This window comes from Candidatus Nebulibacter yamunensis, assembly GCF_024208055.1.
Classification (GTDB): domain Bacteria; phylum Pseudomonadota; class Gammaproteobacteria; order Francisellales; family Francisellaceae; genus Caedibacter; species Caedibacter lacustris.
The window spans coordinates 1-53,110 of record NZ_JAMBMW010000015.1 but is presented as its reverse complement, the minus strand read 5'-3'; the positions used below and the strand labels follow the sequence as shown (position 1 = coordinate 53,110).

Annotated in this window: 51 protein-coding genes and 2 tRNA genes; 17 read left to right on the top strand and 36 right to left on the bottom strand. The window is 36.3% G+C overall.

Translation table 11 applies throughout. The features are described from left to right. Positions 1 to 450 precede the first annotated feature (450 nt). A complete protein-coding gene (gene ftsY / locus M1V25_RS07510) occupies positions 451 to 1,563 on the bottom strand; it encodes a signal recognition particle-docking protein FtsY (RefSeq protein WP_116964015.1) in 1,113 nt (370 codons plus the stop codon). Between the two features lie 128 nt (positions 1,564 to 1,691). Then, entirely contained in the window at positions 1,692 to 2,351 is a 660-nt protein-coding gene (locus tag M1V25_RS07505) for a DedA family protein (protein WP_116964016.1), read from the bottom strand. Positions 2,352 to 2,628: 277 nt separating this feature from the next. On the opposite strand from M1V25_RS07505, the gene M1V25_RS07500 reads away from it, so the two are divergent. The 4 genes from M1V25_RS07500 (at position 2,629) to M1V25_RS07485 (ending at position 6,642) form a co-directional block, all read left to right on the top strand. Next, the gene (locus M1V25_RS07500) at positions 2,629 to 3,861 is read left to right on the top strand and encodes an MFS transporter (RefSeq protein WP_498842883.1); all 1,233 of its coding nucleotides are present in this window, start codon (positions 2,629 to 2,631) and stop codon (positions 3,859 to 3,861) included. 98 nt (positions 3,862 to 3,959) lie between these two features. Then, entirely contained in the window at positions 3,960 to 5,471 is a 1,512-nt protein-coding gene (gene gshA / locus M1V25_RS07495; protein ID WP_239986756.1) for a glutamate--cysteine ligase, read from the top strand. A 185-nt stretch (positions 5,472 to 5,656) separates the two neighbouring features. Continuing rightward, positions 5,657 to 6,346, top strand: coding sequence for a tRNA (guanosine(46)-N7)-methyltransferase TrmB (trmB, locus tag M1V25_RS07490; protein WP_498842882.1), 690 nt, complete (start codon positions 5,657 to 5,659; stop codon positions 6,344 to 6,346). 83 nt (positions 6,347 to 6,429) lie between these two features. Next, entirely contained in the window at positions 6,430 to 6,642 is a 213-nt protein-coding gene (locus tag M1V25_RS07485) for a hypothetical protein (RefSeq protein WP_116964020.1), read from the top strand. Between the two features lies 1 nt (position 6,643). Here M1V25_RS07485 and M1V25_RS07480 read toward each other — a convergent pair whose 3' ends face one another. Continuing rightward, positions 6,644 to 6,955 carry a helix-turn-helix domain-containing protein gene (locus M1V25_RS07480; RefSeq protein WP_116964021.1) on the bottom strand — a complete coding sequence of 104 codons (312 nt, stop codon included), beginning with the start codon at positions 6,953 to 6,955 and terminating at the stop codon, positions 6,644 to 6,646. A gap of 289 nt (positions 6,956 to 7,244) precedes the next feature. Here M1V25_RS07480 and M1V25_RS07475 point away from each other — a divergent pair, with 289 nt between their 5' ends. Together M1V25_RS07475 and nagZ are read left to right on the top strand one after the other, a co-directional pair. Next, positions 7,245 to 7,778: a helix-turn-helix domain-containing protein gene (locus M1V25_RS07475; protein ID WP_116964022.1), complete on the top strand. Its 534-nt coding sequence runs from the start codon at positions 7,245 to 7,247 to the stop codon at positions 7,776 to 7,778. A 3-nt stretch (positions 7,779 to 7,781) separates the two neighbouring features. Next, a complete protein-coding gene (gene nagZ / locus M1V25_RS07470) occupies positions 7,782 to 8,729 on the top strand; it encodes a beta-N-acetylhexosaminidase (RefSeq protein WP_116964023.1) in 948 nt (315 codons plus the stop codon). Between the two features lie 138 nt (positions 8,730 to 8,867). Here the strand turns inward: nagZ and fba are convergent, their stop codons facing one another. The 7 genes from fba to M1V25_RS07435 form a co-directional block, all read right to left on the bottom strand. After that, positions 8,868 to 9,932, bottom strand: coding sequence for a class II fructose-bisphosphate aldolase (gene fba / locus M1V25_RS07465; RefSeq protein WP_498842881.1), 1,065 nt, complete (start codon positions 9,930 to 9,932; stop codon positions 8,868 to 8,870). Between the two features lie 9 nt (positions 9,933 to 9,941). Then, a complete protein-coding gene (gene pyk / locus M1V25_RS07460) occupies positions 9,942 to 11,375 on the bottom strand; it encodes a pyruvate kinase (protein WP_116964025.1) in 1,434 nt (477 codons plus the stop codon). After that, positions 11,372 to 12,559: a phosphoglycerate kinase gene (locus tag M1V25_RS07455; protein ID WP_116964026.1), complete on the bottom strand. Its 1,188-nt coding sequence runs from the start codon at positions 12,557 to 12,559 to the stop codon at positions 11,372 to 11,374. The genes pyk and M1V25_RS07455 overlap by 4 nt, the downstream gene beginning before the upstream one ends. A gap of 52 nt (positions 12,560 to 12,611) precedes the next feature. Beyond that, the gene (gene gap, locus M1V25_RS07450; RefSeq protein WP_498842880.1) at positions 12,612 to 13,622 is read right to left on the bottom strand and encodes a type I glyceraldehyde-3-phosphate dehydrogenase; all 1,011 of its coding nucleotides are present in this window, start codon (positions 13,620 to 13,622) and stop codon (positions 12,612 to 12,614) included. Between the two features lie 73 nt (positions 13,623 to 13,695). Continuing rightward, positions 13,696 to 15,720, bottom strand: coding sequence for a transketolase (gene tkt, locus M1V25_RS07445; RefSeq protein WP_498842884.1), 2,025 nt, complete (start codon positions 15,718 to 15,720; stop codon positions 13,696 to 13,698). 78 nt (positions 15,721 to 15,798) lie between these two features. Beyond that, positions 15,799 to 17,601 carry a single-stranded-DNA-specific exonuclease RecJ gene (locus M1V25_RS07440; RefSeq protein WP_498842879.1) on the bottom strand — a complete coding sequence of 601 codons (1,803 nt, stop codon included), beginning with the start codon at positions 17,599 to 17,601 and terminating at the stop codon, positions 15,799 to 15,801. Next, positions 17,602 to 18,693, bottom strand: a complete 1,092-nt coding sequence (locus tag M1V25_RS07435; protein WP_116964029.1) for an AI-2E family transporter — start codon at positions 18,691 to 18,693, stop codon at positions 17,602 to 17,604. Positions 18,694 to 18,858: 165 nt separating this feature from the next. On the opposite strand from M1V25_RS07435, the gene M1V25_RS07430 reads away from it, so the two are divergent. Then, a complete protein-coding gene (locus M1V25_RS07430; protein ID WP_116964030.1) occupies positions 18,859 to 19,347 on the top strand; it encodes a hypothetical protein in 489 nt (162 codons plus the stop codon). An 81-nt stretch (positions 19,348 to 19,428) separates the two neighbouring features. Here the strand turns inward: M1V25_RS07430 and M1V25_RS07425 are convergent, their stop codons facing one another. Genes M1V25_RS07425 through M1V25_RS07415 form a run of 3 tightly spaced genes read right to left on the bottom strand, consistent with a single transcriptional unit; the run spans position 19,429 to position 22,409 of the window. After that, the gene (locus tag M1V25_RS07425) at positions 19,429 to 19,587 is read right to left on the bottom strand and encodes a hypothetical protein (RefSeq protein ID WP_157966611.1); all 159 of its coding nucleotides are present in this window, start codon (positions 19,585 to 19,587) and stop codon (positions 19,429 to 19,431) included. A gap of 15 nt (positions 19,588 to 19,602) precedes the next feature. Next, the gene (gene cydB, locus M1V25_RS07420; protein ID WP_116964031.1) at positions 19,603 to 20,802 is read right to left on the bottom strand and encodes a cytochrome d ubiquinol oxidase subunit II; all 1,200 of its coding nucleotides are present in this window, start codon (positions 20,800 to 20,802) and stop codon (positions 19,603 to 19,605) included. A gap of 2 nt (positions 20,803 to 20,804) precedes the next feature. Continuing rightward, positions 20,805 to 22,409, bottom strand: coding sequence for a cytochrome ubiquinol oxidase subunit I (locus M1V25_RS07415; RefSeq protein ID WP_498842878.1), 1,605 nt, complete (start codon positions 22,407 to 22,409; stop codon positions 20,805 to 20,807). Positions 22,410 to 22,628: 219 nt separating this feature from the next. Between M1V25_RS07415 and M1V25_RS07410 the strand changes: the two genes are divergently transcribed. Beyond that, positions 22,629 to 23,345, top strand: a complete 717-nt coding sequence (locus M1V25_RS07410) for a Crp/Fnr family transcriptional regulator (RefSeq protein WP_116964033.1) — start codon at positions 22,629 to 22,631, stop codon at positions 23,343 to 23,345. Between the two features lie 13 nt (positions 23,346 to 23,358). On the opposite strand, the gene pgi is transcribed toward M1V25_RS07410, so the two are convergent. The 4 genes from pgi to trmL all read right to left on the bottom strand — a co-directional run bounded on the left by pgi (position 23,359) and on the right by trmL (position 28,248). Further along, complete coding sequence (gene pgi / locus M1V25_RS07405) at positions 23,359 to 24,984, bottom strand: glucose-6-phosphate isomerase (protein WP_498842877.1); 1,626 nt, start codon at positions 24,982 to 24,984, stop codon at positions 23,359 to 23,361. Positions 24,985 to 24,988: 4 nt separating this feature from the next. Further along, positions 24,989 to 25,705, bottom strand: coding sequence for a 6-phosphogluconolactonase (gene pgl / locus M1V25_RS07400; RefSeq protein ID WP_116964034.1), 717 nt, complete (start codon positions 25,703 to 25,705; stop codon positions 24,989 to 24,991). 22 nt (positions 25,706 to 25,727) lie between these two features. Next, positions 25,728 to 27,245, bottom strand: a complete 1,518-nt coding sequence (gene zwf / locus M1V25_RS07395; protein WP_116964035.1) for a glucose-6-phosphate dehydrogenase — start codon at positions 27,243 to 27,245, stop codon at positions 25,728 to 25,730. 532 nt (positions 27,246 to 27,777) lie between these two features. Beyond that, a complete protein-coding gene (trmL, locus tag M1V25_RS07390; protein WP_116964036.1) occupies positions 27,778 to 28,248 on the bottom strand; it encodes a tRNA (uridine(34)/cytosine(34)/5-carboxymethylaminomethyluridine(34)-2'-O)-methyltransferase TrmL in 471 nt (156 codons plus the stop codon). Between the two features lie 126 nt (positions 28,249 to 28,374). Between trmL and rbsK the strand changes: the two genes are divergently transcribed. The 3 genes from rbsK to M1V25_RS07375 all read left to right on the top strand — a co-directional run bounded on the left by rbsK (position 28,375) and on the right by M1V25_RS07375 (position 30,573). Continuing rightward, entirely contained in the window at positions 28,375 to 29,280 is a 906-nt protein-coding gene (gene rbsK / locus M1V25_RS07385; protein ID WP_116964037.1) for a ribokinase, read from the top strand. 5 nt (positions 29,281 to 29,285) lie between these two features. Next, positions 29,286 to 30,038, top strand: coding sequence for a Nif3-like dinuclear metal center hexameric protein (locus M1V25_RS07380; protein ID WP_116964038.1), 753 nt, complete (start codon positions 29,286 to 29,288; stop codon positions 30,036 to 30,038). Positions 30,039 to 30,111: 73 nt separating this feature from the next. Continuing rightward, on the top strand, positions 30,112 to 30,573 hold the full coding sequence (locus tag M1V25_RS07375) for a polyhydroxyalkanoate synthesis regulator DNA-binding domain-containing protein (RefSeq protein ID WP_116964039.1): 462 nt from the start codon (positions 30,112 to 30,114) through the stop codon (positions 30,571 to 30,573). A gap of 258 nt (positions 30,574 to 30,831) precedes the next feature. On the opposite strand, the gene M1V25_RS07370 is transcribed toward M1V25_RS07375, so the two are convergent. The 8 genes from M1V25_RS07370 to M1V25_RS07335 all read right to left on the bottom strand — a co-directional run bounded on the left by M1V25_RS07370 (position 30,832) and on the right by M1V25_RS07335 (position 34,611). Beyond that, positions 30,832 to 31,143: a hypothetical protein gene (locus M1V25_RS07370; RefSeq protein WP_498842876.1), complete on the bottom strand. Its 312-nt coding sequence runs from the start codon at positions 31,141 to 31,143 to the stop codon at positions 30,832 to 30,834. Between the two features lie 93 nt (positions 31,144 to 31,236). Further along, positions 31,237 to 31,512: an HPr family phosphocarrier protein gene (locus M1V25_RS07365; protein ID WP_116964041.1), complete on the bottom strand. Its 276-nt coding sequence runs from the start codon at positions 31,510 to 31,512 to the stop codon at positions 31,237 to 31,239. After that, a complete protein-coding gene (locus M1V25_RS07360; RefSeq protein ID WP_116964042.1) occupies positions 31,509 to 31,910 on the bottom strand; it encodes a PTS sugar transporter subunit IIA in 402 nt (133 codons plus the stop codon). The genes M1V25_RS07365 and M1V25_RS07360 overlap by 4 nt, the downstream gene beginning before the upstream one ends. Then, positions 31,907 to 32,773 (bottom strand): RNase adapter RapZ, encoded by an 867-nt coding sequence (gene rapZ / locus M1V25_RS07355; RefSeq protein ID WP_498842875.1) that lies wholly within the window; start codon positions 32,771 to 32,773, stop codon positions 31,907 to 31,909. Before rapZ ends, M1V25_RS07360 begins: the two co-directional genes overlap by 4 nt. Before the next feature lie 58 nt (positions 32,774 to 32,831). Then, complete coding sequence (locus M1V25_RS07350; RefSeq protein ID WP_157966613.1) at positions 32,832 to 33,257, bottom strand: phosphoenolpyruvate carboxykinase (ATP); 426 nt, start codon at positions 33,255 to 33,257, stop codon at positions 32,832 to 32,834. Then, positions 33,241 to 33,702, bottom strand: a complete 462-nt coding sequence (locus tag M1V25_RS07345; RefSeq protein WP_498842874.1) for a PTS sugar transporter subunit IIA — start codon at positions 33,700 to 33,702, stop codon at positions 33,241 to 33,243. The genes M1V25_RS07350 and M1V25_RS07345 overlap by 17 nt, the downstream gene beginning before the upstream one ends. Positions 33,703 to 33,741: 39 nt before the next feature. Continuing rightward, positions 33,742 to 34,098 (bottom strand): ribosome hibernation-promoting factor, HPF/YfiA family, encoded by a 357-nt coding sequence (hpf, locus tag M1V25_RS07340; RefSeq protein ID WP_498842873.1) that lies wholly within the window; start codon positions 34,096 to 34,098, stop codon positions 33,742 to 33,744. A gap of 165 nt (positions 34,099 to 34,263) precedes the next feature. Beyond that, entirely contained in the window at positions 34,264 to 34,611 is a 348-nt protein-coding gene (locus M1V25_RS07335) for a hypothetical protein (protein WP_498842872.1), read from the bottom strand. Positions 34,612 to 34,901: 290 nt separating this feature from the next. Here M1V25_RS07335 and M1V25_RS07330 point away from each other — a divergent pair. From M1V25_RS07330 to M1V25_RS07320, 3 genes are all read left to right on the top strand, one after another. Then, positions 34,902 to 34,978, top strand: a tRNA-Arg gene (locus M1V25_RS07330). A 7-nt stretch (positions 34,979 to 34,985) separates the two neighbouring features. Beyond that, positions 34,986 to 35,060 (top strand) — tRNA-Gly (locus tag M1V25_RS07325). A 257-nt stretch (positions 35,061 to 35,317) separates the two neighbouring features. Continuing rightward, positions 35,318 to 36,679, top strand: a complete 1,362-nt coding sequence (locus M1V25_RS07320) for an MBL fold metallo-hydrolase RNA specificity domain-containing protein (protein ID WP_498842871.1) — start codon at positions 35,318 to 35,320, stop codon at positions 36,677 to 36,679. Positions 36,680 to 36,801: 122 nt separating this feature from the next. Here the strand turns inward: M1V25_RS07320 and M1V25_RS07315 are convergent, their stop codons facing one another. Both M1V25_RS07315 and greA read right to left on the bottom strand, forming a co-directional pair. After that, positions 36,802 to 37,686, bottom strand: coding sequence for a DMT family transporter (locus tag M1V25_RS07315; protein WP_116964049.1), 885 nt, complete (start codon positions 37,684 to 37,686; stop codon positions 36,802 to 36,804). A gap of 21 nt (positions 37,687 to 37,707) precedes the next feature. Continuing rightward, positions 37,708 to 38,187: a transcription elongation factor GreA gene (gene greA / locus M1V25_RS07310; RefSeq protein ID WP_116964050.1), complete on the bottom strand. Its 480-nt coding sequence runs from the start codon at positions 38,185 to 38,187 to the stop codon at positions 37,708 to 37,710. A gap of 478 nt (positions 38,188 to 38,665) precedes the next feature. Here greA and M1V25_RS07305 point away from each other — a divergent pair, with 478 nt between their 5' ends. The 3 genes from M1V25_RS07305 to M1V25_RS07295 are packed head-to-tail and all read left to right on the top strand — an operon-like array spanning position 38,666 to position 42,577. Next, a complete protein-coding gene (locus M1V25_RS07305; RefSeq protein WP_498842870.1) occupies positions 38,666 to 40,183 on the top strand; it encodes a class I adenylate-forming enzyme family protein in 1,518 nt (505 codons plus the stop codon). Further along, positions 40,152 to 41,981: a chorismate-binding protein gene (locus tag M1V25_RS07300; protein ID WP_498842869.1), complete on the top strand. Its 1,830-nt coding sequence runs from the start codon at positions 40,152 to 40,154 to the stop codon at positions 41,979 to 41,981. Before M1V25_RS07305 ends, M1V25_RS07300 begins: the two co-directional genes overlap by 32 nt. A gap of 8 nt (positions 41,982 to 41,989) precedes the next feature. Beyond that, entirely contained in the window at positions 41,990 to 42,577 is a 588-nt protein-coding gene (locus M1V25_RS07295; RefSeq protein WP_116964053.1) for an anthranilate synthase component II, read from the top strand. Here the strand turns inward: M1V25_RS07295 and mutY are convergent. From mutY to M1V25_RS07250, 9 genes are all read right to left on the bottom strand, one after another. Beyond that, the gene (gene mutY / locus M1V25_RS07290; protein WP_157966614.1) at positions 42,543 to 43,586 is read right to left on the bottom strand and encodes an A/G-specific adenine glycosylase; all 1,044 of its coding nucleotides are present in this window, start codon (positions 43,584 to 43,586) and stop codon (positions 42,543 to 42,545) included. The genes M1V25_RS07295 and mutY overlap by 35 nt on opposite strands. Then, positions 43,579 to 44,112 carry an adenine phosphoribosyltransferase gene (locus M1V25_RS07285; RefSeq protein ID WP_116964055.1) on the bottom strand — a complete coding sequence of 178 codons (534 nt, stop codon included), beginning with the start codon at positions 44,110 to 44,112 and terminating at the stop codon, positions 43,579 to 43,581. The genes mutY and M1V25_RS07285 overlap by 8 nt, the downstream gene beginning before the upstream one ends. A gap of 253 nt (positions 44,113 to 44,365) precedes the next feature. Beyond that, a complete protein-coding gene (odhB, locus tag M1V25_RS07280; protein ID WP_498842868.1) occupies positions 44,366 to 45,865 on the bottom strand; it encodes a 2-oxoglutarate dehydrogenase complex dihydrolipoyllysine-residue succinyltransferase in 1,500 nt (499 codons plus the stop codon). A 51-nt stretch (positions 45,866 to 45,916) separates the two neighbouring features. Continuing rightward, complete coding sequence (locus tag M1V25_RS07275) at positions 45,917 to 48,781, bottom strand: 2-oxoglutarate dehydrogenase E1 component (protein WP_498842867.1); 2,865 nt, start codon at positions 48,779 to 48,781, stop codon at positions 45,917 to 45,919. A 68-nt stretch (positions 48,782 to 48,849) separates the two neighbouring features. Beyond that, on the bottom strand, positions 48,850 to 49,554 hold the full coding sequence (locus M1V25_RS07270) for a succinate dehydrogenase iron-sulfur subunit (protein ID WP_498842866.1): 705 nt from the start codon (positions 49,552 to 49,554) through the stop codon (positions 48,850 to 48,852). A 10-nt stretch (positions 49,555 to 49,564) separates the two neighbouring features. Then, complete coding sequence (sdhA, locus tag M1V25_RS07265; RefSeq protein ID WP_116964059.1) at positions 49,565 to 51,352, bottom strand: succinate dehydrogenase flavoprotein subunit; 1,788 nt, start codon at positions 51,350 to 51,352, stop codon at positions 49,565 to 49,567. A 12-nt stretch (positions 51,353 to 51,364) separates the two neighbouring features. Then, positions 51,365 to 51,706: a succinate dehydrogenase, hydrophobic membrane anchor protein gene (gene sdhD / locus M1V25_RS07260; RefSeq protein ID WP_116964060.1), complete on the bottom strand. Its 342-nt coding sequence runs from the start codon at positions 51,704 to 51,706 to the stop codon at positions 51,365 to 51,367. Then, entirely contained in the window at positions 51,694 to 52,083 is a 390-nt protein-coding gene (sdhC, locus tag M1V25_RS07255) for a succinate dehydrogenase, cytochrome b556 subunit (protein WP_116964061.1), read from the bottom strand. Before sdhC ends, sdhD begins: the two co-directional genes overlap by 13 nt. A gap of 284 nt (positions 52,084 to 52,367) precedes the next feature. Beyond that, positions 52,368 to 53,110, bottom strand: a 743-nt coding sequence (locus M1V25_RS07250) for a hypothetical protein (protein WP_498842865.1), incomplete at its 5' end; no start/stop codon positions are given.

Genomic DNA, 53,110 nt, shown 5'->3' with positions numbered 1-53,110 from the left:
TTTTACACCTGTTAAACGACGAAACTCATCTGCTGCTAACTTGTTTATCGTTTCCCATCTCATTGATCATATCCACCTTTAATTTTTAAATAGCTATTTTGCTAGATTAAATACGGTTTGGAAGGAATTCTATTATTTTCAGATGCTTCATAGTTCAAAAAAATAACTTTTGTTGTGCATCGTTCAAATTTTTCTAGTAATTAGGACCAGTGTTAAGATACGTGCGTTGAGGGACTACATTTCAAAAAAAAGGCTATTGATATAGGTTTTTCTCCACCACACCAACAGGTCTAGTTTTAAATCCTCTATGTTACCATAAAATTATGTGATTTATTGGATCACTTCTTCATCACTTAAATTCCAGGTTTCAGGGTCCAACATTTAAAGGTCTATGATTTTTATAAATATTTAACCGATTGCAAAATGAGCAAATCCATGTACTCACAGAGTCTAATCTTTGCTAAAGAGTGCATCAATAAAGTCATTTGCATTGAAGATGCGAAGATCATCAATTTTCTCGCCGATGCCAATGAAACGAATGGGTAAGCCAAGCTTTTTAGCAATTGCAAAGATCACTCCACCCTTGGCAGTACCATCCATTTTCGTTAGAGCAATACCTGTTACTGGAATGGTTTTGTTGAATTCTTGTGCTTGCATAATTGCATTTTGACCTGTGCCTGAGTCCAGTACAAGCATAACTTCATGAGGAGCGTCATCATCTAACTTTTTCATTACGCGTGCTACTTTTTTAAGCTCTTCCATCAAGTTACCTTTATTATGTAACCGCCCAGCAGTATCAGCAATTACAATATCAATATGGCGTGATTTAGCAGCTTGTACAGCGTCATAAATAACAGAAGCACTATCAGCACCTGTATGTTGGGCAATCACAGCAATATTATTGCGATCACCCCATACTTGGAGTTGCTCTACCGCAGCAGCTCTAAATGTATCACCTGCTGCAAGCATCACCGATTTGCCTTCGTTTTGGAATCGCTTGGCCAATTTACCAATTGTGGTTGTTTTACCAGCTCCATTAATTCCAATCATTAGAATGACGTAAGGCTTATGTCGACTATCAATGACAAGTGATCTTTCCGATAGTATTAGAATTTCTCTTAACTTTTCTTTTAATAGCTCGGTAAGAGCTTCCATCGTTTGTAACTCATTACGGTTGACTTTGCTACGCACGGTTTCGATAATTTCTTGAGTTGCTTCAATACCAACATCAGCAGTTAAAAGCTGCATTTCTATATTATCAATTAAATCATCATCAATGATTTTCTTTCCCAGTAATAAATCGCCTATACCGCTACCAAGTTTGACACGTGTCTTTTTAAGCCCCTCTTTTAAACGTGAGAGCAGACCACGCTTTTCGGCGTTGCTTGGAGCTGAAGTTGTTTCTTCTGGAAGAGTAGAAATTTCAGTAATAGTATACTTGTTTACCGTATCAAGGGTGTCAACCGAGTCTTCTTTTTGTTGTTGATCAGAAGAGAGTAAAGAGGTTTCAGATCGTTTAATTTTTTCGTGATGATTACGTTTGAATCGACTAAATAAGTTCATGGTGAAATCAAATATAAATTTAAACTAGGAGAATTCTGCATGATCAATCGGTGCTTTTCAAGTAATTTACCCCTTTTTCTAGGTTGTTCAGAACGTTGGTTTTGGTGATTAATTGCGATGATTATAGATTAACTTTTCTCTTTACCTTGTTTTTTTAGTATGCATCTTTTTTTAATAATTTCAATAATTAGAGGTGTGATAGAAACTAAAATGATTATAACAACAAGGTAGCTGAAATTCTCTTGCATAAATGGGATATTACTAAAGAAATAGCCCAAATAAGTAATAGAACCAACCCAAATAAAAGCAGCAATAACACTTAATATAATAAAACGACGATAAGGCATCTCTCCCATCCCCGCAGCAAAGGGGGTAAATGTGCGTATTATAGGGACAAAACGGGCAATAATAATGGCTTTAGCACCATATTTTTCAAAGAATTGATGGGTTTTCTCTAAATGTGAAGTCTTTAAAATTTTAGCATCTGGCTTAAATAACTTTTCACCAAATAAATGTCCTATCCAGTAGTTGAGATTGTCACCAAGAATAGCAGCAAAAGCAAGCACAAACACCATTAAATGAACATTAAGACTTGTAGTGGCAGTGATGATACCAATTGCAAATAAAAGTGAATCTCCAGGTAAAAATGGCATGATAACAAGTCCCGTTTCACAAAATATAATTAAAAACAATAAAGCATATGTCCATAAACCAAAACTATTGACTAGGATATTCATATGAGCGTTTAGGTTTAATACAAAATCGATTAAGTAATGTATAGTATCCATTGACAGCTATTGTGCCATTTCTTTATTAGTAATCGCTGCATTATAACGATAGATTGCTACGGCAGCTATAAAAACTCTTAAACTGAGGTCAATCTATAAAATCAACACCACTAAAAACTACTTCGCTAATAAACACAACACAATAATTCATGATGGGTACCCAACGTTAAAACAGATTTTTCGTTCCGATCCAAATAAATCAAACATTATTCTTGGATTTTCAAATAATCTATGTCACCCTTGTAAAGCATTGGACATACCAAACTTACATTTTAAAATGAAAAAACCATCGCTGGTCAGTTTTGCGCGATTGTCCTTTGGTAATATCATCGAATGGTACGACTTCTCACTTTATATCTACTTTTCTGTCTATATTGCAAAAGATTTTTTCCCTAGCCAAAATCCATATGTGAGTTTATTGTTAACCTTTGCCACTTTTTTTCTTGGCTCTGTTGCACGTCCAGTGGGTGGATTATTAGTAGGATGGCTAAGTGATCGCTATCACCCAAAGATGATGATTAACTTATGTGTGATCGCCATGGGTATTTCAACTTTTATTGTCGCACTTTTACCAGATTATCAAACGATTGGTATCTTGGCGCCCATTTTTCTTGTAACTTTGCGTATTATTCAAGGTCTATCAGTTGGTGGTCAATTTCCAGGACTTATTTCCTTATCGGTAAAAGATCATCATGCTGATAAAGGATTTGCTGTAGGATTGGTTTTTTCGATTTCCTCCTTAGGCTTTCTTCTCGCTTCTGTTGTAGGTTTTGTCTCTTCAAGTTTATTCTCACACCAAGAAGCTCAATTTATTTGGCGTGTCCCTTTTGCACTAAGCGGGTTCTTGTTCTTAATTTACCTCTTTCTCAACAGACATGAAAGTTATCCAGATGTACACAAAAAAAAGCATAAGCAAAATGTTTTTGTGTGGTTAGTGCAACAATACAAAGCCATCATTGCAGTAACTTTACTTACCACTATGGCAGCATCACTTTATTACATTGTTTTTACCTATTTACTTAATTATCAAACTACTGAGCTTAATGTATCTGAACAGACTGCTTTCTTAATTAACAGCTTCTCTTTAATTTTTGCTTGTTTGCTTTATCCAATGTTTGGGCAGTTTGCTGATAGGATTGGTGCTAAGCAACTATTCTATACCACGGCAACCTTGTTTTTTATAAGCGTCATTCCCATGATTTCCCTTATTCAAACTAACGAACCAATGTGGGTATTTCTTGCTTTGACTGTTTTTACACTCTTTATGACTGCCATCCAAGGTGCTATATCTCCTCTTTTTGCCGAAGCTTTTGATAGTGAATGGAGAACTACAGGATGTGCATTTGCCTATAGTATTGGTAACGGTTTAAGTGGGGCCGCTCCTCTTGTTGCCTTAACTTTAGTCCACATCCATCCTGTTTATGGGTTGAGTGTGCTTATGATGGTATTGCTTGGACTTGGTGCAATTGGTTTAGCATTGATTAACAATATCCAAAATTCAAAAACGTAAAACGCAACTTTCTTACTCTGTTAGCATAGAGTAGGGCTAGTCAGCAGCAGTATTTTTTCGTACACTGCAAAGAATACGATTATAACAACAGCATAAAAATGACTTTAAACTTAAATGGTTATGTCCACAAGCGTGGCATTGAACGCGAAGGCTTGCGCATTTTAAAAAATGGGGCAATAGCACTATCACCTCACCCAAAGTCTCTAGGTTCAAAACTCACTCACTCTAATATCACCGTTGATTTTGCTGAAAGTTTATTAGAGCTGATCACCGAGCCTTTTGATAGCATTGATAAAACACTCAATCGCTTGCAAAGTATTTCTGCTTTTTGCACTCAGAACTTACCCGAAGATGAGCTTTTGCTTAGTACCAGCATGCCACTTATAATGACAGAAAATAAGATCCACATAGCCAACTTTGGTACTTCAAATTCAGGAAAAATGAAAGAAGTCTATCGACGAGGGCTTGCCAAGCGCTATGGTAAAATCATGCAAACCATTTCTGGTGTTCATTATAATTTTTCCTATGACCTTGATTTACTTACTGAGCTCTCCGCACAAAGAAAACTTAGCCATGATCAGCTGTATTTTTCTGCGATTAATCATTATTTTGACTTTATGTGGCTATTACCTTATTTATTTGGTAGCTCACCCATTTGTGCAAAAACATCTGTTAAGAATAAGCCCAATTACCTACAAGAACTCAATAAAGATTTTTATATTGGGGAATATACAACAAGCTTAAGAATGAGTAACCTTGGGTATCAAAGCAATGCACAGAAAAATTTGTTTATTTCATACAATAACCTTAAAGACTATGTTTATGACTTAATAGGCGCAACTAAACAAACTTATCCTGACTTTGAAAAAATCGGTCTTTATGATCAAAATCATCTCCGCCAACAACTCAATACCAGCATTTTACAAATTGAAAATGAATACTATAACGCCATTCGTCCAAAACAAATTGTCAAGCGTTGTGAGCGTCCAGCATGTGCATTATTGAATCGCGGCGTGCGTTATTTAGAAGTACGTGTACTGGATGTGAACCCTTTTAATTCGCTTGGAATCGATAAACCAACAGCTCACTTCATTGAGGCGCTATTGTTAACCTGCCTAATGCAACCAACTAAGCACTATGCTCAAAGTGAAATTGTTCGTAATAAATACAATTTCAACCAAGTGGTTGAAAAAGGTCGTTATCCAAATCTTACACTTACAGATACTCACAACAATACTACCTTACTCAAAGAAATGGGAATAAGGCAATTGGAGCTGATTGCCAAAATTGCTCAACAAATGGGTAATGATTATGAGCAAGCAGTTGCTACCCAGTTGGGAAAAATTGAAGATAGTAATAAAACGCCATCCGCTCAAGTAATGAAGTTTAGAGAAACAGATTATTTGGGTACTATTTTAGATTTATCACAAACCCATACTCAAAATTTAAAGTCCATTCAACTAAACGAAATAGAGAAAAAAGCATTTCATGATCAAGCACAAGATTCTATTCAAAAACAGTTAGAACTTGAACAAGCTGATTGCTGCGATCTGGATACTTATATTGACCATTACTATCGTTCGGCAGATTGTACTACCACTCCAAATTAATTTTAATTTTCTCTGTCATGACTCCTACTTCGTATTATCTCTAATAATAAGCTTGTAAAGCAAACATAGAATCATTTTAAATACACTCCTTCCAAATAGATTCCAATTCACTCTTGATTAGGTTGCACTTTTTGACGCCAAACTTTACTATACGATTTTTTAGTAAAACAAAACACTTTGATTAGATGACTGACAATACACCCATCAAACACATGCGCACGATCAAAAGCTTTGTCAAACGTGCAGGTCGTACAACCACTCGCCAACAGTACGCACTTAATGAATATGCTACATCCTATAAAATCAATTTTTGTGACTTAGTCACAGATTTTAATCAGTACTATGCCACATCTCAAGCGCTTGTGCTTGAAATTGGTTTTGGGATGGGTGACAGCTTAGTAAAAATGGCTAAAGAGACACCAACTACCAATTTCCTTGGTATAGAAGTTCATGAGCCAGGCGTTGGTAATATACTTGATCATATCCATAACAACAACCTTTCTAACCTCCGTATCATGCAGCATGACGCGGTAGAGGTACTTCATAAAATGATTGCTGATAATAGCCTAACAGGTGTCCAAATTTTCTTTCCTGACCCATGGCATAAGAAACGCCATCACAAGCGACGTTTAGTCAACGCTGATTTTATCAAACTTTTAGTTCGAAAATTAAAAACAGATGGTTTTATTCATTTTGCCACCGACTGGCAACAATATGCAGATGAGGTGCTTGAACTTTTTACAAAAGATAATGAGCTTAAAAATGATCACAATGGTTTTGCAACACGACCTAATTCACGACCAATCACCAAGTTCGAAAAGCGTGGTCAAGCACTTAAGCATAATGTCTGGGATATTGTTGTACATAAGAAGTAATATTTTTATGGTATAAACTCTAGTTAAAAGCAACTTGTTTGTATATAGTTTAACCCATCCAATCAAGATAAAATCAGCTTTAAATGAAAAAATTAACCCTTGCTCACCTTGTGTTTCTTATCACCATCTGCATTTTGCTGTTACCATTGTTTGTTTTTTTAGGAATATGCTTTGTCATTTATGGATTAATTGCTAAAAAGCGCATTCGTGATATTTTTAAAAGACAACAAGCACTTAAAGAAAACTCTACCTTTTCTGAAAATGCACAAAAAGGTAGAGTTATTGATCACGAGTAGTCTATTTTAAGGGCGCATCAGCCTTTTCATTAAGTATGTTATATTGTTCTAGCTTTTTACGAAAAGTTCCGCGATTAAGTCCTAGAATTCTTGCGGAACGACTTTGGTTGTGACCTGTGAAATCCATCGTTGCTTCAATCATTGGACACTCGGTTTCTTCCATAATGAGTTTATAAACTTCTTCTGGTCTTAAACCTTCTTGACTTACCATTCTATAGTAATGTTGTACGCGTTTACGTACCACCTCACGCAATGGAAAAGTTCTCGCAGATTGATCGTCCGGTTTCAATTTATAATGCATTGTAGCAGCCATAAGTTCCCCCCTATATTGAAACATTCTTTATGCTGTTGGTTAATATCCAGCTAAAGATTAATTGATTTAACATCTAATAACAATAGCATCATAACCAAAAACTTTACTTAAACTCTAAAAATTACAATGTTTTTAATTAAATTAGGATCCTTGCTTCAGTGAGAGAACAGGTCATTATTATTTTTTACGAGAGTATATAAATAAAACATCAGGTATAAAAGCATTGATGCAACTAAACCAGTTGATTATACTTCATTACATTAAGGCTCTAAAATATGAATAAAGCTTAATGTACAGCTTTCAGCAACAACTCAAACAACTACGCGAAAAGCAAAAACTTACAGTAGAAGTCATTGCCACTAAGATGAGTTTTACCGCACAAACGATTCATATGCTTGAAGATAGCGAAGACTTATTCAGCCTAAATTTACCAACTCAATCCTTAAAAAACTACTACCGAAAATATGCCGAGTGCTTAGGTATGCAGGAAAGAAAAATCATCAATATCTTAAATTATATTGACTACCTAGATTATAAGCACTCAAGCAGAGGAAAAATGAAAGTTTTTGACTACATTAATCGACTAGCCATTTTAATTTTAATTGGTTTTTTAGCTTATACTGTATACGGCTTATACTTACAAGAAAAGGCAAACGCCTTAAAGCAAAGCGTTATTACTTTACCATCACCCACCACAACAGCACAGCAACAAAAAGTCACTGCAAATCTAACTACCGACCAATCGACTCAATCGGATGAACTCACTCAAACGACTAACAATGATCACGCTAGTGATAATACGGCAATCAACAGCAATCCATAGCACATGTTTTACCCACGGTTTATCATCGGAATTGAAGGACTCACCTTAAATGCGGCTGATATGGTGCGCCTAAAAAATCCTCACGTTGTTGGGGTGATTCTATTTACACGCAATTTCATTGATAGTACCCAACTAAAAGCACTTACCAGAAGTATTAAAAATGTACGTCATGACTTACTCATTAGTGCAGATCAAGAAGGTGGTCGTGTCCAAAGATTCAGAACGGATGGCTTCACAGAACTGCCTTCTCTATATGACTTAAGCCAAAGTAATTGTCCTAAGAGCATAAAAGAACATGTTGCAACGCTTGCTCTAGAGCTAAAATCACATGGTGTAGATTACAGTTTTACTCCCATCGTTGACCTTTATCATCCACAAAGTAGAGTTATCAATAAACGTGCATTTTCTAACGATCCACAGCAAGTTGTAACACTGGCTACTCAATACATCAATTTAATGCATCAATATAAGTTAACTTCTGTATTAAAACACTTTCCAGGTCATGGTAGCCTTATAGCTGACTCTCACTTTGAGATAGTCGTAGACATGCGTAACTTAATTGACATTGAAAATACTGATCTTTATCCCTTTATTAAGCTTATTGATCACAAAAAAGCAGACAGTATAATGGTTGGTCATCTTCATTACCCTAACGTTGATACCCAAATTGCCTCTATGTCTTACTTTTGGTTAACGGACTACCTTCGCGGTAGATTGCAATTTGATGGCATTATATTTAGCGATGATTTTGGAATGTTTGCGGCATCAAGTCTAACAGCAACTCAGCTAGACTCATGCAAAGCCTTTTTTAACGCAGGTGGAGACGTTGCACTCTTATGTAATGAGTTTGCTGAAATCGATCATACATTAGACTATTTCAATGAGCGAATATTTAAACAAAACTCACTTTTTAATAGCCGTTGGCAACGCTTTAAGTCTGCACTTTTATAGATTTAAGAAATCAACTCAAATCCTAAGTAACTTCATCCGTTACGAATAAGGAGTATTTTTAAGCAGTTTAAAGTTTTTTACTTTTAAAAAGTGCAAAACTACTAACGCTAATTTGAGTATTTTTAGTTGATGCTTATGTTATTTAATACGCGGACCTAGTACACCTGATTGGTACTTTTGATACATATTTTCAAGTGAAATAGGTTTAATTTTATCGGCCATCCCGGCGGCCCCGAAAGCCTCATAACGCGCTTGACAAATATCACGCATTGCATCTTTTGCTACTAAATTATATTTACGTGGATCAAATTCAGCGCGATGAGTCGCCATAAAACGACGAATCGCCCCAGTTGCAGCCATACGTAAATCAGTGTCAATATTAACCTTTCGCACACCATATTTAATCGCTTCAACAATTTCAGACACAGGAACGCCATAAGTTTCACCCATCTCTCCACCAAACTCGTTAATGACTTGTAACCAATCTTGCGGCACAGAAGACGAACCATGCATAACAAGGTGTGTATCTGGAATACGTGCATGAATCTCTTTCACCCTTGCAATAGCTAATACATCACCTGTAGGCGGCTTAGTAAACTTATATGCACCATGACTTGTGCCAATCGCAATTGCCAACGCGTCTACTTTGGTTGCTTTAACAAATTCCGCAGCTTCCTCTGGATCAGTTAATAACTGATCATGAGAAAGTATACCTTCTGCACCCACACCATCTTCTTCACCTGCTTGCCCTGTTTCTAATGAACCTAAACAACCTAATTCCCCTTCTACAGATACACCACAAGCATGTGCCATTTCGACTGTACGCTTAGTGACATCAACATTGTAATCATAACTAGCAGGTGTCTTGCCATCTGATTTTAATGACCCATCCATCATCACTGATGAAAAACCTAATTGAATAGAACGCTGACATACATCAGGAGAAGTTCCATGATCTTGGTGCATACAAATTGGAATATATGTATACTCCTCAATTGCCGCTAATACTAAATGGCGAATAAATGGGGCTCCAGCGTATTTTCTTGCTCCTGCTGAGGCTTGCAAAATAACAGGCGCTTTCACCTTGTTTGCAGCCTCCATCACAGCACGAATTTGTTCTAGATTATTTACATTAAATGCAGGGATGCCATAACTATGTTCCGCTGCATGATCTAATAGTTGACGTAACGATACTAATGCCATTTTTATTCCTTACACTACGTTTCCAGCTTGAATTACTTTGATTTTGTTGGTCCCACCATGAACACCCATATGATCACCACTGGTGAGAACCATCCACTCACCTTGCTTGACAATACCACGTTTTTCTAACTCAAGAGAAGCTTCACGATTAACATAGAAGCGCGCCATCCGAGTTGAATCAAACTCAATTGGAATCACACCACGATAAAGCGTCATTTTACCTAAAGTTGCCCGATTACGTGATAAACCATAAATCGGCAAATGAGTGTTAATGCGTGACATCCAAAGCGCTGTTGAACCTGACTCTGTCAATGAAATAATTGCTTTAGCATCAACATTATTAGCTAAATATACAGCAGCGTTAGCAACAGCCTCATCAACACGATTATGGTGACGTGCAACGTTATCTTTAGAGACAATGTGGACTAAATTACTGTTCTCAGCAGCTTTGCAAACACGTGACATTGCTGCAACTGTTTCAACTGGATATTCACCTGTAGCAGACTCTGCCGAGAGCATCACCACATCCGTACCATCTAATACGGCATTGGCAACATCAGATACTTCGGCACGTGTAGGTGTTGAACTTGTAATCATCGACTCCATCATTTGTGTTGCTGTAATCACCACCTTATCCAATTCACGCGTTAAGCGGATAATCATTTTTTGTACAGCAGGAACGTTCTCATCCCCAATTTCAACTGCCAAATCCCCTCTTGCCACCATAATTGCATCAGAAGCTTTAATAATTTCCTCTATATTTTTTACCGCTTCAGTACGTTCAATTTTAGCAACAATAGCTGCTTCACTACCTGCCTCAGTCAGGAGCTTACGTGCGTACTCCATGTCTTTAGCATCTCTTGGAAAGGATACAGCAATATAGTCCACTTCAAGTGCTGCTGCGGTTTTAATATCTTCTTTATCCTTTTCCGTTAAAGCAGGGGCAGTTAAACCACCACCTTTTTTATTAATCCCTTTATTGTTAGATAGCTTACCACCTACTGTAACTTTGCAATGCACTTTAGCACTTTCTACCTTAACAACAGTCAACACAATTTTGCCATCGTCTAAAAGTAAAATATCTCCCTTTTTAACATCATTTGGTAGCTCTTTATAATCAATACCAACAGCTTTTTCATCACCTTGCGTTTTATCCATTTCAGCATCAAGCACAAAATTATCACCTGTTTTAAGTGTAATTTTACTATCTTTGAACTTAGCTACACGAATTTTAGGACCTTGCAAATCTGCTAGAATTCCAATATGTATCCCTTTTTCTTTAGCCACTTCACGAATCAATTGCACACGTTTACGATGATCATCTGCGCTACCATGTGAGAAATTGCAACGTACCGCATTTAATCCCGCGTCCACCATTTTACTTAGCATTTCTTTTGACTCACTGGCAGGTCCAATCGTTGCTAAGATTTTTGTTCTTCTCATACTTTTACCTCTTGTGCACGTTCACATAACACTTCAACACCAGGTAAGATTTTTCCTTCAATAAACTCAAGGAAAGCACCTCCAGCAGTTGAAATATAAGAAATATCATTTTTAATATTAAATTTCTCAATTGCTGCAATAGTATCCCCGCCTCCAGCCACTGAAAATGCCTTTGATTGAGCAATTGCATTGGCAATCGCTTGAGTGCCTTTAGCAAAATTATCAAACTCAAATACCCCAACTGGACCATTCCATAAAATAGTATTTGCATTGGAAATTATTTGAGAGAGTTTATTCTCAGTCATCGGACCAATATCTAAAATTATGTCATTTGGCTCAATTGATTCAACAGTTTTAATTTCTACTTTTGCTTTCTCATCAAAGGTGCAAGCAACTCTAACATCGATAGGAAGTGGAATATCGGCACCTTTTTGTTTAGCCTTCTCAAGTAAACTACGAGCCGTATCAATCAAATCTGCTTCAATTAAAGAATTACCAACATTAAAACCAGCTGCTACCAAAAAAGTATTGGCAATTCCGCCACCCACAATAAGTTGATCGACTTGGTCAATAAGATTTTCAAGTACAGTCAACTTGGTTGAAACCTTGGAACCACCGACAATTGCAAGTAGTGGTTTTTTCGGATCTTTTAATGTAGCTTTAAGTGCATTTAACTCTTCTGTTAACAGTAACCCTGCACAAGCAACTGGTGCATATTTTGCCACACCATAAGTTGATGCTTGCGCGCGATGCGCCGTTGCAAAGGCATCCATTACAAACACATCACATAATTTTGCTAACTTTTGCGATAATCCTTCATCTGATTTATTTTCACCTTTGTTAAAACGTACATTTTCACACATTATTACTTGACCAGGCTGAACTTGTACGCCATTTAAATAGTCTTTCACAAGCTCAACCGACCGGTTGAGTTTTTCTGTTAAACATTTCGCTATAGGGAGCAATGAAAACTCATCGTTATACTCCCCTTCAACAGGGCGACCTAAGTGTGACATTAAAATAACAGCTGCACCTTCCTTTAGTGCATATTCAATCGTCTTAAGTGCTGCATCAATACGTACAAAACTCGTTACTTTTCCATCCTTAACAGGAACGTTGAAGTCCACTCTCATCAAGACTTTTTTGTTCTTTAATGACACATCTGTAATCGATAAAAAGTTCATATTTATTCCTTCGTTACACAAAAAGGCGTTTATCACGCCTCTTCGTTACTAATTATTTCGCATTAACCCATGCTTTTGTTGTTCTTAGCATTTGGTTTGAGAAGCCCCATTCATTGTCATACCAAGACAATACTTTTACCAAATTACCAATTACACGTGTCTGTGTTGCATCAAAAATAGAAGGATATGGATTATGATTAAAATCCATAGAAACAAGTGGATCAGTATTATATGCCAATATCCCTTTTAAGCTCTTTTCTGAAGCTGTTTTTAAAATCTGGTTGACTTCTTCCACACTTGTGTGCTTTTTAGCTGTAAAGGTTAAATCAACAACGGACACATTAATCGTTGGTACTCGCATCGCAAAACCATCTAAGCGACCTTTAAGTTCAGGCAAAACCAAGCCAACCGCAGCAGCTGCACCTGTTTTTGTTGGAATCATGTTATGTGCCGCTGCACGTGCACGATGCACATCTGAATGATAGCTATCAACAATACACTGATCATTGGTATAAGCGTGAATGGTTGTCATTAAACCTTCTGCAATACCAACAGTATCATTTAATGATTTCGCAATCGGTGCTAAACAATTTGTTGTACAAGATGCATTAGAAATAACGGTCATATTTGATGTTAAAACATGCTGATTAACGCCATAGACAATTGTTGCATCAACATCACTACCACCTGGTGCTGAAATCACAACCTTTTTTGCACCTGCTTGTAAATGTGGCTGACACTTCTCCTTTGAGGTAAAAAGACCCGTACACTCAAACACCACATCAATATCCAATGCTTTCCAAGGGAGATTGACAGGATTACGCTCAGCCAAAATTTTAATGCGATCGTGATTGATCACCATTTCATTGTTTTCAAGAGCAACGTTAGCACTAAAACGACCATGTGTTGTGTCGTATTTCGTTAGGTGAACATTGATATCAGGGCTTCCTAAATCATTAATTGCGACGACTTTAAATTGATCGCTTAAACCTGCTTCATAAATAGCACGTAGTACACAACGACCAATACGACCATAACCATTAATTGCAATTTTAATTGCCATTTCTTATTTCTCCTTTATTATTTTAATATCAACCTTGCTATCATCTTGTTGAAACGAAGACTAAGGCTGCCAACTAAACGTTTTCAATAATTGCTTTTCGTAATAATGCTTTTGCTTTTTGCTGGGCATGTTGTGCAGTTAAACCAAATTCTTGATAGAGTTTTTCGGCAGGTGCTGATTCGCCAAAGTGATTTAAACCAATCACATCCCCTCCTGCTTTTGGTAATAAACGGTACCATAAATCACCTTGTGCTGCTTCCATGACAAGCACTGGAAGATTCTGTTTAATGACGCTGTTTCGATAGTACTCAGATTGCAGCGTAAATTTCTCAACACATGGCATAGACACTACATTAGCTTTTATCCCTTCTTGGTCTAATAAATTTGCGGTCTCTAGCATAATGCTCACTTCTGAACCTGTAGCCATCAATGTAATCTTGGCTTGCACATTTTCTTTTAGCAAGTATCCACCCTTTTTAATCAAATTAAACTGATTTTTATCACTTACAACGGTTGGTAAGTTTTGACGAGATAATGCTAGTAATGATGGCGTGTTAGTTTCTTCAATAGCACATTGCCAAGCAATTGCAGTTTCAATAACATCAGCAGGACGCCATACATTCAAGTTTGGCATCACTCTTAAACTGGGTAGATGTTCAATAGGTTGATGGGTTGGACCATCTTCACCCAAACCAATTGAATCATGTGTCATTACATAAATAACCGGTTGCTTCATAATTGCACTCATGCGAATCGCATTTCTGGCATAATCTGTAAATACTAAGAATGTACCACCATAAGGTCTAAATCCACCATACAATGACATACCGTTCATCATCGCTACCATGCCAAACTCACGCACTCCATACGATAAATAGTTGGCGCCTTTAACAGAATGATCATTTACCCACTTACTTCCTGACCAATTTGTTAAGTTTGAGCCAGTTAAATCAGCAGAACCACCAAACATATCAGGCAACATTAAGCAGATTTGTTCTAACGCCATCTGCGAAGCTTTACGCGTTGCCACCATAGGTCTATTGTTGAAAAGTTTATTTAAATAGTCACCTATCTTCTCTACAAACCCTTGCGGTAAATCCCGTGATAAACGCAAGCTCAACTGAAGAAATTCTTGTGGATATAAAGCTTTATACGCTTGACATTGAGTCTGCCATTTTGCTTCCTGTGCTTGACCTTCTTCACACATATTCCAATCCGCATAAATATCAGCTGGAATCTCAAAAGGAGCATATGACCAGTTAAGCGCTTTACGCGTATTAGCTATTTCATCCTCACCTAGTGGTGCACCATGCACATGATGACTACCAGCTTTATTTGGCGCACCATGTCCAATTTGTGTCTTACAGCAAATCAACGTTGGTTTATTTGTTTCTCTTTGAGCCAAGGCAATTGCTTTATCAATAGCATCAAAATCATGACCATTAACATGACGAATTACCTGCCAACCATAAGCTTCATAACGCATGGCGACATCTTCAGTAAACCAACCGTTAACATCACCATCAATTGAAATATTATTATTGTCCCAAAAAGCAATAAGCTTACCTAATTGCAAGGTTCCTGCCAAAGAACTGGCTTCATGTGATACACCTTCCATTAAACAACCATCACCTAAAAATACATAAGTGTAATGATCTATAATTTCATGATCTTGTTTGTTGTATGTTTGTGCTAAAAGTTTTTCTGCTAAAGCCATACCAACGGCATTAGCAAAACCTTGCCCTAATGGTCCAGTAGTTGTTTCGACGCCTGGCGCATAACTGTATTCTGGGTGTCCTGGCGTTTTAGAGTGAAGTTGTCTGAAGTTTTTTAATTCATCAATCGATAAATCATAACCTGTTAAATGTAATAAAGAATACAATAGCATCGAGCCATGACCATTGGATAGAACAAATCGATCGCGATTATACCAACTTGGATTCTTAGGATTATATTTTAGATATTTTCGCCACAAAATAGTTGCGATATCTGCCATCCCCATCGGCATACCAGGATGACCAGATTTAGCTTTTTGTACAGCATCAATTGATAAAAAACGAATAGCGTTTGCAAGAGTTGAGTTTGAATTCATCTGCATCCCAAAAGTTGAAAATGTTGGCGTGAAGAAGTTTATCACAACTGTTTGCTAAATGCAGTGGTGATTGTAAGTAATCTTTTAGTCATATAGCAAATCCAAATATTCGACTTTTAAGTTCAAATAGCTTTGACCATTAAAATGCTCTTTTGTTAAGCGGTAAGCCACTTGTACTTTGCTGCCTACCGCAAACATATGGGTATTTTTATATTCTGTAGCAAAAAACCAAATACTCCTTAAGACTTTATCCTCAATTTTTAGCATCAACTGCATGTGTTGTGCTTCCTGCCCTACCATTTTAAGCGCTACAATCTCGGCTTTATTATAAAAGATAGGTGCTTCAAACTCACGCCCATATGGCTCAAGATAAGCAAACTTGTCAACTTGATTAAGATTAAAGTCCTCAGCACTTAACTCACCGTCACAATAAATAATTGGTCCAATTGATATTTTATTATGCTCAATTTGACTTTGGCAACAAGCATCAAATAACATACAAAAATCAACAAGTTTGTTTTTATAGATCGTCAAACCTGCTGCTCCTGTATGTCCACCATATTTAATTAAAATCTCATGCGAATTCTGGGCGATTTGATCTAATACATTTTTGATATTTAGACCATCAATGCTACGGGCAGAACCAGTAATGATTTCATCTTCACCTAGTTTTGGAGAAAACAAGATTGTTGGCAAACCGAATGTATCCTTGATACGACTGGCCGAAATACCATGCACACCAGCATGTCCGTCCTTCAAGTAAACACAAATACTACTTTGTCCTTGTTGATATTGTTTTGAAGCTTCAATCATAGCCAAATGTGTTATTTGCTTTTGAATGTCCTTACGCTTTTGGTTTTGTTGCTGTAAAAAGTCGACCCATTCATATGTTTTTTCATGCTCTTTAGATAACAAGAAGCTCACCGAGCTTAAGGCATCCGAAATGCGTCCATCACTGTTAAGCAAAGGCGCAATCATAAAACCTAAAAACTCACTATCGACTTTATGATGAAAATAATTGCTAAAACTTTTCCAACAACTACGCTGTAAACTCGAAATTTTACACATACCATAATATGCAACAACTCTATTATTTATGCTTTTTGCCATTGATACACAATCGGCAATTGTTCCAACTGCAACAAAATCTAATAAATCGCTTAATTGATAATCGGTGTTGATTTTTTTGTCTGTAAAAAACATTAATCTTCTGACCTCTGCCATTAATAACCATGCAACCATGCAGCCGGCAATATAAGGATCTTTGTATTCACAACCTTCTTGAGTAGGATTTAATACCGCATAGGCACTTTTAGGCACTCCTTCTTCAGGAATACTATGGTGATCTGTAACAATTACATCAATATTGTGTGATTTTAATAATGCAATACGTGATTCATCTGTTGAACCATTATCAGCTGTGATCACCAAACTTGGACTATTATCGTCGTTTAATATCCTTTGTGCTAAAGCATCCGACAAACCATAGCCTTCTTGCATTCTATGACCAATATAGGAACGAATTTTATCCTCTGGATGATTAAATAACTTAGTCAAAGCTTCATGTAAAATCGCATGAGAGGTTTGACCATCACAATCATGATCGGTTTCAAGTCCAATAATTTCCTCTTTTTCAAGCGCTTCAATAATGCGTTTTGCTGCCTTAGTTGCGTCCTTTAACAAATAAGGAGGCGTAAGAAACGCAAGTTTAAGTTTAACGAGTTTAAGAGCATATTCAGGATCTTCAATACGCCTTGCTATAATTCCTGCAATAAAGGCATCAACTTTGTTTTCAATTAAAGTTTTAAAAACTTGACGATGAAATGCTCTAAGTTCAATCTTAACCTTTGGACGCTGAATTTTAAGAATATCAACGATTTCACTCACTTAAGCCTCCTTTGGCTTACGGTTATTGATATTACGCCTTGTCCACATCTTAACTCCTGAGTTGATAAGTGCTGCTAATGGTATAGCAAAAAAGAGTCCCCAAAATCCCCATATACCACCAAAAACAAGTACAGAAGCAATAACCGCAACTGGATGTAAACTTAAGGCCTCTGAGAATAATAATGGCACCAATAAATTACCATCCAAACCTTGGATAATTAAATACACCAACAACATATAGAAAAACTGAGAGGTAAAACCAAACTGGCTTAATCCAATTAAAACTATAGGAATCGTGACAATAACCATGCCAATATAAGGAATAAAAACTGACAGCCCTACTAAAATCGCCAGTAGCAATGCATAGTTAAGACCAAACATGATAAAACCGATATAGGTTGCAAGGGTTACAATCAAACATTCAATCGTTTTCCCCTTAACGTAGTTACCCAATTGAGGTCGAACATCTGCCCATACCTCCTCTAAAGCACCTCGCTCATTTGGTAACATATTTACAAACCACCTGGCAATGCGTTCTTTGTCCTTTAAAAAGAAAAAAGCTAATAATGGCACGATAAACAAATATACTAGCCACGCGAAAATACTCGACAGCGACACCAATGAAAATTTAATTAAATATTGACTTATTCCTGCAATTTTATCAAATTTGATATTAGATATCGCACTGATTCCCTCTTTAATCTGCTCAGACGTAATGATATTAGGATATTTTTGTGATAGCTTTAACAAGCTTGCATGCAAGTTGTTGATTTGCTCAGGAATACTTTGCAGAAACTGTCCTGCTTGGTGCATCAAAGCAGGTAGCACAAATAATAATATTGCAATAACAACTGAAATAAATGCTAAAAAGACAAGGTACACAGCAATACTACGGTTCACCTTTAAGCGCCTTGATAACAATGACACAACAGCCTCTAATAAATATGCGATCACCACACCAGCTAAAATTGGAGCCAATAAACCACCAAAGAAGTTAATAATAAGCACGGCTATAAACGTTACCACAATAAATACAGCAGGTTCATTACTGTCAAATTTTTTCTGATACCACTGTCTTAAATATTTAATCAATTTATTACTCAGTCAGTTTGTTTTTTTGCCTTAAGATTCTATAGTAGTTTGCTTACGCTTACAAATAAATAGCATTTTTATGCTATCAAAGGTTTTAAAATTAATTAGGCTTTGCCATACTTGCCAACGTAATAGATTAATAGATACATAATTTATGGAGCAAATATGAGTCAGGAAACAATTACCAATATCAGTATTCAAAGCACAGCAACTTCCGACCCACAGTCACTTTTGGGAATCAGTATCGCTCTTGTGATTATGGTTATTATCTTTTATATTTTTTCTATCGCCTTTTCTTTTAGTGTGTATAAGCTACTAAAAGCAATACCTAGCGATAAAAAGATCAGTCCCCCTTGGCTTGCCTGGATGCTTTTCATTCCCATTGTTGGTTATATATTTCAATGGATTGTTTTGCCATTTGGTGTTGGCAACGCCTTAAAAAAATATCAAGAAATGGAAATAAAATTAAGGGGTGACACGCTTTTTATTTTAGGGCTTATCCTTGTTATTTTACCGATTGTGTCACTTATCCCAATGACTTTCCCCTTTACTGCTATTACAGGTGTTATTATTTATATTATCTATTGGGTCAAAATAGTCCAAGTTAGAAAAATCATTCTGAAAACCACTACAACAGATTCGGCTGAGCAATAGATATTTCCCACTCCTTGATTCGACTATGTTCCTATTCCTTATAAAGCAATACTTTAAATAATGACTGCTAATGTTAAATACTTATTCTTCATCTAAAAGTTTTTTATCCACAAAACTCGCAACACAACAACCTGCAGCTACCGCCATAAATGCCGTTATTAGCCATAGAATATAAAATGTCTCAAACACATAAGATAAGACAAGCGCAATAATGGCAATAATCCATAATATTGATTTCATTACATTCTCCTTAATTTAATATAACTCGTGTGAACGCTGTTGTACTTCTTGTGGTGTTAACTTCACACCTCTGCCCCACATTTTCTTGTAAACAAATGTTGTATAGATAAAGATAATTGGCAACGTAATGACAGCAACAATTAAAATACCAATCAATGATACCAATGAGCTACTGGCGTTCCACAAGACCATGCTTTGCGAAGGCTCAATACTTGATGGCATAATAAATGGAAACAAACTAAAGCCTAGTGTGAATACCACACCAAAACATGCAATAACACTACCTGTGAATGCCAAACCTGCTTTTGATTTTTCTGCAAAACTAAACACCATAATTGCACCAACAAAACCAAGTACGGGAGCGATTAGCATCCATAAATGGTTACCATAATTTACCCACCAACCACCTTGATTGATGGTGACTATACCTCCTGTTAATGGATGCTCAATCGCTTGTGAGTAAGTGCTAAGGTCATGGTTTAATTGCCAATGAAAGCCAGGTATAAAAATAAGCCAAACACCACCTAAGGCAAACAATATAAGAAATAACCACGCACTGATTTTTTGAATTTTAACAAAACGATCATACAATGCACCTGAAGTACGCATGGCGCAATAGGAAGCTCCATGCATAATTGACATGACAACTGCAAAAATACCAATAAATAATGCAAAGGGTTTTAATAAACCAAATAGTGAAATAAAGGCTGGCTCTTGTAATAGATCTTTGCTTGCACCATAGTAAAAGCGTAAAGTTTGCGGATCAAATTGAAAAGGTAACCCAAGGAATAAATTACCAATCGCAACACCAATAATCAAAATAGGAATCAGACTACCTAAGCACAACATCCAATCCCAAAAGTTTGCCCACTTAATGTTTTCAATTTTATGGCGATATTCAAACGCCACTGGTCGCAAGAATAATGCCCAAAGGACAACAAGTACACCTAGATACATACCGGAAAAGGATCCTGCATATACTCGCGGCCAAATGGCAAAAAGCCCTGCTCCTGCGGTAATCAACCAAACCTGATTGCCATCCCACGTGGGTGCCACAATATTGATAATAACACGTTTCTCATTGTCATTCTTACCTACAAAACGTGCTAAAATTCCTGCACCAAAGTCAAAACAGATTGTGGCTGCTGCTAAGAACATAACCAAACCCACAGCTAACCAGCTTAATAACTGAACAATACTATATAAATCCATCATGATTAGTTCCCCTGTTTATGTTCTTGTGAGTTTTGGAACGAGCCGCTAGGTCCTAAGCGTGCAAATTTGATCATTAAATACATCTCAACTGCAAACAATAATGCGTAGAACAAACAAAATACCACCAAGGTAAACAAAATATCCCAACCATTAATCATTGAAGAGCTCACTGTTGTTGGCAACATCTCATATACCGTCCAAGGTTGACGACCGTGTTCAGTTACAATCCAACCACATAAACAGGCAATCCAAGGCAATGGAATCATATACAGCATGGTTCTTAAGAGCCAGCGTTTTTCCCATAATGTTTTTCTAAAAAGTAACACAAGCCCTACAATAATGACCAAGAACATAAATACACCAATGCTAACCATGATTCTAAATGTCCAGAAAATCGCTGCGACATTAGGTACTGAATCCAAGGCAGCAGCATTGATTTGCTCAGATGTTGCAGAAGTAAGTGACTCGCCTACAGGTAAATAGCGTTGCAGCAACATCCCATAGCCTAAATCCTGGTGGTACTGATTGTAGATCTCTTGATCCTGTGAACTGGACTTCCCAGCACGCATTTTCATCATTGCTTCATAGGCTTTAGCACCATTAGCAATTCGTGTTGTTACTGCTGGGATTTCTTTACCTGTCACCACATCGACATAACCGTCATATAAAAGCGTATTTACACCATATATTTTCTGATCAAATGAGTGTGTTGCAAGTAATCCTAGCAATTTAGGAATTTGAATAGAAAAATCATTTTTTTGCTCAGACTGACTAGGAAAAGCAATCACATTAAAATTAGCAGGTGGCGTTTGTGTTCCCCATTCTGCCTCGATTGCAGCCAATTTCATCGGTTGATATTTATAAGCTAGAATCCCTTGTTCATCACCCATTACCATGACCATTAAAGATGCAACTAAACCAAAGCCCAAACCAATTCCCATCGATCTTTTAGCGAAACCAACATCCTTTTTACGCAATAAATAAAATGAACTAATACCAATCACAAAAACAGATGAAGTGATATAACCGGCAATCACTGTATGAGCAAAGCCAATTTGAGCAATTGGATTAATGAATAGATCCCATAAATGCGTTGTTTCCATACGCATGGTTTGCCATACAAATTCACCTCCTGCTGGCACCTGCATAAAACCATTGGCAACTAAGATCAATAAAGCAGACAAGTTAGAACCAAATGCTAAGCAAAAAGTAACGGCTAAATGCTGCTTTTTAGAAAGTTTGTTCCAACCAAGGAAAAACATTCCTACAAAAGTTGACTCCAACATAAAAGCAACCAAGCCTTCAATTGCAAGAGGGGTTCCAAAAATATCACCAACAAATTGTGAATAGTACGCCCAGTTTAAACCAAAAGAAAACTCCATAGTCAAGCCAGAAAGGACACCTACTGCAAAATTAATACCAAGGAGCTTGCCCCAGAATTTAGTCATATCCTTATAAACTTGCTTACCTGTCATAACGTACATGAGCTCCATCGTGAAAATAATCCAAGTTAGCCCTAACGTTAATGGCACAAAAATAAAGTGAAAACAAGCAACGAAGGCAAATTGCCAACGAGCAAGCTCCACTGATAGTAGACTTGGTATCATCTATATAACCCTTCATGTGATTGAACAAAATAAAGTGTTTTGTTAGAAATCAAATTACAAAATCACTGGGGATTTATTTTAACGCTTGGTGCTTTAAGGCTAAATAGCAAAACCAAAATCACATTATCAAGCTGTTATGTTTATTGATTTAAATCAACTTTCTTATAAAAAAACAGGTATAATTTATCAGCCTTTAAATACACCTGATAGCACTCACATATGACAACACAAAAAAAAGCCTCATGTACTAAACAGTCGCCACGTCCAAAAACATGTCATTTTTGTGATTGTCATAAGCTCTGTCACCTCTTTCATGTCAATCCTATAGACACTCTTAATTTTATTAAAGTACAAACAAATATATGCCACATAAAAAAAGGGCAATCGTTATATAAAACACAAGATAAAATCACTGCTATATTTATCATACGCACAGGCAGTTTTAAGCTTGTGAACCAGAACGACTATATTGTTGATTTTTGTTTACAAGGCGATGCCCTTGGTTTTGATGCAATTGAAAGTTCAGCACATACTCTTACTGCTATTGCTCTTGAAGATAGCGCAATTTGTGCTTTTGACTATTACAGCCTCATCCAAGCATTGCCACAAAAACCTATTGTTATCCTAGATTTTTTACAATTAATAAGTAAAAAACTTAACCTTGCTATTAACTCTTTAGATACCACTCAAGAAGCCTACGTAAAATTAGCTAGCTTTATTTATAAACTAGCAAATCATCAAAAGCGCTGTGGTTACTCTAACAAATCATTTATGCTACCTATGAAATATTTAGAAATTGCAAATCATCTTAACTTGAGTATTGAGACGATCTCCCGTGCATTTAAATCTCTGACTAACAACACGATTTTAAGTACTAAGCACAAAGAAATTACCATTCTTGACTTTGAACGCTTAAAGTCTATCGCAACAACATAATCCACTTTATAAATTACTGAAACTGCTTCAACAAGCCTCTTGTTGAGCTATCATAGCTTGGATGAGATAAATATCCTTTTTGTAAGCTTTCCAAAATTGACTTACCAAGTGCTTTACCTAGCTCCACACCCCATTGATCAAAACTATTAATCCCCCAAATTACACCTTGAACGAAAATTTTATGCTCATATAAAGCAATTAATTGACCTAAAGCTTGGGGAGTAAGCTCATCTATTAAAATAGTATTACTGGGTTTATTACCAGCAATAACCTTTTGTGACGCTAAGCTTGAGATTTCATTTTCACTTATCCCACTTTTTTTAAGTTCATTTTTAACTTGTTCTAAGCTTTGACCTTGCATAAGAGCTTGCGATTGAGCAAAACAATTTGCCAATAGCACTTGTTGATGATTTTGTAGTGTATGATAGCTTTTCTTAACGGCAATAAAGTCCGCTGGCACTGTAACATTACCTTGATGTAACAACTGATGAAAGGCATGTTGACCATTAGTACCTACACCACCCCACAGTACAACACCTGTTTGATTGTGACTAAGCTTTCCATTTTTTTTGCAAGATTTACCATTACTTTCCATATCTGCTTGTTGTAGATAGTCCACTAAATAACACAGCCGATCATCATAAGCTAAAATCGCCTGTGATTGAGTATGATAAAAATTACTATATAGAATGGCAATAAGCGCCAAAATAACTGGCATATTCTCTGTTAAAGGTGCTGTTTTAAAATGTTTATCCATGACATAAGCACCTTTCAATAAATCCTCAAAGTGATTAAAACCAATGGCAAATGCAATTGCCATACCAATAGATGACCATAGTGAATATCTTCCCCCTACCCAATCCCACATAGCAAAGCAATTTTGTAACTCAATGCCAAACTGCTCAACTTTATCTTGAGCACTTGAGATGGCAACAAAGTGTTTAGCTACAGCCTTTGACGTTTGGTAATGATCAAGCAACCATTTACGTGCAGTTTCTGCATTCATTAATGTCTCTTGAGTGGTAAACGATTTAGAGGCAACAATAAATAAGGTCGTCTCAGGATGGATGCGGTTTAACACGCTTAAAATCGAATCAGCATCGACATTCGAAACAAAATGCACACGTGTTTTGTTTTGATGATAAGGTTTTAACGCCCTTACTATCATTTTTGGTCCCAAATCAGAACCACCAATACCGATATTAACTACATCAGTAATTTTTTTATCTGTAAAGCCTCGCCAATGACCATCGTGCACATCTTTAACCAATTTTTGTACTTTTTTACGCTCAACTTCAATTTCTAATTTAACGTTCTTACCATCAACCAAAATTGAATCTTGAGAAAAATCACGCAAAGCTGTATGTAAAACGGCTCGATTTTCACTGGTGTTGATTTTACTCCCTTTAAACATTGCATCACACATTACTGCAACCTGTGCATTTTCCGCCAAAGCAAATAAACACTCTAATATTTCTTCATTGATCCTATTTTTGGAATAATCAAGGAATAAATTTCCATGCTTTAAGTGATAGCGATTAAAACGTTGACTATCTTCATCAAAAAGATCTTTTATTGCTAAATGCTTATATTTTGTTTCTAATAAATGCTGTAATTTATTTGTAATTTCTTGATTCATCGCTTTACTCCAACTCATTTGCAGCAGGTTGATCAAGATGCCAAACTAGTTTACCTTCAATTGGTTTAACAACCTTTGCTGGATAAGCTATCGATACATTCTCCTGATCAAAAACTTTCTTTAGCATATTTGCTTTAGACTCCCCTGTTACCAGAAAATCAATGACCTTCGCATAATTTATGATTTTTAATGTTAACGTCACGCGATACTGCTTTGTCGTTGGGTGCATTGCTATTTCCACCCACTTATCGGAAGACAATGACACACCATTGACAAATAAAGAAGCCGTGTGCCCATCTTCACCCATACCTAACCAGATCCAATCAAATTGCGGAATATCATTATACTTAGGCACGTATTTTTTGATGCTTTGTACATAGTTTAGGGTGGCTTGCTCCGGTGAAATATCACCTTGCATAGGATGCAAATTTTCTCTTGGGATCTTTACCTGCTGAAACAGCATACGATCTGCTTCACCAAAATTACTCTCTTTATCTTCAAATGCGACACAGCGCTCATCACACCACCAAAAATGTAACTTCTCCCACTTAATTTCAATCATTTTGTCACTTTTTGCAATAAGCTCAAATATAGCTTTAGGCGTACTGCCTCCAGAAAGTGCAATATGAACCTCATCTTGTCTTGAATGCGATAAGCTAACAAGTTTTGTCAGCATAGCATAGGCAATATCTTCTTTCTCTTGATATATAATGTATGACATTCTCTATTTTACCCCCCCTTACTTAAGCTTTTGAGTTTTGCTTAAAGTTTGATGATGGATTACGCCAAATGTGGTCTAACTCGGCTAACATTTTGTCAGATTCAACTGGACCAAATGAACCACTTGGATAAAAATTTAATATACTCTTACCATGCTTATGAATGTATTGAATGATTGGATCGATAATATTCCAGCAGGCCTCAACTGCATCATTACGTGCAAATAAAGTATTATCTCCTTGTAAAGCATCTAGAATTAAACGCTCATAAGCAGTTGGCAATGCTTTTTGAGCAAAATCAGAATAATAAAAACCCATATCCACCTCATGAGTTTTAAAGCCACTACCTGGTTCTTTTGCCGCAAAACTAAGCTTAATTCCTTCATCAGGCTGAATACGAATAACCAACTGATTCTTAAATTTTGTTATTTTCTGTACTTGAGAGAAAAAAGGGTGAGGTGTCGGTTTGAAATTAATCACAACCTCAGAAACGCGCTGATTTAAACGTTTACCAGTACGCACATAAAATGGCACATTATGCCAGCGCCAGTTATCAATAAAAAAGCGAATTGCAGCATAAGTTTCAGTAGTTGAATCTTTTGCTACCGCTTGTTCATCACGGTACGAACCTTTAATCACACCTTGAACGCAACCTTCTTGATACTGAGCAATCACCACGTTTTGTTTTATGTCTTCAGCTGTTCTAAAGCGACGAATAGATTGAAATACTTTTAACGTTTCATTACGAATAGAATACGCATCCATTTTAGCAGGAGCTTCCATTGCGACAATACCCAAAAGTTGTAATAGATGATTTTGAATCATGTCACGAATAGCGCCATTTTGGTCATAATATCCCGCTCTTGAACCAAGCCCAATCGACTCATTGGCATAGATCTGTACATTATCAATGTGAGCTGCATTCCACAAAGGTTCAAAAATTGAATTAGCAAAACGAAAAACTAATAAGTTCTGCACCGTTTCCTTGCCAAGGTAATGATCAATTCTAAATAACTGAGATTCTTTATAATGCTGTAGCAAATGTGCATTTAATGCGCATGCACTTTTTTCATCTATGCCAAATGGTTTTTCAATGATGATTCGCTTATAACCATCTGTTTCATCATTTAAGCCCAACTTGGCTAAGTGTGAAGGAATTTGATAATACAAACTAGGTGGCGTTGACAAGTAGAAAAGTAAGTTATTGTCAAGCTTATGGCTTTTAAGCAGCGCCTTTAAACGCTTATTTAATAATGTATATCCTTCATCTGTATAAACATCTATCGACTGGTAATAAATTTGATTTAAAAATTTATTAATACTTTTCTGATCGTCTGGATATTCAGTTAGCAAAGCCTCACACATTTTTTGACGAAATTGTTCATCGTTAAACGCTGATCGTGAAACCCCCAATACGATATTATTTTTAGTTAAACTCTTATGTTGGTATAGATGAAAAATGGCAGGTATAAGCTTACGCGCCGTTAAATCACCTGATGCGCCAAAAATGACAATAATTCCATTTGCTAACTTATGTTGCATTAAGCATCTCTGTAGTTAATCGTGAAACGCCGATAGTTATACCATTTTTTATTACCAAGTTCACGATTTAATCGCAACAATTAATTGTTTAATTTTCATACCACAGGACAGTAGCTGCAAAAAACCTTTATTTCTAAGCGGTTTCATGCTCAATAGAATAGATCGCTTAGTATACTGTTGTTTAAATAATAACTAAAATCTCTGTACACGAAGAGAAAATTATAAAATACTGCTTGAGGCGTTATTTTTTCTGATTTACGTAACATGAAAAAAACACTTCAAACAGCTGATGAATAGTTTATTTGTTATCAGGGTAAAGCAAAATCAATTAACCACGAATGCTAAGGGGCTTAAGGTGGATGTTTTAACTTTAAGGATAAGCATTTGAAAAACTTAAAATAAGATTTCAAAGCTAATGGCATTGCTTACTCTCAGCATTGTGGCGCATAAAAAAAGGCTTTTTCAACTACCTTCTCCTATAGCATGCAATCAATAGCACTTTCTTAGCACCAACTCTTTTGCAAGAATTAAATTACTCTTCACTCAAATTCCCTAGGAAATCCAATTGACGCCATGCTTCAAACAACATAACTGCTGCTGCATTTGATAAGTTTAGGCTTCTGCTGTTTTTTAGCATAGGGAGCTTAATTTGCCTATACTCTAACGCTTTAAGTATGTAAGCTGGCAATCCTCTACTTTCAGGTCCTAACAATAAAACATCTTCATCTTGAAATTGTACTTGATGATAATATTGCTTGGCTTTAGTCGTACATGCCCAAATTCTCTTATGGCTATTCTTGATAACAAAATCCTCAAAGTTTTGATAGCGTGCGACCTCTGCAAATTCATGGTAATCCAATCCCGCACGGCGTAACTTTTTGTCTTCTAACTCAAAGCCAAACGGTTCAATCAAGTGTAACCTTGCACCTGTATTGGCACATAAACGGATAATATTTCCCGTATTAGGGGGAATCTCAGGCTCATATAAAGCAATATGAATCATCTTTTTCCTTAACAAAACTATGCTTTTTCTATTCTATGCGTTTTAATCAGGATAAGGAGTGTGGATACAAGCATTTTTTGATACGATATGTGAAATTTTTATAAGGACTCATGAAGGATAAGCACAATGACAATCATGGTGATTGGTAGTGCCAATACAGATTTAATTATTCAAGTTGAACATCTTCCTAGACCAGGTGAAACATTACTTGGAGGAAAGTTTTTAACAGCATCAGGCGGGAAAGGTGCTAACCAAGCAGTTGCAGCTGCACGCTTGGGTGGAAAAGTATGTTTTATTGCCAGTATTGGTCAAGACAGTTTTGGCGAAGCACTGTTAAAAAAGTACGCTCAAGATAGTATTAACATTCAACATATTAAACGTCCACAAAGCGCATCAGGCATTGCCATGGTTTGTGTTGCATCCAACGGACAAAATTCAATTGTTGTTGCTCCTGGCTCTAATGCGTTTCTTACACCTTGTGATATTGCTGCTATAGAGGATCAGTTTTTACATGCAAAAGTTGTCCTAACTCAACTAGAAATACCACTCTCAACTATTGTTGCAGCTGCTAAACTTGCCTATAAACACAAATGCTTATTCATTCTAAATCCTGCTCCTGCCTATGTTTTACCTGATGAACTTTACCCATTTATTGACATCATCACACCAAATGAAATAGAAGCTGAACTCTTAACAGGTATCCGGGTTTGTGATCTATCTTCCGCATTGACGGCTTCTAAAATTCTTCATCAACGTGGCATAAAAAACGTTATTATTACAATGGGTCATCAAGGTGCATTTTTCTACGATGGTAAAAATGAAGTGCTAGTTCCAACACTTCAAGTTAATGCTATTGATACAACCGCTGCAGGTGATACTTTTAATGGTGCACTTGCTAAAACGTTATGCAACAGTAATGACATCATCTCCGCTATTAAATATGCTAATAAAGCCTCCGCTTTATCGGTTACGAAACTAGGTGCGCAAAGCTCCATCCCATATCCCCATGAAATTGAAGCATTACAAGGTTAATTACAATGGTCAATAACAAAAAATTTGAACGCTACATTGACACACTATTAAATATACAATCAATTAAAGATTACTGTCCAAATGGTCTACAAATAGAAGGTAAAAAAAATATTAATATTATCGTCACAGGTGTTAGTGCAAGTCTTGAGCTCATTCATGCTGCCATCGCTAAAAAAGCAGATGCCATATTGGTTCATCATGGTTATTTTTGGAAAGCTGAAAATCCAACGATTACTGGCATCAAATATCAACGCATTAAAGCAATTATTCAGCATAATATTAACCTTTTTGGCTATCATTTACCACTAGATGTACATCCTAACTTGGGTAATAACGTTCAACTGGCTAAGCGTCTAGATCTTTGTATTGTTGGTGAATTCAATACAAATACTATACCTAACTATGGTTTAATGTGTGAAACAAAGTTGACGTTAAATGCTTTAATCGACAAAATCGAATCTACACTTATGCGAAAGCCACTTGTCGTTGGTAATCAAAACCTGCACATCCACAAAGTTGCCATTTGTACTGGAGGAGCTCAAGACCTTATTGAACAGGCTTATCATGCAGGAGCAGATGTCTATATTTCAGGTGAAATTTCAGAGCGTACAACACTTATTGCACGGGAACTTGGTATGACTTACATTGCAGCAGGACATCACGCGACCGAGCGTTATGGAATTGCAACACTAGGTCAATATTTAGCACAAGAATTTTCTTTAGAACATTATTTTGTTGATATTGATAACCCAGTTTAATACTGTTGTTATCCCTAACTTATTTTTTTTGTGATAGACTGCTTACACCTAACTTGAACAACGTAAGCTCATTATGGGAAGCGAAAAAGATAACATTAGGCTTATTAAGAAATATCCTAATAGACGTTTATACGATACAAAAGGCAGCTGTTATATTACAGCTGAAGGCGTCCATAAATTGATTATAGAGCATGAAAATGTCGTTGTGGTTGATAATAAGACAGGAAAAGATATCACACGTGGGGTGCTCATGCAAATCATTAATGATTTGGAAGAAAAGAGTCCAAGACAAATGTTTAGTAATGAATTCCTAGCACATGTAATTAAGTCTTATGGGACAGAGATGCAAAATACTTTGGTGTTATGCTTTAACAAAACACTTGACCTTTATTTAAGCCAAACTAATGCCCAAGAAGACTTAATAAAAAAATCCAGCAAACAGATGAATCCTAGTGATTATTTTAATACGATTGCCAGAGAAAATATCAGCCGCTGGCAAAAGTCTTGGGAAAACTTAAAAAGTACCAAAAAGTAATATTCCAAATACATACTTACTCATTGTAATTATTTATAATTGCTTCAATTTGCGGTTAATCGCAAAAAACTTTCTGAGAAACTATTAATTACAAAACACATATTACCCATATCTTCTTGGATTATTACTACTAACGATTACTGCTTTTATGCTGATCTATACATAGTATATACTTTTTTAAACACTTCCTGCTCCTGGTTTTTAGAGTCCCGCATTCGCTTTGCTTAGCTCATAGCGGTTAATTAAACTAAGTTTAGGCTAGGCATTAATAAGTACTTTACGCTCAACACCCCAGCATCGACTTAACACGTTATATTTATTTATGCTTTTTTGTTTAAACATCTTCATGAAGTTGTCACGTTTAACACTTTTTTCAGCTATCCCAGACTTAAGCTTAATATTAAAGCGGTTCGCCCATTTACGAATTGTTCCATGCTTAAAACCCAACATTTTTTCAGCTTCTTGATAGGTCATCCCTTCGACAGCACAACGCTGTAAAACTTCCTCTGCACTACAGCCATATTTTTGTTGAATAATGTGTTCAAAACTTCCAGTGTATTGATTCGCCATGACATATTCCTCTTTCGTCTAAGTTTATAAATTCTTAACGTGATGCGCATTCTAAAAATGCAAACTTAAGACAAGCTTAAGATAAACATAGTTTTAACTTTCTTCTCCAAAACGATCTTGAATGAGCGTTCGAATACTATCTAGTGCTTCTTGTGCATCTTCTCCTTCAGCACTTATTATAATTGATGTACCGCATGATGCTCCTAACATCATCAAGCCCATTATACTCTTACAATTTACTTTTACACCTGTTTTAACAACTTCCATATAAACGTCGCTGCTGAATCTAAGTGCCAAATTTACAAGTTTAGAAGCAGCACGCGCATGCAAACCAAGTTGATTAATAATCACTAACTCAACTTCTTTCATATTTTTCTTTTACCTTCTTCAAGTACAATACAAGCTTTAGACGCATCATAAACTCTTTGTGCCAAATCATCCAATGCAATCTCTTGCTTATGATAAGTTAAGGCTTTTAATAACATAGGCATATTCAACCCTGTAATAACAGATAAGTTATAAGCACACATGAAAGATTGTGTTACATTCGTTGGAGTCGCACCAAAAAGATCGGTTAGTACCAAAAAACCATTTGCTTCTGGCATACTCTTAAAAGATTCTTCCACACGCTCCAATAATTCAGGTTGATCAAACGAACAAGATGAAACAACCTGCACATATCCTTGTTGAATTTGCACCAAACGTGTTGCAACATCAAGCATCGCCTTACCGATACTGCCGTGGGTAATCAGTACAATACCAATCATTTGTCTAATTCCCTATGCCAAATAAGTAAGTCTTCAAAACTTGTGCTTAATTTTTTATACAATGCTTCTGCAACATAAACAGAACGATGCTGTCCTCCTGTGCAACCAATGCCTATATCAATATAGCTTTTACCCTGCTTTTGTTGTAAGCCACACCATTTTGTTATAAAGAGACTAATATCTCTAATCATTTCATGTACTAGTGGTTGAGATTCTAGGTATTTGATAACCTCTTGATCCTTTCCTGTCAATAAACGTAACTTCTTATTCCAATAAGGATTAATTAAGCTTCTAACATCAAATAGGTAATCTGCCTTTTGTGGCATGCCGTGTTTAAAACCAAATGAAAACAACTTTATTTGTGTAATTGGTTCTCCTTGGTTAAGTAGTTTTTTTTGCAACAACTCCCGTAGCTGTTGTTGCGATAAACTCGTTGTATCCAAGGTATAATCAGAAGCGTAAGCATACGACTCTAATGCGCTTAACTCTAAATCTATTGCTTTTTCCAGTGTCATCCCTTGCACCGAAAAAGGATGACGGCGACGCGTTTCATCATAACGCTTAATCAATACATTACGATCTGCCGTAATATACCAGCATGTCAAATTAAAATGATATTTTTTCTTTAAATCATCAACTATAAAAATCTCTGATTCTAAAAATGAATGTGGTGCTAATGATATAACAATATTTTTATTATATTGCTCGGTATTAAGAAGATGGAAAAGTGTCTGATCTAATAAAAAATAAGGTAGGTTTTCAATACAAAAAAAACCCTGATCCTCTAAAATACTTAATACTGTTGATTTACCAGCACCAGAAACGCCAGCTAAAAGCACAACCGACTTAGGTGTACTACTCACGCAATTTATAACCATTGTTCTTATTTTTAATCTCGTCAGTTTAGCAAATCTTTTATCTCTACCCTAATAAATTTTGCAATTCTTGGTAACACATCTGCCAACTTTTTTTATATACATCAATATCAATGACATCACACGCCAATAAATTGGCGCGTTTTATGTAGGTCTCTAGTTGCTGCTTTTCATATAAATATACTACATGTGTGATATATGCTGATGCTTGAGTTTGTTTGACTATACAAAATCCTTTATCATGAATGTGAAGTTTCCCCTGATAAGCCCTATTATATAAAGAACCAAGCCAGATTGTCTCTATTTTTTCCACTACAACCAAATCGTCTGCTACTAATGAAAAACCATAATTTGTAACCAAATAATGACTAAAACTAGATTTACCGATATTAGACTCGCCAATAATCAGCAAACCAAGTTTATTCATATTTGCAACTAAATTTGCATGCCAGTACTCAAGTTTTTTGTTCATCTTTAAAAAATATTTGATAAAGTTCTTCATTCGAGCTTGCTGCGTGAATACTATCAAGCACACCTGGAGACTTTAAAAATTTAACGAGTTCAGCTATAAATTGAATATGTACATCACTTACATTTTTAGGGAAAATCACTGCAATGAAGACACATACTTTTTGTTCAGCTGTGTCATACTCAATTGATTCGTTTAATGTTAGTACGGCCAAACGGGTTATCGTCAAGCCATCAACTCGACAATGCGGAACCACCACACCTTTCCCAATTGCAGTACTGCCAATGCGCTCACGTTCAAACAGTTTTTGATAAAGTAAGTCTGAACTGATATTTAGTTCTTCATCTTGTAACAATTGGCTTAAAACTTCAAAAATACGTTTTTGGCTTTGTAAACTTGCTTTATTGATTATGCGTGAAGGAGAAATAAAGGCAGATAAAAAATTCATATATTTTGAGTTTATTTATTATAAAGAGTCAGTATTCTATCAGCGTTCTTCATCAACATCTACTGCTTCGTTAGACTCTATTAAAGCTTCAGCTTCTGGACGCTCAGCACAATGCTCTTTTAATTTTTGCTTATGCTTTCTGACTTGTGCATCTAGTTTATCTTGTAACATATCAACAGTTGCATACATATCCTGTGAATCCGACTTCGCCACAAACTCATTCCCTGGCACATTAATTACAGCTTCTGCCATCTGCTTACCTTTCTCAACTGAAAGAATCACTCTTACTGCAATAATATTATCAAAATGATTATTTAGCTTACTTAGCTTGTCCTCTACATATCGTTTTAAAGATGGGGTAATTTCTAAATGACGACCAGTAATTTGAATTTGCATAGTGCAGTCCTCCATTATGTAGCCACTTTCTCGTGGGGTTGTAAAATTCTAGTACTTAAAAGATAGCCCTTATTTGCGATAATTACCAGCAAGTTCAGCACAAAATTACTGATTATTTCTTTAGTGGCATTCCTTTATTTTTTTGAACATCAAGATCCTTTATTTTTACTCCTTATTTTGATTTATTCTAAAATAATCATCACCTTGTCGTGCTACTTCTTTAGTGTTTTCCCAACATTCAGCAGTAACATCTTTTACTTTCTGCCAAGTTTTTTGTGTATACTCTCCTGTTTGATTTAGGACATCCTTTGTGACTTGCTTCCCTGAATGAACTACATCCAAAACATCCTGTTTAAACAATTCCCAATTGCTATTAAACTCACAATGACTTGTTTGCGCAGAACAACTGTGTACAACTTTTGTTTCTTGCTGTTGTTTATCTTTTTTATCATTAGTAAAACCAATATTGGATAACAACACACTAGCCCACAAAAGAACAATTATTTTTTTCATAATTCACACATATTGTATTTTAAGGAAACCAAAATAAATAAACTCGTTGCCTATACTAACGAAAAATCTTTTATACAGCAATAATCTCTCTACCGACAACACAAGATGTTTAATGTGGAAATATTGATAAATGTGCAAACGATATACTCCACTTTAAACAATATTGATCACTCTGAAACCACTCTTGATTTTTTTCTTTATTTTCCATTTTATTCCTATTTTGTCGTTGACAGCAAGTCAACAAAGCTCTATTATTCACTTCGTTTTCAAGGTCCTTGAAAACACTCTACGCACCCGTAGCTCAGTTGGATAGAGTACCTGGCTACGAACCAGGCGGTCGGAGGTTCGAATCCTTCCGGGTGCGCCATTTTCAAGCGGGAATAGCTCAGTGGTAGAGCACAACCTTGCCAAGGTTGGGGTCGCGAGTTCGAACCTCGTTTCCCGCTCCATTTTTAACATAATTCAAAAAATATACCTATCTATACAGCTCACTACTGATAGTGGAAAGTTTAAAAACTGGGATATCAAACAGAAGCTTAGACATGAATGTTTTATGACAAAAACCACTGAGAACTTCTTTGTAAAGAATACCTCTAAAAATCATTCTCAATAAGCATTTTTAATTTCTGCCTACCTATAAGGCTTTTATAGACATATCATACAATCTATACTTTAATTGATAAAAACAATCAATAAAGTGTCACATATGAAAATAAAGTTCTTAGGAGCAGCCAAAACCGTAACAGGATCTAAATACTTAGTAACAGTTGATACTAATCGCTATTTGATCGACTGTGGATTATTTCAAGGTAACCATGATCTACGAAGAAGAAACTGGAATCCTTTACCAGTAAATCCTAAAGAAATTGATAGTGTTTTATTAACTCATGCTCATATTGATCACTCGGGATATTTGCCATTGTTGGTCAAAAATGGCTTTAAAGGAAAAATATATGCAACAGAAGCAAGCTACGAGCTGTGCAAAATTTTATTGCCTGATAGTGCACATTTACAAGAAGAAGAAGCTACTTTTGCTAATAAATATCACTCATCAAAACATTCTCCAGCCTTACCTCTTTACAACGTTGTAGAAGCATATAAGACACTTAACCATTTTAAAGTGATACCGTTTGCACAGGATATTGTCTTAAACAAACATGTACACGTTACTTGGCATCCTGCTGGTCATATTTTAGGTGCAGCATTTCTAGAGTTACGACTGCATGGTCAAAGAATTATATTTAGTGGTGATTTAGGACGTGATAATGATCCTATAATGTACCCACCAAAATTACCACCAAATAATATTGACTATCTTATTATTGAATCAACTTATGGTAATCGTGAGCATAAAAAAATTGATCCTCAAACAGAATTAAGCAAGATTATTAATGATACTATAGCTAATGAAGGTGTAATCGTGATTCCTGCTTTTGCAGTTGGGCGAATACAAAGCGTGCTCTATTATTTGTATATGTTAAGAAACAGTAAACAAATCCCTGATATACCTATTTACCTTGATAGCCCAATGGGTATTTACTCTACCAATCTTTTGTGTCACTTTACACATGAACATAGATTAAGCCCTGATATATGCCAAAATATTGCTAATATGGTTATCTACACACCAACCCCGGATGAATCAAAGGAAATAAATCGCAGTAAAGGGTCTAAAATCATTATTTCAGCTGGCGGCATGGTCAACGGAGGTCGAGTATTACATCATATAAAATACTATGCCCCCGATTCTAAAAATGCCATTTTACTAACCGGTTTCCAAGCTCCTGGTACACGTGGACAAATCATTGAATCTGGTCATGGTAACACTAAAATTTTTAACGAAGTTATCCCAGTACGTGCTAAAATTCACAGTATTTCTAACATGTCTGCACACGTCGATTATATAGAAATGTTGCACTGGTTGAGTCACACTAATCAGGCACCTAAAAAGACTTTCATCACACATGGTGAAAGTTTTGCAGCAGAAGCACTTAAACGAACAATTGAATCCAAACTTAACTGGAACTGTATCATTCCTGATTACTTAGATGAATATGAAATAAAGTAATATCCACATACTAATGCTCGATTCCTTACATCACTCCTAATAAAACTAGTTAAATAACAATCAAAAGACATATCAATTACTATATTTGATTATCGATCATGACGCATTTAAGGAATGAAACACTAACACCTTATTTTTCCGCACCAAAACCGAATAAGTGGTTCAATCGTAATTGACAGCAAAATAAGTACACACGCCAATATCATATTCAAAGTAATATGATCATTCATAATAATCACCCCTAAGATACTGCCAAACAATGGAACAAGATAGTTTGACAAAGAACAAAAACCTACACCTGCTCGCTTGATTAGACTAACATACAACACATAAACAATCCCAGAACAAAAAATACCTAACAACAATGAAGCAATAAATGGGTAAAATGAAAAACTCAATTGATTAAGGGAACCATTGCCTAAGTTGATCGCAAACATGATTATCGTGCCGATAAAAAACGCATCTCTTGAAAGTAAAAAGGAATCTTCATGTGACAGACTCCTAATGATGATAAGTGCACTAGCAAAAGATAAAGCACCCACTAAAATTGCAAGCTCAGGCAATATTGCTAAAGACATACCATATTTGATTAAATCCGGAATAAATAATACTATAAGACCTATAAATCCAACCATCATGGCTATGAATTTAGTCGCCGTTGCACGCTCGATTCCTGTGAGGAGGATCAAGATAATCGTAAAAAATGGAATTGTTCCCATTAAAATAGACGCCATACTTCCAGAAACAAACTGTTGTCCCCACATTACTAAGGTAAAAGGAATAACGATTTCCAGCACACCAATCACAATCACCTTAAGCCAAACTATCATGGATCGAGTATGACGTTTTCGTTTTGTCAGCACACAAAAAACAATTAAAAATAAGGCAGCATAGAGTGTTCTAAACAATGCCAACTGTTCGGGAGTATAAATTGATAAAGAAAAATCAATTAGTACAAATTGTGCCCCCCAAATTAACCCAATAAAGAATAAGAGTAGATAATTCATAATTTTTAAAAGCTTTGACGATTAGCGGTACTCAACAGCAAGGATTTCGTACTCAACCATGCCAGCTGGAGTTGTCACGTTTGCCTCATCACCTTCTACCTTACCAATAAGTGCCCTGGCAAGTGGCGAACTAAAGGAAATTTTATTTTGTCTGATGTCTGCTTCGTCTTCGCCAACAATTTGATAAGTGGTTTCTACATCATTTTCAAGATTTAATAAGGTTACCGTAGCACCAAATATCACTTTACCTGTATTATTCATCTTCAAAACATCAATCACTTGGGCATTACTGAGCTTAGCTTCTAATTCTTGAATTCGCCCCTCAATAAAGCTTTGTTGTTCCCGTGCAGCATGGTACTCGGCATTTTCTTTCAAATCACCATGCTCACGTGCCTCAGCAATTGCTGCAATTACATTTGGCCTTTGCACACCTTTTAAATTTTGTAGTTCAAGTTTCAAAGCGGCTTCGCCATTTACTGTCATTGGAATTCTTTTAGACATTACGCTTCCTTATACTTAATTTTAATTGTCATAACGCTACTTAATATCTATCACAACCTATTTTTAAACTTTCTCATCTTGCCAGTATACACTTTACACTTCCATGACCACAAAAGTTGGTCGTTATTGCAAATGAAAGCGGACTTTCATAGGGAGTGGTTTGCAAATGGTATATTACGAAAAGCAAAATAAAAACGCCCAATGTAAAACATCAGGCATTTATATTACTAGACCAACGATTATACCTAAGCTATGCTTTTTTGCAATTTTCTTTGCCTAGATACAACAATTCTAATTTTGAATATATAAATATCTCGTATCTCATTTAGCTATGCATAACTTATTAGACAGACTTAAACATGATTCGTAAGAGATCTGTTACGAAAAGCAAAATAGTCATAAATATTATTAAGTAACATTGTCACTACCTATACTTTCACTTAAAATAGCGCCAACCATACCCTTTTGGGAAGAGTATATGTTAGAACAGTCTGAAATACAGTGTATTGAGCATTTTTTTGACTACTTACAACGTATTGGAAACCACTATGCCTTTATCTACAATAATGAAGCTTATCGCTATCAAATGCTGCATGATAATGCACTTAAAATAAGTAATTGGCTAATACAACAAAACTGCCATAGGCTTATGTTTTCAATTAGCAATTCACCTTTTTCAGTTGGATTATTTTTGGCTTCTTGGTTAAATGCAATTGAATGCTTCCCAGTTAATCCTCGCTTTATTTCAAATGAACTTCTTGGACTAGTTAAACGTGCTAAACCAAATTTACTAATCATTGAATCGCAACAAAACTCAGATATCCTGACCGCATATTGCCAAACTGAACGTATTAAACTCTATGTCGTTGATGCACCAATGAATTTTTTAAACACAATTACTGGCACTCCAACTACAAAAAGAGCAGTAAACCCAATCCAACACAAAAAAGAAGGTATTACCTATCACATAAGCTCAGGCACAGGAGGACATTATAATTTTCATGGTCATTACACCTCACAAATCTTAGCTTATGCCTACCAACGCCAATTTGATTATGGGCTTAAAAAAGGTGATTTGTCACTGGTACACCTATCATTTAACCACGCATATGCTTTTTCTTATCAACTATTACCAAATATAGCACTTGGTAACAGTATGATTTTAGCACCAAGCTTTAATGCGAAAACCGCACTTCACTACATCAAACACTATGAAGTATCGGCTTTAGCGCTACTACCTACAATGTATTACCAACTATGTCAACAAGTCAAACAGAAAAGCTTAACCAATCACCATTTAAGACACCTTAGCGTTGCAGGCGATCAACCCAATCCAATGCTCTTTCAACTGGTAAAAGACACATTTGATCAACCTTTATTAAATGGCTTAGGAATGACTGAAGTCTATGGTTATGCTCAAAACATTAGCAAGACGAATGAACATAATAAAATTAAACTTTTTGATGACGTAAAAATAAAAATTCAATCACTTAAATCTCAGCAAGCTTACCCTTTAGAGCTTAAAAATACACCTTTCCCAATTGGAGAGATTTATATTCAAACACCAATACAGCCTATCTCTCATCAAGGAGTATGGCTCCCCACGGGAGATTATGGCTATGTAGATAATGAACATAACCTTTATTTTCTTGGTCGAATAAAAGATATTATTATCAAAGGCGGCTCGAATATTGCACCACTTGAGTTAGAACATTATCTCTATCAAATACCTCAAATCAAGCAGGCCGCTGTTGTGGGTCAGAAAAACGCTATTTGGGGGGAGCTTATCTGCGCTTGCCTGGTTTTAAAAGAAAATACCATATTAACGCTAGAACAAGTCAATCAATTTCTAAGCCAATACCTTGCACAATACAAGCATATTGATAAACTCTTTTACTATTCACAACTACCTATCAATATCACCGGAAAAATCGATCGCTATCGCCTTGTACGAGACATCAATAATGAAACAACTACCAAAATTTGCCTGCCTTGAAAATACACTTGATTCAAGCAAGCCAAGCTTCTACTTTGACAGCCCCGTTGATGAAATCTCATGTATTACCCCTATAAACATCAAAAGTGCATTGGATCAATTAGAGTCCCTACAGCAGCAAGGCTTATATCTTGTTGGGTATGTCAGTTATGAGGCAGCTTACTACCTCAATTCTGACTTTACATCTATGCAAGACCAAGATGCTTCATTTTGTACCCCTTTAATACATTTTGTAGCTTTTAAAAATTGCCAACTTCAATCATCTCAAAAGCAAAGTACATATTCAGTATTTCCTGCAATTGATATGATTCACGATTGTTTATCTTATAAGCAATACATGAAAGACTTTGCAGTCATTCAAAAAGCGCTCTTAGATGGTGAAAGTTATCAGATTAATTATACCAAACGTGTACAGCTTAGAAGTCCTCTTTCTGTTTTTGAACTTTATCAACAATTAAAGGCACAACAACCCGTTCAATATAGTGCTTTTTTACCTTTTTCACCTGTGACTGTTTTATCTTTTTCACCTGAATTATTTTTTAAAAAAACAGCTAACCTCATAACAGTTAAGCCAATGAAAGGCACATCTGCTCGTTTTGATGATCCCGTGTTAGATCAAAATTCCTATACATTCTTAAAAAATGACTCTAAAAATAAAGCAGAGAATTTAATCATTATTGATTTGCTTCGCAATGATTTAGCTCGTTTTTGTGAAACAGGAAGTATCGAGGTCATTGATGCCTTTGATATTGAAACTTATAAAAGCGTTTATCAAATGACCTCTACCTTATCCGCAAAACTTGTACCTGAAACTTCATTTTCTCACATCCTGAAAAACTTATTTCCTTGCGGCTCTATTACTGGGGCTCCTAAAAAGCGTACAATGGAATTCATCAAAAATTTAGAACCTGCTCGCAATCTTTACACTGGTTGTATTGGTTATATCCTACCAAATAATGATATGTGTTTTAACGTTGCGATTCGTACTTTAAGCCAAAAACCAAATAACCTCTTTGAATGTGGCGTAGGTGGTGGCTTTACTATTCAATCTACTTGTGATGACGAGTGGCAAGAAATGCTTACAAAACTTACCTTTTTAAAACGCTGCTATCAACCTAGCTTTAACTTAATTGAAACCCTGTTGTATGATAGAAAAGGCTTTACTTCTTTAGACTTACATTTACAAAGGCTTATATATTCAGCACAGTGCTTACACTTTACCCTCAACCCAATGGATATTGAATCTGACCTTTTAAACTATGCCTTACAATATTTAAAAAATCAAAATAATAAAACCTATAAGGTAAGAGTAGAAGTAGATTATAAAGGTGGTTATAAAATTAGCCATCAAACTATTACCATACCTACCGAAAACACGGCTATAACAATCTATATTTGCCCTGAAAAAATTGAATCCTCTCATCCATTATGGTTACATAAAACCACTGATAAAAGTACGCGTGGTTTTTATGAAACTATGCACAATAAATATTTAAATGGGGCAGAAGGTGCTGAGCTCATTTACATAAATGAAAAAGGTCACATCACAGAAGCTCGCTTTTACAACATTATTGTTGAGATCAATCATACACTTTTTACACCATCGCTTAGTGATGGTTTACTACCTGGTATCGCACGCTCTAAGATTATTAATAATGGTGTTATTGAGCGATCCATAACGCCAGATGAGCTAACAACAGCAACGGCCATTTATTTAATTAACGATATACGCGGCAAAATACCGGTAACTTTAGCGCAAACCAAACTACCAATATTACTTAATACTCACAAAAAGTAAGGTTTAATATGTTATTGTTTATTGATCACTACGATTCGTTTTCACACATCCTAATGGACTATTTTAAACGTCTTAGACAAGAAATTAGGCATATCAAAACAGACGAAGTTTCATCCAAATTTAAAATCAACTCATTTAAATACATTGTGATTGGACCAGGACCTGGTCACCCTAATGAATTGTTACATTTATACCCAATTATCCGTGAAGCAATCAATTTGAAAATACCTTTGTTAGGTGTATGTTTGGGGCATCAACTTCTTGCTCAATACTTTGGCGCTAAAGTCATTCACGCCAAACAAATTATGCACGGGCAATGCTCTGAAATTACGCATGATAACGATGAACTCTATAGAAATCTACCTAATAAAATATTGGTTACACGCTATCATTCCCTTATCGTTGCACATAATAGTTTACCACACACACTCAAAGGCATTGCTTATAGTCAAGATCATGAGCTTATGGCGTTTTGTCATAAGTCTTACCCAATTTATGGCATTCAATACCACCCTGAAGCATATCTGACCGAATACGGTTTAAAGCTGTTACAAAACTTTCTTAGCATTCATCATATCCCTTTTGATCAGAAATAATTAAATGTCTTGCCAATGGTGCCGGTAGCGCATACTGCTTAATTGCGTTTTTATGCACCCAAATGCCCTGATGATTTATACAAGTCTTTTCATTTACCGCATGAACTTTAATATCATAATTTAATTCAAAATGGGTAAAGATATGCCTTTGATCTTGGCATAGCATATGGGTATATTCTCCCAAATATAAATCTTCATCGGGCAATACATAAAGTCCTCCCCATATCCCTTTATTTGGTTTTTTAATGAGTAACAACTCATCTTGATAACAATACAAATAAAAACGCTTAGACCTTACAGGTTTTACTTTTTGTGGCTTTTTAACAGGATAATTCTTAACAACTTGGTTATTGTAAGCCAGGCACATATCATTTAATGGGCATTGAATACATTTTGGTCTTGTTCTAGTACAAAGTGCAGCACCAAAATCCATTTGCACTTGCGTATAAGCTTGAGTATTTTCTATTGGCATGAGTTTATTTGCCAATTGCCATAAATACCTTTCCATACTTTTGTCATTTGGATGTACGCCAAGTTGAAATAGCCTTGCAAACACGCGCTTAACGTTTCCATCTAGAATTGGAGTGGGCTTGCTAAAAGCGATTGATAATATCGCATGTGCCGTTGAACGACCAATCCCTGGTAATGCCATTAATGTATCTACATCGTGTGGTAGCTTCCCTTGATGGAAATCACGCATGATTTGTGCAGCCTTATGCAAATTCCTTGCTCTGGCATAGTAACCAAGTCCTGCCCAATACTGCATAACCTTATCTTGTTGCTCATTAGCAAGTGTTATAATATCGGGAAAAACCTCAATAAATTTTAAAAAATAAGGAATAACTGTTTTAACTTGGGTTTGCTGAAGCATAATTTCAGATAACCAAACGTGATAAGGGCTAAAATCTCCTTGCCAGGGAAGGTTATGACGACCATATTTTTGATACCAGGTAAGGAGTGATTTTTGATAATAAGAAATATTAAAGTGAACATTAATTTCATTAGTCATACTGAATAAGTGACTCAACTGCAATATCTTTAGGCATTTTAGCTCGCCCATTTAAACCCAATAGCTCAATAACAAATATAGAACCTAAAACATTTGCACCTGCTTTGTTCACCAACTCAACACAAGCAGAAGCCGTACCTCCTGTTGCCAATAAATCATCAACTAGTAATACTTGATCCTCTTTATTAAAAGCATCTTGATGCACTTCAAGTGTGTCAAAGCCATATTCAAGCTCATATTGACACTTATACACTGCTCTTGGCAACTTACCTTGTTTACGAATAGGTATAAAACCAATCGATAGATACTTTGCTAACCCCACTCCAAAGATAAAGCCTCGGCTTTCAGGTCCCGCAATTAGCGTAGGTCTATGAGGTAAATTTTCTATACGGTCAGCCATAAGCTTAGCAGTTAAACGTAACCCTTTCGGATCAGCTAATAAGGGAGTAATATCACGAAACAAAATCCCAGGTTTTGGAAAGTTTGGCACAGATTGGATCAACGATTGTAAAATTTGCACACTCATGAATCAGGAATTTATTACAAATAAAAATTGTTACTAATAGTATCATGATGATCAATGACTTTCTAGCGAACCATTCTTAGAACTTACCGTAAAATCGTTCTTTTGATTAAATACTACGTTAAACTTAAATGAACCCACATTTATAGTATGGGGAATTTGCTAGATTAGAAATCGCATTTAAGCGTAAGTTTGATATAGATTGGTAGATGACGCAATCGAAAAATTAATACTAGGCTCCATTAAATGTGAATAATTAGATTTCTAGTAACATCCTTGCTGGATCTTCGATCAACTCTTTGATTGTTTTTAAGAATTTAACAGATACACTACCATCAATAATCCTATGGTCATAGGAAAGTGCTAAATACATAATAGGACGGATAACGATTTCACCATTGATAACAACTGGTCGCTCAATAATATTATGCATACCTAAAATCGCACTTTGTGGCGCATTGATAATTGGCGTCGATAGCATTGAACCATAGGTGCCACCATTGGTAATAGTGAAAGTTCCTCCTTGCATTTCTTCTAACGAAAGCTTACCATCACGTGCTTTAATCGCTTTTTCAACAATTTCGGTTTCAATCTTAGCAAAAGACTTCTGATTGGTATTGCGAATAACAGGAACAACCAAGCCGCGCTCTGAACCGACAGCGACACCAATATCAAAATAACCATGGTAAACGATATCACTGCCATCAATAGAAGCATTAACCTCAGGAAAACGCTTTAAAGCTTCCGTTGCTGCTTTCAAGAAAAATGACATAAATCCAAGCTTGGCATCATGTGTTTTTAGAAACAAATCCTTGTATTGTGACCTTAAATCCATCACTGGTTTCATATCTACTTCATTAAACGTCGTTAAAATTGCATTACTATGCTGCACATCAACCAAACGTTTAGCAATCGTTTGACGAAGACGAGTCATCCGTACACGTTTATCAGGTCGATCAGATGTAAATTCAATTGAAGGTAAAGAAGATATAGAAGCTTGTAATGGTTTTGATACTGGTACATTGATTACGTCTTGCTTGGTAATACGACCATTTTTACCACTACCTTGTACATTTGCCAAATCAACATCATTTACCTTAACCGCACGGCGTACTGAGGGCGATAAATTATCGTTGGTTTGCTGTACGTTAGCAGATTGTTGATCTACCACTAAAGCAGAACTTACATTCGATGAAACGCTACCTGCTGTAATCTCTGCAACTGCTTCAGCACTTAATACTGCATCACCCTCTGCTTTTAACCTTTTAGTTAACACACCTGATGCAGAAGCAGGGACTTCCATCATTACTTTATCCGTTTCAATTTCAACAATTGTTTCACCTTCTTCAACACGATCACCTGGCTTCTTATGCCAAGTTGCTACAGTACCTTCTGCTATTGATTCTGGAAAAGTGGGAGCATGAATAATTTCAGTAGTACCTTTCAGTTGAGTACTTGCTGCTGAAGCTGTATTTCCTTTTGCACTTGAAGGTTCTTTTACTGTTGACATTTGTTGTGTTTCATTTTCGGAAATAGTGCCAATGATTTCTTCAGAAACAACATTATCACCTTCACCCTTCTTCACTTGCCCCATGATACCTGCATTCATCGCTGGCACTTCCATAACGACTTTATCGGTTTCAATTTCAGCTAATACATCACCTTCTTCAACACGATCACCTGGCTTTTTATGCCAAGTTGCTACAGTACCTTCTGCTATTGACTCCGGAAAAACAGGAACTTTTATATCTGCCATTTTTTCTACCCTTTTATCTTTTTTACTAAATCTATAAATAAAAATCTTGTCTTATGCACTATTGTTTTCATCAAGTTTTAATGCTTTGCCAATCAGCTTATCCTGCTGTATATGAAACAAAGCTGGATAACCAACAGCAGGCGCTGCTGCTGCTTTTCTGCCAACATAATTTAAGCTCTGCCCCTTGACCAACACTCTTCTTAATTCATGTTGAATCATCCACCATGCACCTTGATTTTCAGGCTCTTCTTGTACCCAAACAATATCACTAACATGCTGATATGCAGCAAGCACTGCCTCTAAATCTTGCTGTGGGAAAGGGTAAAGTTGTTCTATACGAATAATAGCAATGTCTTCAATCGCTTTTTCACGACGCTTAGATAACAAATCATAATATACTTTGCCAGAACATAAAATCACACGTGTTATTTTTTCTGCTTTGATGTCATCGGTTTCATGAATCACATTATAAAAATGTCCATCTGCCAAATCTTCCAGACTTGAAAAGACAAGCGGATGGCGCAATAAACTCTTAGGTGACATCACAATAAGTGGTTTTCGATAAGCTCTTAGCATTTGTCTACGCAACATATGAAAAAGTTGTGCAGGCGTTGTTGGCACACAAATTTGCATATTATCATTTGCACAAAGCTGTAAAAAACGCTCTAGTCTAGCAGATGAGTGCTCCGCACCTTGACCTTCTTGACCATGTGGTAATAACATGACAAGTCCTGATAAAATACCCCATTTTTCTTCTGCTGCCGCAATAAATTGATCAATCACCACCTGAGCCGTATTGGCAAAATCACCAAATTGTGCTTCCCAAATTACCAAACTTTCTGGTGCTGAACAACTATAGCCATAATCAAAACCAAGTACCGCATATTCAGATAGTACTGAATCAATAATATGACACTGTACTTCAGGGTTAATGTGCTGCAACGGTATGTAATCAGGTAAATTGACATTATTATAATCATAGTTATGTAATACAGCATGGCGATGTGAGAAAGTACCACGTCCACAATCCTCACCTGATAAGCGTATACTATAACCCTCTACCAACAACGTGGCATAGGCAAGATTTTCAGCGAATCCCCAATTTGCTGTGCTTTCACCAGCAGCCATTTTGACTCGATCCTCAATTGTCTTTTTTACTTGTGGCTGCAAGATTAAGCCTTCTGGTAAATGATTGAGTTTATTCGCCAATTCAATCAACTTCTCCTTATCAAAACGCGTATCCACCCTTTGATCCCATTTTTGATTAAGATAAGGACGCCAATTTACAATACACTTAGTACTGCGTTGTTGTTGAGTCGTAATGACATCGGCAACAACTTGTTTATTTTGCAATTTATCTCTATAGGCTTTTGCCATTACATCGGCTTGTTCTTGAGAAACTACACCTTCTTTTTCTAACTTTTCAGCATAGATAGCACGAGTTGTTGGTAACTTTTTAATGATACTATACATCTTTGGCTGCGTACCGGACGGCTCATCGGCTTCATTGTGACCATGACGACGATAGCACACTAAATCAATCACAATATCTTTGTTAAACATCATACGATAATCCATAGCAAGCCCTGCTACACGAACAACTGCTTCAGGATCATCAGCATTAACATGCAACACAGGTGCTTCGACCATTTTTGCAATATCAGTACAATATAAACTACTTCTATTATCTTCTTTTTTATCTGTTGTAAAACCAACTTGGTTGTTGATCACAATATGAATAGTACCTCCGGTTCCATAGTACCTTGTTTGTGACAAAGAAAAAGTTTCCATTATCACTCCTTGACCACAGAAAGCAGAGTCGCCATGAATTAAAATGGGAACTACTTTGCTAGGTGCTTCACCATGCTCAAAACAATCTTGTTTCGCTCTAACAGCACCTTCTACAACAGGATCAACCGTCTCTAAATGTGATGGGTTAAAGGCAAGTGCTAAACGCACAGTTTCTTTTGGTGTCTTATGCCACGAAGCAAAGCCTAAGTGATATTTTACATCCCCTGACAAGAATTTTTTATCTTGCTCACCTTCAAACTCTTTAAATAAATTTTCGGGTGATTTACCCATGATATTGACAAGTACATTCAAGCGCCCACGATGCGCCATTCCCATACCTACCTCTTCCACACTCGCCTCACCTGCCTTATTGATAATCTCATTTAATGCAGGAATCATCGACTCTCCACCTTCAAGTGAGAAGCGCTTTTGACCAACATATTTCATGCCAAGATATTTTTCTAATCCTTCAGCAGCTGTTAAACGCTCTAAAAGCCACTCTTTACGTTCTTTAGATAAATTTGGCGCTACCTTTTCTACCCGCTGACGAAACCACATCTTTTCCGCCATGTTGCTTAAGTGCATAAATTCATAACCAACGCTATCGGCATAAACTTGCTTAAGTTTAGCGATAATGTCTTTTAACAACATCGGTTTATAATCAGAAAAAATCCCAACGTTAAAACTTTCGTTTAAATTCTCTTTATTTAAGCCATGAAATTCAAGGTCAAGCTCTGGTGTAACCTCAGGTAACTTAATGCCAAGTGGATCAAGATTAGCAATCTTATGACCAACACTACGATACATATAAACCAAATCCATGACGGGTGAAATTTTATCCCCACCATCTGGATAATTGCTAGAGTCGACAATTATGCCTTGTGGCGTTGAAACAGCAAACCGAAATGGATTTTTGCTCAACGCAATAAAATCTTCTCTAATCTGCGCATGCGATACATCATGTTGATTATTGCGTATACCATCAAAATATTGACGCCAACTGCTATCAACTAAATTAGGATCTTTTAAATAGTCTTCATAAATTGCATCTAGATAAGCACTGCTACTACCTGAAAGTTGTGAACTTTCCAACCATAAAGACATTGAGTCTTGTGTTTCACTCATAGTTTTACTCTTAACCTTCTTTGACCAAAATAAAAAAGCACTTACTTCATTTCAGCGCTCAACTAAATTTATAAACTATTTTTCAACATCATTGATCTAAGTTTACCGATAGCTTTTGTTGGATTTAAGCCTTTAGGACAAACACTCACACAATTCATAATCGTACGACACCTAAAGACACTAAATGGATCTTGCAATGCTTCTAAGCGCTCTTTCGTTGCACCATCTCGTGAATCAATCACAAAACGATAAGCCTGTAACAATCCAGATGGTCCAATAAATTTATCAGGGTTCCACCAAAAAGATGGGCAAGAAGTTGTACAACAAGCACATAAGATACACTCATATAGTCCATCGAGTTTAGCTCGATCTTCTGGTGACTGTAAGCGTTCTTTAACAGGATTATCCCCTTCAGCTGGAATTAAATAAGGTTTGACCTTCTCATAGTTCTTATAAAATTGATCCATATTAACGATCAAGTCACGAATAACAGGTAAGCCAGGTAAGGGCTGCAACTTAATTGGCTGACTTAATTCACCAATTGAGGTAATACAAGCCAATCGGTTTTTACCATTAATACTCATGCCATCTGAACCACAAACGCCTTCACGACAAGAACGACGCACCGCTAACGTTGGATCTTGCTGCTTAATCAGCTCAATAGCAGTTAAAACTTTTGTACCTTCATTTTCGACTGTAACGGTATAATCTTGATAGTAAGGTTTTTTATCCACTTCAGGATTATAGCGATAAACTTTAAACTGAACTTTCACCGATATCTCCTTAGTAGCTTCTGACTTTTGGTTGGAATGGGTCTAATTTTAATGGCTGCATATTTACATCACGTGTAGAGAATCTATCCCCTTCTAGGAAATATAAGCTATGTTTTAACCAGCTCTCATCGTCACGCTTAGGATAGTCTTCACGCGAGTGTGCGCCACGCGATTCTTTACGCTGTAATGCAAGCACTGCCGTTGCCATCGCAGTTTCCATTAAATTATCCAGTTCAAGTGCTTCAATTCGAGCGGTATTAAAAACGTGCGAATGATCCACTAAAGATGCTTTTTGTACACGCCCACGCAATGATTTTAAACGCTCTAAACCTTCTTGCATTTGATGTTCTGTTCTGAATACTGAGAAATCAATTTGCATTGCTTTTTGAAGCTCTGCTCTTAAAGTAGCAACACTTTCACCACCTTTATTGTTTTCCCAACGTTGATAACGCGCTATCGCTGTATCAATTGCTTTATCAGTTACCTCTCGTTGCTGCATCCCTGCACGCAACACTCCTTCCGCGTGCATACCAGCAGCTCGACCAAACACAACCAAATCAAGCAATGAGTTTGAACCCAAACGGTTTGCACCATGCACAGATACAGATGCACATTCACCTACTGCATATAAACCTTCAATAACAATATCCTCACCATTTTTATTTTGTGTAATTGCCTGACCATATTTGTTGGTCGGAATACCACCCATCATATAATGGCAAGTCGGGACAACAGGAATGGGTGCTTTTAATGGGTCAACGCCTGCAAAAGTCATTGCCAATTCACGAATGCCTGGCAAGCGTTCTTTAATTACATTTTCATCCAAATGTGTTAAATCTAAATTAACGCAATCAACACCAGCGAATTTCAAACCACGACCTTCATTAATTTCTTGTTGAGACGCACGAGATACTACATCACGCGATGCTAGATCCTTGGCATTAGGCGCATAACGCTCCATAAAACGCTCACCATTTTTATTACGTAAAATTCCACCTTCACCACGACAGCCTTCAGTTACTAAAACTCCGGCACCTGCAATACCCGTTGGATGGAATTGCCAAAACTCCATATCCTGTAGTGGGAAGCCAGCACGAAGTGCCATCCCAATCCCATCACCCGTATTGATGTGAGCATTAGTACTTGATTCATAAATGCGCCCAGCACCACCTGTTGCCAAAATCGTCACTTTAGACTGGAAGAATACAATTTCACTATTTTCCATATTAAGCGCAATTACACCTGCTATCGCATTTTCAGACGATTTAACAAGATCAATCGCATACCATTCATTAAAAAACTTGGTTTCATGTTTTAAATTACCTTGGTAAAGTGTATGCAATAGTGCATGCCCTGTTCTATCAGAGGCCGCACAGGTTCTTTTTGCAATATTGCCCACATTATAATTACGCGACATTCCACCAAAGGCACGTTGGTAAATCTTGCCATTTTCTAAACGTGAAAATGGCATCCCCATATGCTCAAGCTCGATAATAGCTTGTGGCGCATTTTCACACATAAACTCAATAGCTTCTTGATCACCAATATAGTCAGAACCTTTAACGGTATCATAAGTATGCCATTTCCAATCATCAGATGGTAAATCATCATCAAATTCAACGTTTCCTAAAGCTGCGGCAATTCCGCCTTGAGCCGATACCGTATGCGATCTTGTTGGAAATACTTTTGATATCGCTGCGGTTTTAAATCCAGATTGTGATAATTGAAACGCTGCTTGCATGCCAGCACCTCCGGCACCTACAACGATTGCATCAAATTGTTGTACTGCTATTTTCATTACTTATGCCCCTTAAAATAAAATACAGATAAGCCAAATAAAGCAGGTAAAATATCCTACAATCGCTGCAACTTGCAAAATACCCGCAAACCAAGCACATTTTACATAGTCAGTAAAGATTGTCCACATCCCAATCCAGGCATGTGCAATCAGCGCTAAAAATGCAAGTAATGTAAAGACTTTAACCCAAGTATTCTGGAAAATCGCCATCCACGTATGATAAGAACCATCACCTGAAAGGCATAAAACAACAACTACAATAAAAATTGCATAAAGCATGATAATAATCGCGCTAATACGTTGTAAAAACCAATCCTTTAAACCTGAACGTGTACAACAAGTTACATTAGCCATATCCAAATCCCCCACAAAATTGTTACAAGCGAACCTAAAACAAGTACCATAATCGATGTTACTTTTGCACAGCACATTTCTTCACCAAATCCTAGGTCCATAATCAAATGACGGATCCCCGCAATCACGTGGTAAGACACAGCTGACAAAAAAATCCATACCACAATACTCCAAGGAGAATGGATCAATAGATTTTGAACGTAGTAAAAATCTCCACCACATCTCATTGACAAGCTAAATGCCCACAATAAAAATGGCAATAACACAACCATTAGCACACCTGTAATACGATGTAAAATGGAGCTTATCGCCGTAATAGGGAAAGAATAGGATTTAATTGAGCCAAGTCCTATATTTCGTGGTCCTTGATCTTTCATTTTTATCTCCTGCATATCAAGAAAACTAAGTGGTTATCACAAAATATCGTGTATTCTAGCATAAATAAAATCAAGCGCCACAGCGAAGAAGCAAGCAAATAAAATTAATCTCATACACAAAAGAAAACTCAATCGCGCATCTAAACAAAAATGGTGTATTGTATAGCCTAAATCAGCACACTAAAGATGGTTTTTTGATATTACATCAAATAGGAACAATAAATTAATCGCTTTAAAACTATGAAGATAAAATAAAAGCTTTAATTTTACACTTAACTACCCCCTTATACCCTATTTTTACTATTTACAGAATTGTCAGTAACGCTTTTGTCATTATTTTTACCATTGTCGGCAAGTTTTAATAAGCTTGCTTTAGCTAGCTCAATTTGATAACGATGCTTAGCTTCACTATAGGTAGTTAGATCACCTTGTTGAGCAGGTTCAGCTTGTCCAAAAATCTTGGCTTTAAGTCGTGCCAACAGATTTAGCTTTTCTGGATATATAAGCTTAGATGCAGATATGTCATTGTTTGCAGCCTCTTGAGTTTTATTATCTTGTGCTCCATCTTTAGTCTTTTCAGCTTCTTCCATAAAGCGATCTGCTACGACTACATCCTGCTCTTTTAGATGGTTATATACTTGGGTAATATACTCCACGTTAATTTGTGGCTCCGATAGAATAGTTCGAATAATCTCAATTTGGTGTGCATTGTCACTATCAAGGATCATCTGTGAAAGAATTTGGGCAATTTCAATAGAGGATAGGTTTGAGTCCATCGTTTGTTGTACAATGCCTTTAACAACAAAGGAGACTTGGTCAGAGTCACTTGCTACACTTACCATTCCAGCAGCAATTTTACCTATACTTTTTGTCGACAATTGTGCCTCGATTGCTTGCTGTATAGTACTCTTGATTACAATGTTATTATTAACATCTAGCCCTTTTTCTATTTCCTGTCTTACCAAATTCATTGCAATATTAGAGAGTTTATCAACAGATTCACCCGCATTTAACGCCTGTTTAAATT

What these genes read in the sequence shown, in the direction of transcription:
- ftsY (WP_116964015.1), bottom strand. Translation starts at nt 1,563, where the DNA reads ATGAACTTATTTAGTCGATTCAAACGTAATCATCACGAAAAAATTAAA.
- M1V25_RS07505 (WP_116964016.1), bottom strand. Translation starts at nt 2,351, where the DNA reads ATGGATACTATACATTACTTAATCGATTTTGTATTAAACCTAAACGCT.
- M1V25_RS07500 (WP_498842883.1), top strand. Translation starts at nt 2,629, where the DNA reads ATGAAAAAACCATCGCTGGTCAGTTTTGCGCGATTGTCCTTTGGTAAT.
- gshA (WP_239986756.1), top strand. Translation starts at nt 3,960, where the DNA reads ATGACTTTAAACTTAAATGGTTATGTCCACAAGCGTGGCATTGAACGC.
- trmB (WP_498842882.1), top strand. Translation starts at nt 5,657, where the DNA reads ATGACTGACAATACACCCATCAAACACATGCGCACGATCAAAAGCTTT.
- M1V25_RS07485 (WP_116964020.1), top strand. Translation starts at nt 6,430, where the DNA reads ATGAAAAAATTAACCCTTGCTCACCTTGTGTTTCTTATCACCATCTGC.
- M1V25_RS07480 (WP_116964021.1), bottom strand. Translation starts at nt 6,955, where the DNA reads ATGGCTGCTACAATGCATTATAAATTGAAACCGGACGATCAATCTGCG.
- M1V25_RS07475 (WP_116964022.1), top strand. Translation starts at nt 7,245, where the DNA reads ATGTACAGCTTTCAGCAACAACTCAAACAACTACGCGAAAAGCAAAAA.
- nagZ (WP_116964023.1), top strand. Translation starts at nt 7,782, where the DNA reads ATGTTTTACCCACGGTTTATCATCGGAATTGAAGGACTCACCTTAAAT.
- fba (WP_498842881.1), bottom strand. Translation starts at nt 9,932, where the DNA reads ATGGCATTAGTATCGTTACGTCAACTATTAGATCATGCAGCGGAACAT.
- pyk (WP_116964025.1), bottom strand. Translation starts at nt 11,375, where the DNA reads ATGAGAAGAACAAAAATCTTAGCAACGATTGGACCTGCCAGTGAGTCA.
- M1V25_RS07455 (WP_116964026.1), bottom strand. Translation starts at nt 12,559, where the DNA reads ATGAACTTTTTATCGATTACAGATGTGTCATTAAAGAACAAAAAAGTC.
- gap (WP_498842880.1), bottom strand. Translation starts at nt 13,622, where the DNA reads ATGGCAATTAAAATTGCAATTAATGGTTATGGTCGTATTGGTCGTTGT.
- tkt (WP_498842884.1), bottom strand. Translation starts at nt 15,720, where the DNA reads ATGCAGATGAATTCAAACTCAACTCTTGCAAACGCTATTCGTTTTTTA.
- M1V25_RS07430 (WP_116964030.1), top strand. Translation starts at nt 18,859, where the DNA reads ATGAGTCAGGAAACAATTACCAATATCAGTATTCAAAGCACAGCAACT.
- M1V25_RS07425 (WP_157966611.1), bottom strand. Translation starts at nt 19,587, where the DNA reads ATGAAATCAATATTATGGATTATTGCCATTATTGCGCTTGTCTTATCT.
- cydB (WP_116964031.1), bottom strand. Translation starts at nt 20,802, where the DNA reads ATGATGGATTTATATAGTATTGTTCAGTTATTAAGCTGGTTAGCTGTG.
- M1V25_RS07415 (WP_498842878.1), bottom strand. Translation starts at nt 22,409, where the DNA reads ATGATACCAAGTCTACTATCAGTGGAGCTTGCTCGTTGGCAATTTGCC.
- M1V25_RS07410 (WP_116964033.1), top strand. Translation starts at nt 22,629, where the DNA reads ATGACAACACAAAAAAAAGCCTCATGTACTAAACAGTCGCCACGTCCA.
- pgi (WP_498842877.1), bottom strand. Translation starts at nt 24,984, where the DNA reads ATGAATCAAGAAATTACAAATAAATTACAGCATTTATTAGAAACAAAA.
- pgl (WP_116964034.1), bottom strand. Translation starts at nt 25,705, where the DNA reads ATGTCATACATTATATATCAAGAGAAAGAAGATATTGCCTATGCTATG.
- zwf (WP_116964035.1), bottom strand. Translation starts at nt 27,245, where the DNA reads ATGCAACATAAGTTAGCAAATGGAATTATTGTCATTTTTGGCGCATCA.
- trmL (WP_116964036.1), bottom strand. Translation starts at nt 28,248, where the DNA reads ATGATTCATATTGCTTTATATGAGCCTGAGATTCCCCCTAATACGGGA.
- rbsK (WP_116964037.1), top strand. Translation starts at nt 28,375, where the DNA reads ATGACAATCATGGTGATTGGTAGTGCCAATACAGATTTAATTATTCAA.
- M1V25_RS07380 (WP_116964038.1), top strand. Translation starts at nt 29,286, where the DNA reads ATGGTCAATAACAAAAAATTTGAACGCTACATTGACACACTATTAAAT.
- M1V25_RS07375 (WP_116964039.1), top strand. Translation starts at nt 30,112, where the DNA reads ATGGGAAGCGAAAAAGATAACATTAGGCTTATTAAGAAATATCCTAAT.
- M1V25_RS07370 (WP_498842876.1), bottom strand. Translation starts at nt 31,143, where the DNA reads ATGGCGAATCAATACACTGGAAGTTTTGAACACATTATTCAACAAAAA.
- M1V25_RS07365 (WP_116964041.1), bottom strand. Translation starts at nt 31,512, where the DNA reads ATGAAAGAAGTTGAGTTAGTGATTATTAATCAACTTGGTTTGCATGCG.
- M1V25_RS07360 (WP_116964042.1), bottom strand. Translation starts at nt 31,910, where the DNA reads ATGATTGGTATTGTACTGATTACCCACGGCAGTATCGGTAAGGCGATG.
- M1V25_RS07350 (WP_157966613.1), bottom strand. Translation starts at nt 33,257, where the DNA reads ATGAACAAAAAACTTGAGTACTGGCATGCAAATTTAGTTGCAAATATG.
- M1V25_RS07345 (WP_498842874.1), bottom strand. Translation starts at nt 33,702, where the DNA reads ATGAATTTTTTATCTGCCTTTATTTCTCCTTCACGCATAATCAATAAA.
- hpf (WP_498842873.1), bottom strand. Translation starts at nt 34,098, where the DNA reads ATGCAAATTCAAATTACTGGTCGTCATTTAGAAATTACCCCATCTTTA.
- M1V25_RS07335 (WP_498842872.1), bottom strand. Translation starts at nt 34,611, where the DNA reads ATGAAAAAAATAATTGTTCTTTTGTGGGCTAGTGTGTTGTTATCCAAT.
- M1V25_RS07320 (WP_498842871.1), top strand. Translation starts at nt 35,318, where the DNA reads ATGAAAATAAAGTTCTTAGGAGCAGCCAAAACCGTAACAGGATCTAAA.
- M1V25_RS07315 (WP_116964049.1), bottom strand. Translation starts at nt 37,686, where the DNA reads ATGAATTATCTACTCTTATTCTTTATTGGGTTAATTTGGGGGGCACAA.
- greA (WP_116964050.1), bottom strand. Translation starts at nt 38,187, where the DNA reads ATGTCTAAAAGAATTCCAATGACAGTAAATGGCGAAGCCGCTTTGAAA.
- M1V25_RS07305 (WP_498842870.1), top strand. Translation starts at nt 38,666, where the DNA reads ATGTTAGAACAGTCTGAAATACAGTGTATTGAGCATTTTTTTGACTAC.
- M1V25_RS07300 (WP_498842869.1), top strand. Translation starts at nt 40,152, where the DNA reads ATGAAACAACTACCAAAATTTGCCTGCCTTGAAAATACACTTGATTCA.
- M1V25_RS07295 (WP_116964053.1), top strand. Translation starts at nt 41,990, where the DNA reads ATGTTATTGTTTATTGATCACTACGATTCGTTTTCACACATCCTAATG.
- mutY (WP_157966614.1), bottom strand. Translation starts at nt 43,586, where the DNA reads ATGACTAATGAAATTAATGTTCACTTTAATATTTCTTATTATCAAAAA.
- M1V25_RS07285 (WP_116964055.1), bottom strand. Translation starts at nt 44,112, where the DNA reads ATGAGTGTGCAAATTTTACAATCGTTGATCCAATCTGTGCCAAACTTT.
- odhB (WP_498842868.1), bottom strand. Translation starts at nt 45,865, where the DNA reads ATGGCAGATATAAAAGTTCCTGTTTTTCCGGAGTCAATAGCAGAAGGT.
- M1V25_RS07275 (WP_498842867.1), bottom strand. Translation starts at nt 48,781, where the DNA reads ATGAGTGAAACACAAGACTCAATGTCTTTATGGTTGGAAAGTTCACAA.
- sdhA (WP_116964059.1), bottom strand. Translation starts at nt 51,352, where the DNA reads ATGAAAATAGCAGTACAACAATTTGATGCAATCGTTGTAGGTGCCGGA.
- sdhD (WP_116964060.1), bottom strand. Translation starts at nt 51,706, where the DNA reads ATGGCTAATGTAACTTGTTGTACACGTTCAGGTTTAAAGGATTGGTTT.
- sdhC (WP_116964061.1), bottom strand. Translation starts at nt 52,083, where the DNA reads ATGAAAGATCAAGGACCACGAAATATAGGACTTGGCTCAATTAAATCC.